At 59.2% G+C, this 57671-nt stretch carries 44 protein-coding genes, 2 tRNA genes and 3 rRNA genes (2 of these 49 running past the window's edge); 16 read left to right on the forward strand and 33 right to left on the reverse strand.

Annotation, left to right across the window (positions count from 1 at the left end; genetic code table 11):
- The 9 genes from AC1D11_RS19065 to AC1D11_RS19105 all read right to left on the reverse strand — a co-directional run.
- Window positions 1–400, reverse strand: the 5' portion of a protein-coding gene (locus AC1D11_RS19065) for a lysophospholipid acyltransferase family protein (RefSeq protein WP_477649341.1). The gene continues 380 nt to the left of window position 1, outside the view; 400 of the gene's 780 nt are visible here — the first part of the coding sequence; the start codon lies at window positions 398–400; its stop codon lies beyond the left edge, outside the window.
- A 117-nt stretch (window positions 401–517) separates the two neighbouring features.
- Window positions 518–1090 carry a D-glycero-beta-D-manno-heptose 1,7-bisphosphate 7-phosphatase gene (gene gmhB / locus AC1D11_RS19070; RefSeq protein ID WP_477649330.1) on the reverse strand — a complete coding sequence of 191 codons (573 nt, stop codon included), beginning with the start codon at window positions 1088–1090 and terminating at the stop codon, window positions 518–520.
- Between the two features lie 104 nt (window positions 1091–1194).
- Window positions 1195–3297 (reverse strand): glycine--tRNA ligase subunit beta, encoded by a 2103-nt coding sequence (gene glyS, locus AC1D11_RS19075; protein ID WP_477649329.1) that lies wholly within the window; start codon window positions 3295–3297, stop codon window positions 1195–1197.
- Entirely contained in the window at window positions 3294–4718 is a 1425-nt protein-coding gene (locus tag AC1D11_RS19080; protein WP_477649328.1) for a tetratricopeptide repeat protein, read from the reverse strand. Before AC1D11_RS19080 ends, glyS begins: the two co-directional genes overlap by 4 nt.
- A gap of 3 nt (window positions 4719–4721) precedes the next feature.
- On the reverse strand, window positions 4722–4928 hold the full coding sequence (locus tag AC1D11_RS19085; RefSeq protein WP_477649327.1) for a hypothetical protein: 207 nt from the start codon (window positions 4926–4928) through the stop codon (window positions 4722–4724).
- The gene (locus AC1D11_RS19090) at window positions 4925–5458 is read right to left on the reverse strand and encodes a metal-dependent hydrolase (protein ID WP_477651340.1); all 534 of its coding nucleotides are present in this window, start codon (window positions 5456–5458) and stop codon (window positions 4925–4927) included. The genes AC1D11_RS19085 and AC1D11_RS19090 overlap by 4 nt, the downstream gene beginning before the upstream one ends.
- A gap of 11 nt (window positions 5459–5469) precedes the next feature.
- The gene (locus AC1D11_RS19095; protein WP_477649325.1) at window positions 5470–5769 is read right to left on the reverse strand and encodes an antibiotic biosynthesis monooxygenase family protein; all 300 of its coding nucleotides are present in this window, start codon (window positions 5767–5769) and stop codon (window positions 5470–5472) included.
- Window positions 5769–6689 (reverse strand): glycine--tRNA ligase subunit alpha, encoded by a 921-nt coding sequence (gene glyQ / locus AC1D11_RS19100; RefSeq protein WP_348049382.1) that lies wholly within the window; start codon window positions 6687–6689, stop codon window positions 5769–5771. The genes AC1D11_RS19095 and glyQ overlap by 1 nt, the downstream gene beginning before the upstream one ends.
- An 81-nt stretch (window positions 6690–6770) precedes the next feature.
- Window positions 6771–7751: a LysR family transcriptional regulator gene (locus tag AC1D11_RS19105; RefSeq protein WP_477649324.1), complete on the reverse strand. Its 981-nt coding sequence runs from the start codon at window positions 7749–7751 to the stop codon at window positions 6771–6773.
- 159 nt (window positions 7752–7910) lie between these two features.
- Here AC1D11_RS19105 and AC1D11_RS19110 point away from each other — a divergent pair, with 159 nt between their 5' ends.
- The gene (locus AC1D11_RS19110) at window positions 7911–8684 is read left to right on the forward strand and encodes an SDR family oxidoreductase (protein WP_477649323.1); all 774 of its coding nucleotides are present in this window, start codon (window positions 7911–7913) and stop codon (window positions 8682–8684) included.
- 79 nt (window positions 8685–8763) lie between these two features.
- On the opposite strand, the gene AC1D11_RS19115 is transcribed toward AC1D11_RS19110, so the two are convergent.
- A complete protein-coding gene (locus tag AC1D11_RS19115; RefSeq protein WP_477649340.1) occupies window positions 8764–9819 on the reverse strand; it encodes an asparaginase in 1056 nt (351 codons plus the stop codon).
- A 265-nt stretch (window positions 9820–10084) separates the two neighbouring features.
- Here AC1D11_RS19115 and AC1D11_RS19120 point away from each other — a divergent pair, with 265 nt between their 5' ends.
- Window positions 10085–10993 carry a LysR family transcriptional regulator gene (locus tag AC1D11_RS19120; protein ID WP_477649322.1) on the forward strand — a complete coding sequence of 303 codons (909 nt, stop codon included), beginning with the start codon at window positions 10085–10087 and terminating at the stop codon, window positions 10991–10993.
- A 209-nt stretch (window positions 10994–11202) separates the two neighbouring features.
- On the opposite strand, the gene lnt is transcribed toward AC1D11_RS19120, so the two are convergent.
- The 4 genes from lnt to AC1D11_RS19140 all read right to left on the reverse strand — a co-directional run bounded on the left by lnt (window position 11203) and on the right by AC1D11_RS19140 (window position 15486).
- Window positions 11203–12813, reverse strand: a complete 1611-nt coding sequence (gene lnt / locus AC1D11_RS19125) for an apolipoprotein N-acyltransferase (protein ID WP_477649321.1) — start codon at window positions 12811–12813, stop codon at window positions 11203–11205.
- Window positions 12814–12868: 55 nt separating this feature from the next.
- Window positions 12869–13651, reverse strand: coding sequence for an HlyC/CorC family transporter (locus AC1D11_RS19130; RefSeq protein WP_254806495.1), 783 nt, complete (start codon window positions 13649–13651; stop codon window positions 12869–12871).
- A 361-nt stretch (window positions 13652–14012) separates the two neighbouring features.
- The gene (locus tag AC1D11_RS19135; protein WP_477649320.1) at window positions 14013–14750 is read right to left on the reverse strand and encodes a GNAT family N-acetyltransferase; all 738 of its coding nucleotides are present in this window, start codon (window positions 14748–14750) and stop codon (window positions 14013–14015) included.
- Window positions 14751–15012: 262 nt separating this feature from the next.
- On the reverse strand, window positions 15013–15486 hold the full coding sequence (locus AC1D11_RS19140; protein WP_477649319.1) for an Lrp/AsnC family transcriptional regulator: 474 nt from the start codon (window positions 15484–15486) through the stop codon (window positions 15013–15015).
- Between the two features lie 117 nt (window positions 15487–15603).
- On the opposite strand from AC1D11_RS19140, the gene hppD reads away from it, so the two are divergent.
- The 6 genes from hppD (at window position 15604) to AC1D11_RS19170 (ending at window position 27698) form a co-directional block, all read left to right on the forward strand.
- Window positions 15604–16755, forward strand: a complete 1152-nt coding sequence (gene hppD / locus AC1D11_RS19145; RefSeq protein WP_477649318.1) for a 4-hydroxyphenylpyruvate dioxygenase — start codon at window positions 15604–15606, stop codon at window positions 16753–16755.
- A 33-nt stretch (window positions 16756–16788) separates the two neighbouring features.
- Window positions 16789–17601, forward strand: a complete 813-nt coding sequence (locus AC1D11_RS19150; RefSeq protein WP_477651341.1) for a transporter substrate-binding domain-containing protein — start codon at window positions 16789–16791, stop codon at window positions 17599–17601.
- The gene (gene phhA / locus AC1D11_RS19155; protein ID WP_477649316.1) at window positions 17589–18482 is read left to right on the forward strand and encodes a phenylalanine 4-monooxygenase; all 894 of its coding nucleotides are present in this window, start codon (window positions 17589–17591) and stop codon (window positions 18480–18482) included. Before AC1D11_RS19150 ends, phhA begins: the two co-directional genes overlap by 13 nt.
- A 299-nt stretch (window positions 18483–18781) precedes the next feature.
- The gene (locus AC1D11_RS19160) at window positions 18782–18994 is read left to right on the forward strand and encodes an MbtH family protein (RefSeq protein ID WP_477649339.1); all 213 of its coding nucleotides are present in this window, start codon (window positions 18782–18784) and stop codon (window positions 18992–18994) included.
- A gap of 19 nt (window positions 18995–19013) precedes the next feature.
- Entirely contained in the window at window positions 19014–25961 is a 6948-nt protein-coding gene (locus AC1D11_RS19165; RefSeq protein WP_477651478.1) for a non-ribosomal peptide synthetase, read from the forward strand.
- A gap of 3 nt (window positions 25962–25964) precedes the next feature.
- Window positions 25965–27698, forward strand: a complete 1734-nt coding sequence (locus AC1D11_RS19170; RefSeq protein WP_477649314.1) for a formyltransferase family protein — start codon at window positions 25965–25967, stop codon at window positions 27696–27698.
- On the opposite strand, the gene AC1D11_RS19175 is transcribed toward AC1D11_RS19170, so the two are convergent.
- The 6 genes from AC1D11_RS19175 to AC1D11_RS19200 all read right to left on the reverse strand — a co-directional run bounded on the left by AC1D11_RS19175 (window position 27695) and on the right by AC1D11_RS19200 (window position 31575).
- A complete protein-coding gene (locus AC1D11_RS19175; protein WP_477649313.1) occupies window positions 27695–28501 on the reverse strand; it encodes a 4'-phosphopantetheinyl transferase family protein in 807 nt (268 codons plus the stop codon). The two genes, AC1D11_RS19170 and AC1D11_RS19175, sit on opposite strands and share 4 nt — an antisense overlap.
- A complete protein-coding gene (locus tag AC1D11_RS19180) occupies window positions 28437–29219 on the reverse strand; it encodes a hypothetical protein (RefSeq protein WP_477649312.1) in 783 nt (260 codons plus the stop codon). The genes AC1D11_RS19175 and AC1D11_RS19180 overlap by 65 nt, the downstream gene beginning before the upstream one ends.
- Before the next feature lie 38 nt (window positions 29220–29257).
- A complete protein-coding gene (locus AC1D11_RS19185; protein WP_477649311.1) occupies window positions 29258–29626 on the reverse strand; it encodes a hypothetical protein in 369 nt (122 codons plus the stop codon).
- A gap of 87 nt (window positions 29627–29713) precedes the next feature.
- Window positions 29714–30838 (reverse strand): hypothetical protein, encoded by a 1125-nt coding sequence (locus AC1D11_RS19190; RefSeq protein WP_477649310.1) that lies wholly within the window; start codon window positions 30836–30838, stop codon window positions 29714–29716.
- Between the two features lie 2 nt (window positions 30839–30840).
- Window positions 30841–31275, reverse strand: a complete 435-nt coding sequence (locus AC1D11_RS19195) for a hypothetical protein (protein WP_477651370.1) — start codon at window positions 31273–31275, stop codon at window positions 30841–30843.
- A 9-nt stretch (window positions 31276–31284) separates the two neighbouring features.
- A complete protein-coding gene (locus AC1D11_RS19200; RefSeq protein WP_477649916.1) occupies window positions 31285–31575 on the reverse strand; it encodes a hypothetical protein in 291 nt (96 codons plus the stop codon).
- A 172-nt stretch (window positions 31576–31747) separates the two neighbouring features.
- Here AC1D11_RS19200 and AC1D11_RS19205 point away from each other — a divergent pair, with 172 nt between their 5' ends.
- The 3 genes from AC1D11_RS19205 (at window position 31748) to AC1D11_RS19215 (ending at window position 36549) form a co-directional block, all read left to right on the forward strand.
- Window positions 31748–33529, forward strand: coding sequence for an adenylate/guanylate cyclase domain-containing protein (locus AC1D11_RS19205; protein ID WP_477649917.1), 1782 nt, complete (start codon window positions 31748–31750; stop codon window positions 33527–33529).
- Between the two features lie 129 nt (window positions 33530–33658).
- Complete coding sequence (locus tag AC1D11_RS19210; RefSeq protein WP_477649918.1) at window positions 33659–34648, forward strand: phosphatase PAP2 family protein; 990 nt, start codon at window positions 33659–33661, stop codon at window positions 34646–34648.
- Window positions 34649–34656: 8 nt separating this feature from the next.
- Complete coding sequence (locus AC1D11_RS19215) at window positions 34657–36549, forward strand: S8/S53 family peptidase (protein ID WP_477649919.1); 1893 nt, start codon at window positions 34657–34659, stop codon at window positions 36547–36549.
- A gap of 44 nt (window positions 36550–36593) precedes the next feature.
- Here the strand turns inward: AC1D11_RS19215 and AC1D11_RS19220 are convergent, their stop codons facing one another.
- Window positions 36594–37547: a DMT family transporter gene (locus AC1D11_RS19220; protein WP_477649920.1), complete on the reverse strand. Its 954-nt coding sequence runs from the start codon at window positions 37545–37547 to the stop codon at window positions 36594–36596.
- A gap of 473 nt (window positions 37548–38020) precedes the next feature.
- Between AC1D11_RS19220 and AC1D11_RS19225 the strand changes: the two genes are divergently transcribed.
- Window positions 38021–38794, forward strand: coding sequence for a hypothetical protein (locus tag AC1D11_RS19225; RefSeq protein ID WP_477651369.1), 774 nt, complete (start codon window positions 38021–38023; stop codon window positions 38792–38794).
- A 21-nt stretch (window positions 38795–38815) separates the two neighbouring features.
- On the opposite strand, the gene AC1D11_RS19230 is transcribed toward AC1D11_RS19225, so the two are convergent.
- The 5 genes from AC1D11_RS19230 to AC1D11_RS19250 form a co-directional block, all read right to left on the reverse strand.
- Window positions 38816–39421 (reverse strand): Crp/Fnr family transcriptional regulator, encoded by a 606-nt coding sequence (locus tag AC1D11_RS19230; protein ID WP_477651479.1) that lies wholly within the window; start codon window positions 39419–39421, stop codon window positions 38816–38818.
- Window positions 39422–39520: 99 nt separating this feature from the next.
- A complete protein-coding gene (locus tag AC1D11_RS19235; protein WP_477651368.1) occupies window positions 39521–40090 on the reverse strand; it encodes a helix-turn-helix transcriptional regulator in 570 nt (189 codons plus the stop codon).
- A 257-nt stretch (window positions 40091–40347) separates the two neighbouring features.
- Window positions 40348–41256, reverse strand: coding sequence for an esterase/lipase family protein (locus AC1D11_RS19240; RefSeq protein ID WP_477649924.1), 909 nt, complete (start codon window positions 41254–41256; stop codon window positions 40348–40350).
- Between the two features lie 34 nt (window positions 41257–41290).
- Window positions 41291–42916 carry a GMC family oxidoreductase N-terminal domain-containing protein gene (locus tag AC1D11_RS19245; protein WP_477649925.1) on the reverse strand — a complete coding sequence of 542 codons (1626 nt, stop codon included), beginning with the start codon at window positions 42914–42916 and terminating at the stop codon, window positions 41291–41293.
- A gap of 16 nt (window positions 42917–42932) precedes the next feature.
- Window positions 42933–43439: a hypothetical protein gene (locus AC1D11_RS19250; RefSeq protein ID WP_477649926.1), complete on the reverse strand. Its 507-nt coding sequence runs from the start codon at window positions 43437–43439 to the stop codon at window positions 42933–42935.
- Between AC1D11_RS19250 and AC1D11_RS19255 the strand changes: the two genes are divergently transcribed.
- The 3 genes from AC1D11_RS19255 (at window position 43417) to AC1D11_RS19265 (ending at window position 46955) form a co-directional block, all read left to right on the forward strand.
- A complete protein-coding gene (locus AC1D11_RS19255) occupies window positions 43417–44247 on the forward strand; it encodes a DUF8198 family protein (protein WP_477651367.1) in 831 nt (276 codons plus the stop codon). The genes AC1D11_RS19250 and AC1D11_RS19255 overlap by 23 nt on opposite strands.
- A gap of 75 nt (window positions 44248–44322) precedes the next feature.
- Entirely contained in the window at window positions 44323–46008 is a 1686-nt protein-coding gene (locus tag AC1D11_RS19260) for an AMP-binding protein (protein WP_477649928.1), read from the forward strand.
- A gap of 26 nt (window positions 46009–46034) precedes the next feature.
- On the forward strand, window positions 46035–46955 hold the full coding sequence (locus tag AC1D11_RS19265) for an MBL fold metallo-hydrolase (protein WP_477651480.1): 921 nt from the start codon (window positions 46035–46037) through the stop codon (window positions 46953–46955).
- 220 nt (window positions 46956–47175) lie between these two features.
- On the opposite strand, the gene rrf is transcribed toward AC1D11_RS19265, so the two are convergent.
- The 7 genes from rrf to AC1D11_RS19300 form a co-directional block, all read right to left on the reverse strand.
- Window positions 47176–47288: ribosomal RNA gene (gene rrf / locus AC1D11_RS19270) — 5S ribosomal RNA — on the reverse strand.
- A gap of 143 nt (window positions 47289–47431) precedes the next feature.
- A 23S ribosomal RNA gene (locus AC1D11_RS19275) occupies window positions 47432–50311 on the reverse strand.
- Between the two features lie 314 nt (window positions 50312–50625).
- A tRNA-Ala gene (locus tag AC1D11_RS19280) sits at window positions 50626–50701 on the reverse strand.
- Between the two features lie 17 nt (window positions 50702–50718).
- Window positions 50719–50795, reverse strand: a tRNA-Ile gene (locus AC1D11_RS19285).
- A 112-nt stretch (window positions 50796–50907) separates the two neighbouring features.
- A 16S ribosomal RNA gene (locus AC1D11_RS19290) occupies window positions 50908–52436 on the reverse strand.
- The 16S, 23S and 5S rRNA genes sit together here with 2 tRNA genes alongside, the layout of an rRNA operon.
- A 649-nt stretch (window positions 52437–53085) precedes the next feature.
- A complete protein-coding gene (locus AC1D11_RS19295) occupies window positions 53086–55395 on the reverse strand; it encodes a xanthine dehydrogenase family protein molybdopterin-binding subunit (RefSeq protein WP_477647034.1) in 2310 nt (769 codons plus the stop codon).
- Entirely contained in the window at window positions 55392–55868 is a 477-nt protein-coding gene (locus AC1D11_RS19300; protein ID WP_477647035.1) for a (2Fe-2S)-binding protein, read from the reverse strand. Before AC1D11_RS19300 ends, AC1D11_RS19295 begins: the two co-directional genes overlap by 4 nt.
- A 217-nt stretch (window positions 55869–56085) precedes the next feature.
- On the opposite strand from AC1D11_RS19300, the gene AC1D11_RS19305 reads away from it, so the two are divergent.
- A protein-coding gene (locus AC1D11_RS19305) for an ATP-binding cassette domain-containing protein (RefSeq protein ID WP_477647036.1) crosses the window boundary here: on the forward strand, window positions 56086–57671 show its 5' portion. The gene runs 343 nt beyond the window's last position; the window shows 1586 of its 1929 coding nt (coding positions 1–1586); its start codon is at window positions 56086–56088; its stop codon lies off the right edge, out of view.

Here is a 57671-nt window from a genome sequence, read left to right on the forward strand (position 1 = left end):
TGAAAGCCTGCGACCGCTGGCTGCGGTCGATGTGGATCATGTCCATGCGCGCCATGGCCCAGCCGAAGAACGGCACGTAGAGCAGCTCTTTCTTGAACACATAGGCCAGCGGGTGCGGCATCAGCGTGGGCATGCACAGGGTCTCCCAGGTGCTCTGGTGCTTGAGCAGCAGAACAGCGGCGCTGGTCTGGCCCGTGGGCAGGTTTTCCATGCCGGTCACCCGGTTCTTGATGCCCAGGATGAAGGTGCCGCCGCTGACCGCCACACGCAGCCAGCCCGCGCACATCCAGTACATGGTGTTGCTGCTGACGAACAGGGAGGCGATCACCACAAAGGTCGCCCAGGGGATCACCGTGATGGCCATCCACAGCAGGTGAAGAATTGATCGAATCAGGCGCATGTCAAAGTTTCCGGTATCAGGCAGGTTGTGGATGCTGCTGTGCAGCATTTTCACGGTGTTTTAAGGCTTCGGCCCTTATGTGGCGGGCGCAAGCAGCTTGCATTTTTATAGCACCACTTACAGGGCCACTTGCAGCGGCCGGGCGCTGCGTTCCAGGATGAAATCGGCAAAGGCCGATAAATCGGTGTGCAACTGCGTGCCTTCGGGCAGGCCCTCGGGCTGCCCGCCGCTGCGGTAGCGCGCCGACTTGCCCGTCAGCACCAGGTGCGGTTCGCACCCGGCGGCCGCGCCGGCCTGCAGGTCACGCAAAGAATCCCCTGCGGTGGGTACCCCCTTGAGCGGCACGCCGAAACGCGCACCGATCTGCTCGAAAAGGCCGGGCAGCGGCTTGCGGCAGGTGCAGCTTTCCTCAGGGGCATGCGGACAGTAAAACACCGCATCGATGCGCCCGCCGACAGCGGCCAGCAGCTTGTGCATCTTGGCGTGCATGGCGTTGAGCGCCGCCACGTCAAAGAGGCCACGCCCCAGGCCCGACTGGTTGGACGCGATCACGACGTGCCAGCCGGCATGGTTCAGGCGCGCAATGGCCTCCAGCGAACCCGGCAGCGGCAACCACTCGTCCGGCGCCTTGACGAAGTCGTCGCTGTCGCTGTTGATGGTGCCGTCGCGGTCGAGGATGACGAGTTTCATGGTGTTTTACCTTACCAAAAAAGATCGGCCGGCCGCCGGGCCGCCCCAAGGCCGGCCAGCCCCCTCTGGGGGCAGCGACGACACGAAGTGCGGAGCGTGGGGGCTCATGTTGCCAGTTTGGAGAGGTCAGCCACCCGGTTCATGGCCTGATGAAGGGTCGCGAGCAAACCGAGACGGTTGGCACGCAGCGCCGGGTCTTCGGCATTGACCATCACGCCGTCGAAGAAGGCATCGACCGGCGCCTTGAGCGCGGCCAATGCCTGCAGCGAGGCCGCGTAGTCGCCAGCGGCGAAAGTGGCTTCGGCTTTGGGCCCCACGGTCTTCAATGCATCAGCGAGGGATTTCTCGGCGGCTTCCTGCAGCAGCTCAGGTTTGACGGCAGCTTCGACCGTGCCTTCAGCCTTCTTCAGGATGTTGCCGACGCGCTTGTTGGCTGCGGCGAGAGCCGGTGCCTCGGGCAGTGCGGCAAAGGCCCGCACGGCCGCCAGACGCTTGGCCACATCGCCCAGGCGCTGGGGTTTGAGGGCCAGCACGGCATCGACCTCTTGCGCGCTGTAGCCCTGCTCGCGCAGGGAACCGGCGAGGCGGTCGTAGATAAAGTCGACCAACGCCACGGAGGCATCCTGAATTTTGTCGCCGAACACCGGTTGCGCGCCCTGCACCAGTTCCAGCAGGCCCAAAGGCAGGTCTTTCTCGACCAGCATGCGAATCACGCCCAGCGCATGGCGGCGCAGCGCGAACGGGTCCTTGTCGCCGGTCGGCAGGTTGCCGATGCCGAACATGCCGACCAGCGTTTCCAGCTTGTCGGCCAGCGCGACGATGACGCCGACGGTGTTGCGCGGCAGTTCATCGCCGGCAAAGCGCGGCTTGTAGTGGTCTTCAATCGCGTCGGCCACGTCGGCACTGAGGCCGTCGTTGAGTGCGTAGTAGCGGCCCATGGTGCCTTGCAGTTCAGGGAACTCGCCCACCATGTCGGTCACCAGGTCAGTCTTGGCCAGTTCGGCGGCACGCTGCACATCGGCGACATTGGCATTCAAACGATTGGCAATGGCCTCGGCGATGGCGCGTACGCGCTGCGTGCGTTCGCCCTGCGTGCCCAGCTTGTTGTGATACACCACCTTGCCCAGGCCTTCGACGCGCGAAGCCAGCGTCTTTTTGCGGTCCTGGTCAAAGAAAAACTTGGCATCCGCCAGGCGCGGGCGCACCACGCGCTCGTTGCCACCGATCACGGCGCTGGCATCTGTTGGGCTGATATTGCTGACGACCAGAAACTTGTTGGTGAGCTTGCCCGACGCGTCCAGCAGCGGGAAGTACTTCTGGTTGGCCTTCATCGTGAGGATCAGGCATTCCTGCGGCACGCCGAGGAATTCTTTTTCGAATTCGCAAACCAGCACATTGGGGCGCTCGACCAGCGCGGTCACCTCGTCGAGCAGGGCGTCGTCTTCAATCGCCCTGGCGCCGCCGCCCACTTTGGCTGCGGCTGCAGCAAGCTGCTTGATGATTTCGGCTTTGCGCGCGGCAAAACTGGCGATCACCGCGCCGTCTTTTTGCAGGGTAGCGGCGTAGCTATCGGCATCCTTCAGCATCACTGGGTCGACCGCCGCTTCAAAGCGGTGGCCGTGTGTGATGTTGCCGGCCTTCAGGCCCAAAGCCTCGATAGCGACCACCGAGCTGCCATGCAGCGCGACCAGGCCGTGCGCCGGGCGGACGAATTTCACATCGCTCCAGCCATCGGCCAGCTGGTAGGTCATGACCTTGGGGATGGGCAATTTGGCAATGGCTTCGAGCAGCGCCTTTTGCAGGCCTTCGGTCAAAGTCGCGCCCTTGACGTTGCTGTCATAAAACAGCGCCTCTGCCTTGCCGTCGGGCGCACGCTTGAGGCCAGCCACGGCCGACGCATCGGCGCCCAGCGCCTGCAGCTTCTTTAGCAGCGCGGGTGTGGCATTGCCCGAAGCATCCAGCCCCACCGTCACCGGCATGAGTTTTTGCGAAACAGCCTTGTCGGCCGCCTGGGCCGCAACCCCAGTGACATGCGCGGCCAGGCGGCGCGGCGAGGCGAAGGCGGTGAGCACCGAATCAGCTGTCGTCAGGCCCTGGGCTTTGAGCTGCTCGAACAGCACGCCGGAAAAGGCATCGCCCAGCTTATTCAGCGCCTTCGGGGGCAGCTCTTCAACAAACAGTTCAACAAGCAGGCTTTGGGTTGTCATAGTGAGATTGTGCACAGGCGGGGTGCCTGCGCGGTTTCGTAGATTCGGGTGGTTTCGGAGGTAGCGCTCATGCCAACCAGCGCACGCGCGGTCGCAAGCATCGACTGATCAATTTTCTCGGTCTGCGCGGTTACGCGCGCGACCTGCTCGGGCGGTGGCGCAACGCGGGTGCCTAATCGCGGCCGGATTTCGTCCTGGATCGCCTCGCCGATGCGAAACTGGAACTCTAGCTGGTAATACAGCCAGCCGGGGTCGGTGGGATGTGCCACCGCCAGGCGTTGCATGTGTTGGAGTGCGTCACCATAAACCGCCACGGCGGCGTCAGTTCGCCCGGCGTTGAGGTGATCGTCGGCGATCTGCAGGTAGCTGCTGCGCAGATCCATCTGGGCGTCGATACTGGCGGGATCACGCTCCACTATGGCCGTACGCAACCGCAAGGCCTCCCGCAGCAACTGGGCGCCAACGTCGCTTTTACCCTTGTTGCTTTCAAACACACCAGCGCTGGCGCGGTTGTGCGCCAGATCGCGTTGCCACACGAGGTTGGCGGGGTCACGTTGCACCAGCTTCTTGTGGATTTCAAAGCCAGCCTGGTACGCGTCGCGCGCCTGGCTGACGTTGACGACGATGTGGAACATCTCGCCCAATCGGTCGTAGTTCAGCGCAAGTTCATGCTGCAGTGCTGCGTTGGAGGGTGCCTCCTCGGCCAGCTTTTCTCGCAGGTCGAGTTCGGCGATTTTGGCGGCGCGTGCCGGCTTTTCTCCACCCATGCCGAACTGCGCGGAGCCCAGACCCCGGTATAGCTCCGCAAGGTCATGCCGCCACGCACTGCTGGCGTGATCTTTCGCGACAAGGCTTTTTTGCAGATCGACGGCTTTTTGGTGCAGATCGCGGCTTGTGGCCCACACACCTGACACTTCAGCCAGGCGCGAATACGACATCGCCAGATCACGCTGCCACGCGGCCTGCCCGGGATCGCCAGCGAGCAGCTTTTCGAGGATCGCAACCGCAGAAGTAAAAGATGCCCGCGCCGCCTGCCGGGCTGTCGCGGCGCCGGCCTCATCGGGCGCCGCATCACGAGCGCCACCGGGCCGAACCAGCCTCACAGGGAGCTTGACGATGGCTTGCAGCAAATCCTTTCGCCGCGCATCCGCTGGCGCTTCTTCTGCATTGATTCCTGCGGCATTCCGTGCGTGCCGGTAACCCGCCTCATACGGATAACGCAACAACGCCAGGTCGCCCCGGCATGCTTGAGCCTTCCCGGTGCGCATGTGTCCCAGAGCCACTTCGTACTGCGCCTGCCGATTGGGCTTGGCGTCGAGTTGCACCGGAGATTGCACCTGCGGCTGTGCAGCCGAAGGCACGGCAGCCCCGAGCATGGCAAGCCCCGCCAGCGTTGCGCTTGTCAACAGTATTGACTTCATGGGTCAGGCGGCCTTCGTCGGCATCTGTTCTACCCATCGACGCGGCGCGAAGTAACCACTTTGCGCCAGGTTGCGGATGCGGCCAATGCAGGGCGCATGGCCCGTCACACCGATGGCGCCACGCGCGAGCAGCAAGTTGCAGCTGTGAGCGGCCTTGAGCAGCGCCCCCCCAACAAACAGTTCAACAAGAAGATTTCGCGAACCGTTCATTGTTTTTTTCGGGAATGCCGGAGCGCAAAAATAGTCAGGGCTGCGGCCATGAGCGGCAGCCAGATGGTTTGGATCTCATTGAGCAACACGTCGGCGCCGCGTTGCGTGAAGAACCGGGAAAAGGAGACCGGCGACACCTCGACGGGCCGCCAGGGGCTGAAAAACCGCTGGTCGGAAAACGGCCAATAGAGGGGAATAGCCACGCCGCCATTGGTGAGGGTGTCCAGCAAGGGATGCGAGAACACGCAAAGCGCGATCCACGCATAGCCTTGCCACGGCGGAAGTTTCCAGTGCCGCGCCAGCCACCAGCCGATGAGGCCCACCACGAGCGCAAAACCCAGGGTATGGGTAAAGCCGCGATGGCCCCAGATACCGCCGTAATGAATGCCGAGCTTGAAAGCGATACCGTCAAAGTCGGGAAGGATGGCCGCAACCATGCCCGCCAGCAACATGGAGGGCGGTATCCGCTTGCTGCCCAGCGCCACTGCGGCTGCAATGGGAACGGCAATATGGGAAAAGATGGTGGGCATCGAAGATCAGCTCACCGTTTTGGTGTGGCATCGGCGTAATGCAACACCGTGGGAAACGGATCGTAAAAATGGTGGAGCAGCTTGCGCCACGCCTGGTAGGGCTCTGACTGGCGGAATCCCACGGTGTGGTCTTCCAGGGTGTTCCAGCGCACCAGCAGCATGTAGTGGTGGTCGTTTTCCAGGCAGCGCTGCAACTCGTGGCCCTGGTAGCCGCCCATTGACGCGATGATGGCCTGCGCCTGGGCAAAAGCCGCCTCGAAAGCGGACGCTTCGCCGGGTTTGACCTGCAACTGGGCGATTTCCAGAATCATTACGCCGCTTTCTTCGCCATCTGCTCAACCCATTCACGCGGCGCCATCGGGAAGCCCAGGCGCTCTCGGCTTTCGTAATAGCTTTGCGCCACGGCGCGGGCCAGGTTGCGGATGCGGCCGATATAGGCGGCGCGCTCGGTCACGCTGATGGCGCCGCGCGCGTCCAGCAGATTGAAGCTGTGGGCAGCCTTGAGCACCTGCTCATAGGCAGGCAAGGCCAGCTGCACGTCGATCAGGTGTTTGGCCTGCTTCTCATGCGCCGTGAAAGCGGTAAACAGGAAGTCGGCGTCGCTGTGCTCGAAGTTGTAGGTGGACTGCTCGACTTCGTTTTGTTTGTAGACGTCGCCGTAGCTGAGCTTTGAGCCATCAGGCCCTTCGGTCCAGGTCAGGTTGTAGACGTTGTCCACGCCTTGCAAATACATGGCCAGGCGTTCCAGGCCGTAGGTGATTTCGCCGGTGGCGGGCTTGCAGTCGATGCCGCCGACCTGCTGGAAGTAGGTGAACTGCGTGACTTCCATGCCGTTGAGCCAGACTTCCCAGCCCAGGCCCCAGGCGCCCAGCGTCGGGTTTTCCCAATCGTCTTCCACAAAGCGGATGTCGTTTTTCTTCAGGTCAAAGCCCAGCGCTTCCAGCGAACCGAGGTAGAGCTCGAGAATGTTGGCGGGCGCCGGCTTGAGCACGACCTGGTACTGGTAGTAGTGCTGCAGGCGGTTGGGGTTCTCGCCGTAGCGGCCGTCCTTGGGGCGGCGGCTGGGCTGCACATAGGCGGCTTTCCAGGGCTCGGGGCCCAGCGCGCGCAGAAACGTCGCGGTGTGCGAAGTACCTGCGCCGACTTCCATGTCGTAGGGCTGCAGCAGCGCGCAACCCTGGTCAGCCCAATAGGACTGCAGCTTCAAAATAATTTGCTGGAAAGTAAGCATAAGAGTGGAGTGTTGCCAAACGCGGGGCACATCGATTGCAGGCCCGGGGAGCGGCGCCTCAGGTGGCGGCCGCCAAGCCGGTCATTTTACGCGGCGGCGCGCGGGCGCCTTTGTGTGCGCCTTACCGGTCGGCATCACTGGCGGCATCTGGGTGGGCGGCACATACCAGCCGGGCCCGGTCTTGAAGGCCTCGACCAGAAAATCCACCATCACACGGACCTTGGCGCTCAGGTGCCGGCGGCTGGGGTAGACCGCCAGCACGTCGATTTCAGGCATGCGGTAGCCCGGCAGCAGCGGCACCAGCCGGCCTTCGCGCAGGTCCTCCCCGACCAGAAAGGCCGGCTGCCAGATGATGCCCAGCCCGGCCACGGCCGCTTCGCGGGCGGTATCGCCGTTGTTGGCGTGCATGATGTAGTTGACCTTGACCACATGTGGGCGCCCCTCGTCGTCGATGAAATGCCATTCGTTGGCAGTGGCGGCATAGGTGTAGCCCAGGCAGCGGTGGCCCGCGAGGTCGGCGGGCACAGCCGGCCAGCCGTGCTTTTTCAGGTAGGCCGGCGCGGCGCAGAGGATGTTGCAGGAAGTCGCCAGCTTGCGCGCCGCATGGGTGGCCGGCCCCGCGCGCGAAACGCGTATGGCGAGGTCGTAGCCTTCTTCCACGATGTCCACCACGCGGTCGCTGAGGGCAATGTCGAGCTCCACCTCCGGATAGCGTTGCATGAAGCGCGGCCACAGCGGCGCGAGGTGCCGGATGCCAAAGCTCACAGGCGCGTTGATGCGCAGGCGCCCGCGCGGTTGCAGGGTGGCCGACGAGGCCAGCGCCTCCGCATCGGCAACCTCTTCAAGAATAGACTTGCTGCGCTCATACAGCGCTTCGCCGCTTTCGGTGAGCGAAAGCTTGCGCGAGCTGCGGTTGAGCAGGCGCGTGCCGAGGTGGGCTTCCAGCTCATTGATGTAGCGGGTGACGTTGGCCGGCGAGGTGTCGAGCGCATCGGCCGCACGCGTGAAACTGCCGCGGCCCACCACGCTGGCAAACACCTCAAACGCACGCAGCCTGTCCATTTCAGCCCCCATCATTCATAAAAGATGAATGATTAAATCACTTTTCAAGCCTTCTTCCAATAGAAGATGAACCGTACATTGGACTCATCGGCAGGCAACAAGACCCACCGAAACCCTAAACCACTGAATCCCTTCACCACACGACACAAGGAAACTGACATGACCACGCAAAGCTCCTCCCCCACACCCCGTTTTGCCAACAAGACCGTGCTCGTCACGGGCGGCAACAGCGGCATCGGCCTGGCCACCGCATTGCAATTCGCCGGGCAAGGTGCCCGCGTTGTGATCACCGGCCGCGATCAAGCGTCACTGGACAAAGCCAAAGCCCAACTGGGCGAAGGCGCTATCGCCCTGCGCAACGATGCCGGAGCGGCGGGCGCTTCCAAGGCGCTGGCCTCCGCACTGACGGCCGAAGGGATTACGCTGGACGCGGTTTTTATCAACGCAGGCCTGGCCAAGTTCGCCCCGCTCGAAAGCGTGGACGAAGCGCTCTGGGACGAGACCTTCAATGTCAACGTGAAAGGCGCGTTCTTCGCCATCCAGGCACTGTCGCCGCTGCTGAACACTGGCGCCGCCATCATCCTGAACGGCTCGATCAACGCCCACATCGGCATGCCCAACTCCAGCGTGTATGCAGCCAGCAAGGCCGCGTTGATTTCGCTGGCAAAAACGCTGTCGGGTGAACTGGTGGCGCGTGGCATCCGCGTCAATGTGGTGAGCCCCGGCCCGGTCACGACGCCGCTGTACGGCAAGCTTGGCGTGCCTGCAGACCAGCTTGATGCGCTGGCCGCCGGCATCCAGGCGCAAGTGCCGCTGAAACGCTTCGGCACGCCCGACGAAGTGGCCAGCGCCGTGGTGTATTTGTCATCGCCTGATGCGGCTTTCATCGTCGGTACCGAGCTGATCGTCGACGGCGGCATGAGCCAGCTGTAAGCACTTCCCGCGTACGCCGCGAAAACGAAAAAGGGCGATGCCGCTGCCGGCATCGCCCTGCTTCTGATTACGCAAAAACTCAGTACTGCCAGAAGATGCGCTGCAGTTCCTTGCTGTCAATGTTCTTGGTCAAGGCGACAGCGGCCAGGATGCGCGCCTTTTGCGGGTTCAGGTCATGCGCGACCACCCAGTCGTACTTGTCGTCAGGCTGCTCGGCGTTGCGCAGCACAAAGCCTTCGGGCACACGCGAGGAGCGCACGACCTGGATGCCTTTGGCGCGAACTTCCTGCAGCGCAGGAACCACACGGTCGGCCACGGAGCCGTTGCCGGTGCCGCCGTGGATCAGGGCCTTGATGCCAGTCTTGCCGACGGAGTCCACCGCGGAGCGCGGCACGTTGCCGTAGCCATAGACGATATCGACCGGCGCCAGCGCTTCGAAATCATCAATGTTGAATTCGGACTGCGCGGTGTGACGCTTCACGGGCGCGCGGAACCAGTAATTCTGGCCTTCCACCACCATGCCCAGCGGGCCCCACTGGCTCTTGAAGGCCTCGGTCTTGATGTTGATGGTTTTGGTGACATCGCGGCCGCTCTGCAATTCGTCGTTCATGGTGACCAGCACGCCTTTGCCGGCGGCGTCCTTGCTGGCAGCCACGCTCACGGCGTTAAAAAGATTCAGCGCGCCATCGGCCGACAGCGCCGTACCGGGCCGCATGGAGCCGACCACCACGATGGGCTTGCTGGTGCGGATCACGAGGTTCAGGAAGTAGGCGGTTTCTTCCAGGGTGTCGGTGCCGTGGGTGACCACGATGCCGTCCACGTCGGACTGCTTGACCAGCGCCGAGATGCGCTTGCCCAATTTCATCAGGTTGTCGTTGGTGAAACTTTCGGAAGCAATTTGCGAGACCTGCTCGCCCTTGACGTTGGCCACGTTGGCCAGCTCGGGCAGGCCGGCCAGCAACTTGTCGACCGGCACCTTGGCGGCGGCATAAGTCGCGCTGTTCAGTGCTGAGGCGCCGGCGCCGGCAATGGTGCCGCCGGTGGCCAGGATCACGACATTGGGTTTTGCGGCGGTTTGCGCCAGCGCGGGCGCGCCGAGCGTGGTAAACGCCACCAGGCCAAGCGCAGCGCCCATGTGACGAAATGTTGAGGTTATTTGCATGTATGTCTCCAAGGAAATGGAATTTGTCTGATTTTTTGCGCACAGCGAGCAAAACAAACGGTTTCACCCGCCTTTGCGGCGATTTCCCCCGCCTTGCGGCCAAAGGTGGCTCATCGTAGCGACGCTGGCATGACTCAGCGATGCATAATGTAACGAGGGGTATGAATAAAACTCACACCCCTCAGCAGCATGGCCCCATGCACCTCCGGCGACCCGGCAGCGACATACCCGCAGCGACATGAACCTCAGGCAACTTGAAGTCTTCCAGGCGGTGATGCAGACCGGCAACATGAGCGCCGCGGCGCGGCTGATCTGCATCACGCCCTCGGCCGTCAGCAAGACGATTGCGCACACGGAACTGCAACTGGGTTACAAGCTTTTTACCCGCGGCAAGGGCACGCTGGCCCCCACGCCCGAAGCGCGCGTGCTGTTTGAAGAGTCTTCGCAAATCCACCAGAAGCTGGACGGGCTCAAGCGCATTGCCGTCAACCTGCGGCAGTCGGCCGGCGGCCAGGTACGGCTTGCGGCCATTCCGTCCGTCAGCCACGAGTTTTTGCCGCTGGTGCTGGAAAGGCACATGGCGCGCTACCCGCGCGTTCGCATCGAAGTCCGCACGCTGCACCAGGACCAGATGGTGCAGGCCCTGTTGACTCGCAGCGTGGACTTTGCCCTTGGTTTTTATGAACACCCACACCCGTTGTTGACCAGTTCGACGCTGGTGAGCGGCCCGCTCTACCTGGCCGTCACACGCGACATCTGGCAACGAGCCGTGAAGGCCAGGCGCCAGAACCCGATGTCCTTCCTGGCCAGCATGCCGCTGATACGGCTGGTGGGGGAAGACCCGATGTGCCAGTCGATCGACGACCTGGCGCGCCACCTGGGCCTGACCGCCCCCGAGGGATTGCAGGTGCACACCTCGCGGCTGGCGCTGGAGCTGGTCAAGCGCGGCATGGGCTGGACGGTGGTGGACTTCCTGACGGCCAGCAACCTGGACCCGCAATCATTGACCGCGGTGCCGCTGCATGACTTTGCCCAGGCGCCACTCCAGATGTATTTTGCGAGCAGCACACCACCTGGTCAGGATGCGATTCGGATGTTAGAAATGCTGCCGGAGCTACTGCACGGCGTCATGGCTGCAACGCACTGAGCACAGCACCTCCGAGCCAGCAGGCGCCGCGGAACCGGCTTTGCCGGGCCGCTGGCACCGCCCCCTTGAGGGGGGAACGGGCTACACGAAGTGAGCCTGGACAGGGGTGAAACTATTTCTCCGCGGAACTGGCTTTGCCAAGCCGCAGGCGCCGCCCCTGGAAGGGGGAAGGCGCTACACGCAGTGAGCGTCCGACGGGGTGGGGCAGTCTACCGACGGCGGCGGAACGCCAGCGCCAGACCGGCCACGCCCAGCCCGAAGCCCCACAGCGGCCAGAGGCCGTAGCGGGACACCCACTGGGCATACGGCGTGATGCCGTTGCGGCCCTGAACGTCGCCGTTCAGCACGCCGCGCGTGTGGCGTTCCAGCGAATGCGTGACCTTGCCCTGATGGTCGATGATGACCGTGGCACCGGTGTTGGTGGCGCGGATCATCGGCCGGCTGAATTCCAGCGCGCGCATGCGCGAAATTTGCAGGTGCTGGTCAATCGCCACGGTGTTGCCGAACCAGGCGATGTTGCTGACATTGACAAAAATCGTCGGGGCGAGCGCAGGATCGATGAAGCGCGCACCGAGCTCTTCGCCAAAAAGGTCTTCGTAGCAGATGTTGGGCGCCAGCCGCTGGCCTTTCCATTCGAAGGAGGCCTGCCCGACCGCGCCGCGGTTGAAGTCGCCCAACGGGATGTGCATCATGTCGATGAACCACCTGAAACCTGGCGGTATGAACTCGCCGAACGGCACCAGGTGATGCTTGTCGAAACGGTATGGCTCTGCTTGCCCGGGCTTGAAGCCCAGCACGGAGTTGGCGTACCCGGCCTGGGAGCTGCCAATCGGCAGGCCGATCAATGCCGCCTGGTTGCCGGCGGCAAACCTTGCCTGCAGCGCTTGCCAATAGCCTTCCGGCAATTGCTGGGGCAGCACGGGGATGGCGGTTTCAGGCGCCACCACCAGCGGCGCTTTCGCATCGCGCAACTGCTGGCCGTACCAGCGCAGCGCCGTGGCCACGCCTGTGCCGGGCTGGAATTTTTCGTTCTGGGGAATGTTCCCCTGCAGCAGCGAGACACCCAGCGGCTCGGCGGGCTGGACCGGGGCATCGCCAGGCCAGGCGCTTTGCACCGGCAGATAACCCGCCACTATGCAGACAACCAGAATGCCGGTCACGTTCAGCCATTGCACATGGGATGCGCGCAGGGTCATCGCCAGCCAGGCGGCAACCAGCGCAGCCAGGAAAGTCAGCCCATGCACACCCACCCACGCGGCCAGCGGCCTGGCCCAGCCGTCGACGTGGGCATAGCCGCCCTCTCCCCAGGGAAAGCCGGTAAAGAATTCGACCCGGGCCAGCTCTGCCAGCAGCCAGAGGGCTGCAAACACCGTGGCGCGTGGCAGCCTGCGCCTGGGCGCCAGCTTCACGAAAAATGCGCTGGCCGCTGCGTAGTAAAGCGACAGGAAGGCGGCAAGCAGCACAATGGCCAGCACGGTCAGTGGCGCGGCCAGCCCGCCGTAGTAGTGCATGGAAATGAACAGCCACCAGAAGGTGCTGCACAACATCGCCGTGCCGAAGAGGCCACCCATCCAGGCAGCGCGCTTCCAGGAGCGGCAGCTGTCAAGTTGCGCGGCAAACAGGAAAATCGCCAGCAGCTGCAGCCACCAAAGCGGCTGGCCCTGTGCAAAACCAAAGTCAAAAGGCCATGCCATGCTTGCTGCATGGGCGCAACCAGCTATCAAAATAATAGCGACCTGGAACGGTGAAATGCCTTTGCGCGGCGGCGGGTTGCGCGCGTGCTCAAGCAACGCGGGCAAGGTCGGGAGATGGGACATCATGCTTTGAATCGAATCCCGTCCCATAGTCAGCCCGCCCTTTTTCTTGAATTCGTTGTCAGACGCCGGCGCTGACCGGCGACACCTTGAACCAGCGCACGGCCCCACCCTTGGTGTGCAGCACCGTGAACTGCAGGCCGGCCAGCGCGTAATGCTCGCCGCGCTTCGGAACATGGCCCATCTCATGCGCGACCAGCCCGCCGATCGTATCGAAGTCGGTTTCGGGCAGCGTCACACCAAAAGCTTCGTTGACACGCTCGATGGAAGTGTCGCCGCTGACGCGGTAGGTGTGGTCGCTGAGGCCAAAAATGTCGCCTTCGTCTTCGGCGATGTCGAATTCGTCCTCGATCTCGCCGACGATCTGCTCGAGCACGTCTTCAATGGTGATGAGGCCGGCCACGCGGCCGAATTCGTCAATGACGATGGCCAGGTGGTTGCGGTTGCCGCGGAATTCACGCAGCAGGTCGTTCAGCCCCTTGCTTTCCGGCACAAAGACGGCGGGCCGGAGCAGGGCCTTGATGTTGAGTTCGGGGGCGCGCTGCAGCTTGAGCAGATCCTTGGCCATCAGGATGCCGAGGATGTTTTCCTTTTCGCCCTCGTAGACGGGAAAGCGCGAGTGGGCGGTGTCGATCACCAGGTGCAGCAGTTCGTCGAACGGCGCGTCGATGTTGATCACGTCCATGCGCGGGGCTGCCACCATGACATCGCCCGCCGTCATGTCGGCCATGCGGATGACCCCCTCGAGCATCTCGCGGCTCTGGGCTCCGATGACGTCATTGTCCTGGGCTTCCACCAGGGTCTCGATCAACTCATCCTTCGAGTCGGGGCCTGGGTGGAGCATTTCAGCGAGCTTCTGCAAAAAGCCGCGTTTGTCTTCTGGCCTGGAAGACCGACTGGGGGGAACGTCGGACACGTGATGGCGGTCGGTAGTTGTGAAGGGGCTAAGGATAGCTGAAATCCTTGACGGTGCGCAGGCGTAATTTGCCGTCGCGTGCCGAAGCGGTTGGCTTTTTGTATTTCCTGTTTGGGTTTGTGTCCATTCAGGGACACGCGGCGGGTGTTTGGATGATTCCAGGCGTCCAGCCACCGGGAATGAGCGCAAGCAGCTATTGAATTAATAGCACAAGCGCGTCTTTACGGCACCTGCTGCCTGGGCTGAGCCTGCACGCAGCCGGCTCTTGCGCCGCCCCAGGCTGAGGCCATTACATCGGCATGCGGTCCCGCCCATCGCGCACGCCCTGCCGCACTTCCTGGACCATTGCCAGCAGATCCCAGAACTGCTTGGCCTGAACCTTGAGGCGGTAGTCGGTCTGGGCGATCTGCTCTTCGACCATTTCGGTCATGCGCGAGTCCAGGTCGGCCGGCGGCAGCTTCAGGTAGGCCTCGCTTTCAGAGCCGTCGCGTTCGATCGTGGCGCCGGCCTTGCGCGCGATGTTGAGCATGGCGGTGTTTTCGCTGAGCGCGTGGATGAACATCATGTCGACACCGTTGTTGCGGGCATGCATGACGGCGCGGTCAAAAAGACGCGAACCGTAACCGCGGCCACGCGCCTGGGCCAATACAGACACGCCGAACTCGGCGCAGCTCTTGAGGTTGGGGTCGGTGGTATGCGCCAGGTGGGCCATGGCGATCAGTTCGAGCTTGCGGTTGTAGATGCCGAAAATCTCGTCGCGCTCGAAATTGAGCCCGTCTACATAGCGCTGAATCTGCTCGTCGTTGGCCGAGTAGCCAAAGCGCAGGTAACGGTCGTGGGGGCCCAGTGCCAGCAAATGGGTGGCGATGCGTTCCCCGTGGCTGGGGCCGATCGAGCGGATGGGAACCATGACGGGCTGGACATGATGCGCTGGAGGCGCCGCAGAGGTGCGCTCTTCCACGGGAGGCCGGAAGAATTCCTTGCCTGCGTTATAGGATGCTCTTAAAAGGGTGCTGGGTGTAACCATGATCTCAATATAAGGGTTTTCCCTAGAATCAACAGTCTAGGGGCTTCTGAACCAGCGTCAATAGAGGGTCGTTTCAAAAAAACGCCCTTATGTCGATTTTTCCCAATAAATACGGGCGCGGGCAGCTATTAAAAATATAGCAAACCAACACTTCCCGTTGTTCCGGCGCGTAGATCGTTGCAATACAGCAACACTCTGCACACGTATCCGGGCAACTCAGGCACATGGGAACGCCGGTTCCCCGGCCTCGCCCCGGCTCAGCTCACAAAGGAACGGCCGTCGTCGCCTTGACCCGGTCCAGCACAAAACTCGTTTTGCAGTCCTGCACGCTGGGGTGTTTGAGCAGGGTGTCCATGATGAAACGGCTGTAATGCGCCATGTCCTGCACCAGCACCCGCAGCAGGTAGTCCATCTCACCAGTCAGCGCTGCGCACTCGGCCACTTCAGGCCAGGTTTGCACGCTGGCCCGGAACAGGTCCATGGGGTTGCGTTTGTGGCTTTCGGTGTGCTTTTCGAGCCGAACGTTGATGTAGGCGGTGAGCCCCAGCCCCACGGCCTCGGGCTTGACGAGCGCCACATAGCGGTCGATCACGCCGCTTTCCTCGAGCCGTTTTACGCGCCGCAACACCGCGCTTGGCGAGAGGCCTACCTGCTCGGCCAGCTGATCGTAGGTGGCGCGGCCATCGTCCTGAAGGCTGCGCAAAATATGCCGATCAAGCTTGTCGAGTGTTTCCATCCAAGTAATTTTGCAGGTTTACTGCGCAAATGGCAATTGGAGCGCCCCATTTCGCAGTAAAACTGACCGCCTGCGCCGCTAAAGTCAGTTTATACGCACACCCATCTGGAGACACGCATGAATGCACGCGACGACACCGCCCTGAACTTTGAACAGGGCGCGGCCTGGGACAACCCCATGGGCACCGACGGTTTTGAATTCATTGAATATGCGGCACCCGACCCTGTCGCCATGGGTGCGCTGTTCGAGCGCATGGGCTTCACGCCGATTGCCAGACACCGCCACAAGAATGTCACGCTGTACCGCCAGGGCGGCATCAACTTCATCCTCAATGCTGAGCCCGACTCGTTTGCCCAGCGCTTTGCACGCCAGCACGGCCCCAGCGTCTGCGCCATTGCCTTTCGTGTGCAGGACGCCAAGGCCGCCTACGAACGCGCCATCTCACTTGGCGCCTGGGGTTATGCCCACACATCGGCGCCCGGCGAGCTGAACATTCCGGCCATCAAGGGTATTGGTGATTCGATCATCTATTTCATCGACAAGTGGCGCGGCAAGAACGGCGCGCAACCCGGCGACATCGGCAACATCGGCTTTTACGATGTGGACTTTGAAGCCTTGCCCGGCGTGCAGGGCGACGCGCTGAACCCAGCAGGCCACGGCCTGACGTATATCGACCACCTGACACACAATGTGCACCGTGGCCGCATGGACGAGTGGGCCGGCTTTTACGAACGGCTCTTCAACTTCCGCGAAATCCGCTACTTCGACATCGAAGGCCAGGTCACCGGTGTGAAGAGCAAGGCCATGACCAGCCCCTGCGGCAAGATCCGCATCCCGATCAACGAAGAGGGCAACGAAAAAGCCGGCCAGATCCAGGAGTACCTGGACCGCTACCAGGGCGAAGGCATCCAGCACATCGCCATGGGCAGCAACGACCTGTTCGCAACCGTGGATGCGCTGCGCACCAGCGGCGTGAAGCTGCTGGACACCATCGACACCTACTACGAGCTGGTCGACAAGCGCATTCCCGGCCACGGTGAAAACGTGGCGGATTTGAAGAAGCGCAAGATCCTGGTGGACGGCAAAAAGGGCGCGCTGCTGCTGCAGATCTTCAGCGAAAACCAGCTCGGCCCGATCTTCTTCGAGTTCATCCAGCGCAAGGGCGACGACGGTTTCGGCGAAGGCAATTTCAAGGCGCTGTTTGAAAGCATCGAGCTGGACCAGATGCGCCGCGGCGTTTTGTCGGGGTCGAAGGCAAGCGCACAATAAAAGTTTTCCTTCACCAACATCACGGAGATTGCCATGCCACTTTGCCCGCAGTTGCCCCATCGCCTGGCCGCATTCAGCGTCGCCACCGCCGCGTTTTTTGCATGGGGTGGGGCATATGCCCAGACAGTCAGCGCGGTTCCGGCCTCCAGCCTGGACAGCGTACAAAAGGCCGGCGTGCTGCGCATCTGCACACCAGGCGACTACAAGCCCTTCAGCTTCCAGAAGCCCGACGGTGCATTCGAGGGCATTGACGTAGACCTGATGGCGTCCCTCACGGCCAGCCTCGGCGTGAAGCCCGAATGGGTCAAGACCAGCTGGTCCAACCTGATGCCCGACCTGGTGGGCGGCAAGTGCGACATGGCCGTTGGCGGGATCTCCGTCACCACTGAACGGCAAAAGCGCGCCTTCTTCAGCGCGCCTTACATGATCAACGGCAAGACGCCGATTGCGCGCTGCGCCGACGTGGCCAAGTACCAAAGCGTGGCCGACATTGACAAGCCCACCACGCGCGTGATCTTCAATCCGGGAGGTAGCAACGAGCGTTTTGCGCGCGCCAACTTCAAGCAGGCGCAAATGCGGCTCAATCCAGAAAACCTGACCATCTTTGACGAAATCCTGGCCAACCGCGCCGATGTCTTCGTCACCGAATCGGCCGAGGCGATCACCCAGCAGCGGCTGAAGCCGGGCCTGTGCGCCATCAACCCCGACAAGCCGCTGCAATATGGGGAAATGGCTTACCTGCTGCCACGCGGCGACGTGACGTTCAAGGCCTATGTCGACCAGTGGCTGCACCTGGCCAAGGCCAGCGGTGATTACCAGCGCGTGGAGAGCCAATGGCTGAAGTAGAGAGCACCACGCCACCGCCGGCGGTCTACGGCCAGTCTGACCGCCCGCCGCGGGGTGACTACGCACGTGGCGGCCAGGTCAACGCGGACTACACCTGCCCGCAAAACTACGCGGCTTACACCGCAGAAGATCACGAGACCTACCGGCGCCTTTACACGCGGCAGTCGGCACTGCTGGCGGGCCGGGCCTGCAGCGCATTTATCAAAGCCCTGCCCAGCCTGGGCGCTAGCGATGCCATTCCGCGGTTTGAAGACGTGAACGAACGGCTCTTCAAGGCAACCGGCTGGCAGCTGGTGGGTGTGCCGGGGCTGATTCCCGAGGTGCCCTTTTTCACCTTGCTGGCGAATCGCAAGTTTCCGGTGACCGACTGGATACGCACGCCGGCCGAATTCGACTACATCGTCGAGCCCGACATCTTTCACGATTTGTTCGGTCACGTGCCGCTGCTGTTCGACCCGAGCTACGCCGACCACATCCAGGCCTACGGCAAGGGCGCGCTGAAAGCCCATGCGCTGGAGCACGGCGCGCAGCCGATTCCCGGCGCAGTCGAGATGCTGTCGCGCCTGTACTGGTACACCATCGAGTTCGGCCTGATGCGCGACAAAGAAGGCGGCGATGAAGTCCGGGCCTATGGCGCGGGCATTTTGAGCAGCCCCGGTGAGCTCGCCTGGAGCGTGGAGTCTGCAGAGCCCAGGCGCATCCCGTTGCGGGACAACGCCGACCTGCTGCGCTGCATGTCGTCGACCTACAAGATCGACAGCTTCCAGCAGCAATATTTTGTGATCGACAGTTTTGATGCGCTGCTGCGGCTGACGGAGCCGGACTTCACGCCGTTCTACAAGACGCTTGCTCAGGCACAGCAGCAAAAAGCCACGGCCTGAGCGCCTGTCTACGATCCAAGCCACCGGCGGGTGCTTGCCCAGCCAGCGCCTCGCCGGCAAGCTCAAACAGGGCCGGCACCACGCCCCAGCGCCTGAGCTGCCTGTCCAGGATGCGCGGAGTGACGGGCATGTCGTCCACCACCACCGCCCGCTTGCCAGCTGAGCTCACCGCGTGCAAGGACGACTGTTGCGCGACCTCGGGCGCGTTGCACCAGGCTTCTTTTCCATCATTCCTGACTCCCCGCGCGGCCCCCTCTAGAATCAACACGCCCTTGCCGACCTGGCCGGATTTTGTGGAGATGCCAATGAGCGCCCTGGATAATGAAGACCAACAATTCTCCGTTGTCATCAATGACGAGGGGCAGTATTCCATCTGGCCCGACTTCAAGCCTGTCCCCGACGGCTGGCGCAAAACCGGCTTTAGTGGACTGAGAAAAAGCTGCCTTGAGCACATAGCAGCGGTATGGACTGATATGCGGCCGCTTTCCCTCCAGCGGCGAATGTCCGCTTGACGTCAGCCGCATTTCGGCCATGAACCAGCAGCAACAAGGTCAAGTCCCGCAGGGATGGGACGCAATGCGGGTCGATCTGGCGGCTTCGCATGACCCGATCGCTCAATTCGAGCAACAGGTGGAAATCCGGCCTCACGCGACAGCATTGATTTGCGGGGACAGCCGGCTGACCTATTCGCAGCTCCATGCGCAAGTGATGCAGCTGGCGCGCCGCCTGACGGCAATGGGAATAGGCCCAGAGGTGATGGTCGGCGTGCGCCTGGAGCGCACCACAAACCTGGTTGTAGCGTTTTTGGCCATACTCAAGGCGGGCGGGGCCTACGTTCCCCTGGACGTGGACACCCCGCGTGAGCGCCTTGACTACATGCTGGAGAACTGCAATATCCGCGTGCTGCTGACCACGCAGAATCTCGCGGCAAGCGTTCCCGGCGGCGTTCAGGTCATGTGCCTGGATGCGCCTCCCGAAACCCGGGCCTTTCCCAGTGATGCGACGGGCAGCGCCTCCTTCCAGATGCCGGTGTCATGGGACCCGGACCAGCTGGCTTACACCCTTTATACGTCGGGCTCCACCGGCAAACCCAAAGGCGTGCAGATCAGCAGGCGGTCGCTTGCAAATGCCCTCGCGAGTTTCGCAAGCGAGCTTTCCGTGGTGCCCCAGGATGTGTTTCTATCGATTACCGGCATCTCATTCGACATCTTCGAGCTGGAGCTTTACCTTCCTCTTTGTGCCGGAGCCACTCTGCTCCTGGCCGAACGGCAGCGCCTGCTCGAACCCGGTTATCTGAGCGGTCTCGACGAACGCCATGGTGCGACGCTTTTTCAAGCTACGCCGTCACTGTGCCTGGCTCTGCTTGAGACCGGCTGGCGTCCGAATGCTGCGATGCGCATGTTGGTTGGCGGCGAAGCCATGACGGCTGGCCTTGCGGGGCATTTGGCAGGCGGTCCGGTCTGGAATGTCTATGGCCCAACAGAAGCCACGATCTGGGCCTCTTCCTACCCCTTGGCTTCGCACACCCAAGGACCACCCCCCATCGGCCAACCGATATGGAACACGCAATTGTTTGTGCTGGACGAGCTCCTTGAACCGCTTCCCGCCGACATCACCGGCGAGCTCTATATCGGCGGCGTCCAGCTGGCGCGCGGTTATGCAAGCAGGCCCGATTTGACGGCGGAGCGCTTTCTGCCCAGTCCTTTCGCAGCCGGCGAGCGGCTTTACCGCACGGGTGACCTGGCGCGCTGGCGCGCCGATGGCGAGCTCGAATATGTGGGCCGCGCCGACCAGCAGGTCAAGATCCGCGGATACCGCATCGAGCTGGGCGAGATAGAAAACGTACTTGCCTTGCATCCCGCCGTTGGAGGCGTTGCCGTTCTTGCGCGGGAAGACCAGCCGGAGGATCCGCAACTTGTCGCTTATTTCAGCACCTCGGCGACGTGGCGGCAGCAATTGCCCGACGCCGGATTGGTCAGCAGACAAACATCTGCATGGAAAGATATTTATGACGGCCGCTATGCACAGGATGCGGCGCAGCCAGACAGTGCGGATGCCGCCGTCTGGAAGAACAGCTACACAGAGCAACCTTATGACGATGCGGCGATGCGCGAATGGGTGGATGCAACAACAGCACGCATCGCCGCATTCAGGGCCAAACGAATTCTCGAAATAGGCTGCGGTTCAGGACTTCTGCTGCTACCCCTGGCCGGCAGCACAAGCCGGTATGTCGGCACCGATATCTCCGGCAAAGCGCTCGAATCATTGGCCGCAAAAACCCGCGCACTGCCTCAGGTTGAATTACTTCACGCGCAAGCCAATGGAGTCGCACAGCTGGGGGCTGCACAATTTGATTTGATCATCCTCAATTCAGTCGTTCAGTACTTCCCCAGCGTCTCCTATTTTCTTGAGGTGCTGAATCAATGCTTCGGACTGCTTGCGCCGGAGGGGTGCGTTTTTATCGGTGACGTCCGCCACTTCGGATTGCTGGACGCCTTCTATGCCACCATCGAGTCGTACAAGGCTCGCACCCCGTCAACTCACGGCGAGTTGCTGGGTCAGGTTGCACAGCGACGTCAGCTGGAAGCCGAGTTGTGCCTGCATCCCTCTTTTTTCGCAGGCTTGCAAGGACACTGCCCTGCGCGGGCCTTCCAGGTCCTGGCCAAGCGCGGACACGGCAACACCGAGATGAACAACTTTCGGTATGACGTGATACTTCAGCGGGAAGAGGTCGGCTCACCATCCCCGCCGCTGCACACACGCGTATTGCACTGGCGTCCGGACGAATGGACGCTGGCTCATTTCCAGGAAATACTCGCGGCCTGCACCCCCTCTGCCCTGAAAGTCGCTGGAATTCCCGACCAGAGAATACTGCCCGGCATTCATCTGCTGTCAGCGCAGGCCCTTACGGTACTGGCAGGAATTCATCCTGAGGCCATTTGGTCAATTGCGGAGTACGCCGGTTACTCGGCTACGCTTTCCGCAAGCCACGACAACGGCACCTTCGATGCTCTGTTGGTGCCTTTTTGCGATGCCGGCAGAAGTTCACTGACAGACGGCGCTGCCCTAACGCTCCCGCAACTGAAGGCGCTGGCCAGCAATCCGCTGCGCAGCGAAATGGAGCGGCAGCTTGAGGCGGAACTGCGTACGCATCTGGGCCGCCTGTTGCCGGCCTACATGGTTCCCGCGCTCTTTATGCCCCTGGAAAGCCTGCCGCTTACCCTCAACGGAAAACTGGATCGACGGGCGCTTCCGCGGCCCAATCGACTCGCGGAGCCTGAAACGCCAACCTCACAGGACAAGCTTGAGGCCGATATCTCCCGGCTGATGGGCGAAGTGCTCGGCCTCACACAAGCTCCCGCGCCGGATGCGAGTTTCTTCCTGCTCGGGGGCCACTCACTGTCGGCCGTTCGCTTGACGGCCAGGCTTCGGCAGGCTTTTGGCGTTGAAGTCACTTTGAAGTCGGTGTTTGACACGCCAACAGCTGCCGGGCTGGCTGCGGTGGTTCGCGCGGCGGCAGCTGATTCCGCGCCTGAGCTCACTGCGCTTGGCTATGGTGCAGGTGACCTGGTTGCGATGTCTTATGCACAGGAGCGCCTCTGGTTTCTGGATCGGCTGGAGGGCCCTTCCATCCTCTACAACATGGCGTTCGCCCTGCGGCTGGAGGGGGACATGTCCGTGCCGGCACTGGAGTTCGCCCTGTCGGAGCTGGTTCGGCGTCATGCGATATTGCGCACCATTTATGTTGAGGGGTCCGACGGACCCCGCGCCGCAATTCAGCCCGCCCGACCATTTGCATTGAGTTGTGAGGACTTGTCGGAAACCGGACCGGAAACGGCCCAGGCACGGGCGACCGGATGGATTGAGGCCGACGCCAAACAGCCCTTTGACCTGACGAGAGACCTCATGCTGCGGGCCAGGTTGTTGCGCCTGGGTGCGGACAGCCACGTCCTGGTAGGCGCAGTCCACCATATTGCGGCCGATGGCTTGTCTCTTGGCGCCATCAGAATGGAACTTGGGGCTTTGTATGCGGCTTTCCAGTCAGGTGCGGCCCCGGCGCTCGCAGGGCTTCCAGTTCAGTACGCCGACTATGCGGCGTGGCAGCGCGCCTGGCTTGCCCATGGTGAGCTGGAACGCCAGCTTGATTGGTGGAAAGTCCATCTCGATGGCGCTCCAGACACCTTGACCCTGCCGGTGGACAGGCCCAGGCCGCCCATTTCTCGCCACAGGGGCGAGACAGTCCAGTTCCAGGTCCAGCCCGGCACACGGGCGCAGATCGAGGCAATGGCCGCCAGCATGCAGACGACCGCCTTTGCCGTCCTTCTTGGGTTGTATGCAGTGCTTCTGTCAAAACTGGCGGGGCAGACGGAAGTGGTAATTGGCACGCCGGTTGGAGGGCGCCAGCGGGTTGAGCTGGAGTCCATGGTGGGAATGTTTGTGAATACGCTACCGCTGCGCCTGAAAATCCGGCCGGAGCAGGCGCTGTCGCAGTTCATCGAAGACACCGGCAGCACGGTTCGCCAGGCTCTGCTGCATCAGGACCTGCCTTTCGATCACCTGGTCCAGCATCTTGGGGTCGCGCGTGCGCTCAATCACATGCCGGTGTTTCAGTCCATGTTCGCATTCCAGACGGAAGATGAAACGCTGGCGCTCCCGGGGCTGGTGTGCACCATGCTGCCCATCGCACACCATACGGCAAAGTTCGACCTGACACTGCATGTGACCGCACGCAGCGACGGAGGATATGCCGCCGCGCTGGAATTCGACACCTCGCTGTTTGACCGGTCAACCGTGCAGCGCTGGGCAGGTCATTTCACCTGCTTGCTTAACGAAATCACACACTCCATGGAGACGCCCCTTTTCAGGCTCTCGCTGATGGACGAAGCGCAGCGCCGGCAAATCCTGAAGGAGTGGAATGCCACAGACATGCCATTGGACGCCACTGACGATGCCGTGGCGCAGTTTGAATGGCAGGTGAGGGCCCAGCCGGACGCGATTGCCGTGGTTTCCGGTGAAGACCAGCTCAGCTACGCCGAGCTCGATGCTCGGGCAACCCGGCTGGCGCTTCGGCTGGTGAAGTTGGGGGTGGGCCCTGAAGTGATGGTGGGCATTTCCCTGCCACGCACCACCGACGTGGTAGTGGCCATGCTTGCCGTGCTGAAAGCTGGTGGCGCCTACCTGCCCCTGGATCCCGAGATTCCCTCCGAGCGCCTTGCCTACATGGTCGACAACGCTGATGCCGATGTGCTGATCACCAACCGGGCGCTGGCCGATAACCTGTCGCAGCTGGAGGTGCCCACCCTGTACCTCGACGTGCGTCAGGATGAGGGCAGTCACGCCCCCCTTGACGTCCCAGGGAAAGCGACCCCGGCATTTGCACACCGTGACCCGGACCAGTTGGCCTACGTCATCTACACCTCGGGGTCTACCGGCAAACCCAAAGGCGTGCAAGTGAGCGTGCGCGCATTGAACAATGTTTTGAGGTACTTTGGCGAAGAGCCTGGCGTGGCCGTATCCGACACGTTCCTGTCGACGGCGGGCATCTCGTTCGACATGTTCAGCTCAGAGGTACTTTCTTCGGTTTGCCTGGGCGCGACACTGGTCCTCGCCGACCGCAGCCGGCTGCTGGAGAACGGCTATGTCAGCAGTGTGGCCGCTGATTTTGATGTGACCATGCTGTTTGCCACTCCCTCGCTGTTCCAGAACCTGTTCGAAATGGGCTGGCAACCGAGGGAAAAAATGCGATTGATCGTGGGCGGTGAAGCCGTCGCTGCCCAGCTGGTGGAGCCGCTGCTGCGCGGTGCAGGCTGCCACAACGCCTACGGCCCCACCGAGACCACCACGTTTGTATCGATCTATCCCATGCAGCCCGCAACGGATACGCCACCTCCTATCGGACACCCGATCTGGAACACCCAGCTGTATGTGTTGGACAAACGGCTGGAGCCGGTGCCGATCGGGGTCACAGGCGAGCTCTTTGTTGGCGGGGTGCAACTGGCGCGCGGTTACGCGAATCGTCCGGACCTCACGGCCGAGCGTTTCCTGCCGAATCCTTTCGCCTTTGGCGAACGGCTCTACCGCACAGGAGACCTGGTTCGCTGGCGGGCCGATGGCGAGCTGGTGCACATGGGACGCGCTGACCAGCAGGTCAAGATCCGTGGTTACCGGATCGAACTCGGCGAGATTGAAGCGGCGCTTGCTTTGCACCCGGACGTCGGCAGCGCGGCGGTCATTGCCCGGGAAGGCGATGCCGGTGACAAACAGCTCGTGGCGTATGTCGTGAGCGGCAGTGGTGTTTCAATGGCCGCAGCAATGCTGAAAGCACACCTTGGGCGGCTCTTGCCCGAATACATGGTGCCCGCCGCTTTTGTGCCTCTGGATCACCTGCCCATGACAAGCAGCGGCAAGCTGGATCTGCGCGCCCTGCCGGCACCGGATTGGCTCGCAGAGGCCGGGTTCATCGCGCCTCGTGATGAGCGGGAAAGGCAGATCGCACAATTGATGGCCGACGTGCTCAAGCTTTCTTCGCCGGCCAGTATTGATACGAGCTTCTTTGCACTTGGCGGGCATTCGCTCTCCGCTGTGCGGGTGGTGGCTCGCCTGCGCGAGGTTTTCAATGTTGAAGTGCGATTGAAGGCATTTTTTGAAGCGCCCACAGCGGCGGGTCTCTCCGTCGAGGTACGCCGGCTGACAGCTGGGGAAGATCAGAAATCTCCCTTTGTGCGGTTTTCCAGGACTTCAACAGCCCCTGCCGTATTTCTTGTGCATGGCGCTGACGGCAACGCCATGAACTTTCATCAACTTGGCGTGCTGCTGGAGCCCCATGCCTGTATCTATGGCATTGACAGCGTGCATATCTGGGGGCCCAAGGACTCTCCAGAAAACCTAGGTGTACAGGCGCTGGCACGCTTGTATGCGGACCGGCTGGTCGCCGATTTTCCGGAAATCCGGGAGTTCCGGATCGGGGGATGGTCCTTCGGCGGCATGGTGGCCCTGGAAATCGCACGCCATCTGCAACAAAAGGGGCACAAGGTTTGTGCCGCGTTTGCCATTGACTCGGCTTTGCATTGGGCTTCGATGGAGATGTTGCGCGCACTTGAGCTCAATACCGGGTTTGAAACAGTTGCACGCCAGCACCTCATCGAAGTCGGGCACGATGAAGCGGAAATCGACGGCTTGTTGATGGACACCGGCGAAGGAAGCTTTTCGCACAGGCTGGCGGCCGCCTACAAGTCGCACTCGGCTGCGGCAAGCCAGTACCGCCCCGAGCTTTATGACGGAGAGTTCACCTTGATATTGGCGGCCCAGGGAACGGCGCTCGACCGGGTATCGCGCAAGAGCTGGCATGACATCACTTCAGGCGGCGTTAAAGAGAGAGTGATACCGGGTACGCACTGGTCCATACTGAGGGACGCCGACGTGGAAGGGCTCGCAGCGGAGTTGCGGCGACTCATGACCCGAACGGCAGAGGTGACCTGACCCATGATCCATCTCTTTGAATGCGCTTTGGTCGGGCACGGCACGCTGCCGCTCGCATGCGCAGAAGTTCTTCTTGCCCGGGGAAACAGCATCCGGGCCGTTATTTCCTCGGATCCGGCCCTGCTGCGCTGGGCCGCCGCGCGGGAGATTCCGCATTCGACCGCGTTGCACGCGCTGGCGGAACTGCTCGCGGGCCGGTCGCCCGATTTCCTGTTCAGCATTGGCAATGAACGGCTCATCCCGGACGAATTACTGGCTCTGTGCAAAAGCGCCATCAACTATCACGATGGCCCGTTGCCGCTGTATGCCGGAAGCCACGTCACTTCGTGGGCACTGATGCAGCGTGAACTAACCTATGCGGTGACATGGCATTTCATGACCCGCCATACGGATGCCGGAGACATCCTGAGGCAAACACCCGTCAGGATTTCATCCGATGACAGCGCACTGACACTTAATGCCAAATGCTACGAGGCGGCGCTCAGCGGTTTTGCCTTGCTTGCCGATGACCTGGCAAACGACAGGGTGCAACCTCATGCGCAGGATCTGAGCCGACGCACATTTTTCCATCGCAACAAGAGGCCCGTGAATGGCGCCATCCTGGACTGGACCCGGGACGCCGAAGATCTGTGCGCATTGGTCCGTGCGCTGGCTTTCGGTGCATATGCCAACCCCCTCGGGTTTCCGAAGGTTTTACTCGGCGGGGAATTCCTGGCCGTCGATACGCTTGACATGCTTCCTGCGCGGTCGGCCCACCGACCCGGCACGATTACCGGCATCGAGCCCGACTCGCTCATCATCTCCACCGCCTCTTGCGATGTAGCCGTGCGCCGAATTAAAACGCTGACCGGGCAAGCGCTTTCGATCACGGAGCTGGTCGCCCGGTTTCATCTGCAGATCGGCGATGTGCTGCCGGGGCTGGAACCGTTGATGGCAAAACAGCTGAACGAGACAACAACGTCCTTGTCCAGGCATGAGCGCTTTTGGCTGGGCAGATTGGCCGCCGCTCGTGCACTCGGCCTGCCATATTCCACATCGGTCCCCACGTCCTCCGACCTGAAAACCGAAGCTCCCACTCACCATGCCCTGACCTTCTCACCGGAGCTGGTCGCTTTGATAAGGGGTTCGGATGACACGCCTGCGGATCTCCTCCTTCATGTATTCCTGGCCTACCTAGCGCGCATCAACGAACGGTCCGCTTTCAGCATCGGCTTGAGGGACGCCGGCCTGCAGTCGGAGCTTGGCGGATTGACCGGCTTTTTTGCCACGACGGTGCCGCTTCAGGTCTCGCTGGACCTCAATGGCTCCTTCAACCTCTGTGTGGAGGCCTCCAAGCAGGAGCTCTCACTACTCAGATCCCGCCGCACCTATGCGCTGGACACGGCGGCTCGCCATCCTGAGCTGGGCATCTCCGGCACGCCGTGGTTGATCGTTGCCCAGCTCGTGGGCGCTCGCCAGGACCCAATGCCTGCCGTCCGCGATGAGCTGGTTTTTCAGATCGCCCCGGATGGCCTTTCCTGCTCCTGGATCGACAGTTCCGGTGCATTGAGTCGCGAGCAACTTGAGCAGATGAGCGGCCAATATCTGGCGTTCCTCAAGAACAGTCTCACAAATCCAGCCTTGTCACTGCGAAGCTTGCCGCTGCTCACCGATGCAGAGCGATTCAAACTGCAAGCCGTATGCAATGAGCCCGCCACCGCGCCGGAAGCCATGCCGCCTCCGCAAAGCGGCTTCTAGAGCCCCAGCACGCCCCACTGGCAGATCGGATAAGGGCTGGCCACGGCTGCCACGTAGTCCGTAGCAGGTCGCGTACAGAGCAAATTGAATGTCCTCGGTGCGCTCCCTTCCTCCCCCACAAGGCGGAGTCGAACTTCGGAATCCGCCAGTGCCACTTTCAACCGGACTGGATCAACACGAAAACCGGACCCCATCGCCTTCAGGGCGGCCTCCTTTCTGACCCAGTGACAAAAGAATGCATCTTCTGCATCCCGGCCATGGAGTCCCCTGATGACATCAGCTTCTTCGGGGTGCAATACCACCTCGCTCATTGCGTGGATATCCTCCAGAGGCGTTTTTTTCTCAATATCACAACCAATCTCCGCTTCAGGCGCAAATGCCAGCAGACTGAATTCACTGGAATGCGACACGCTGAACCCAATGGCATGGGGCCCCAGCAAACCAGGTTTTCCATGGAGACCCATGCCGAAGCTGACTTCGGCAGCAGATACACCCGTTAACTGCCCAAGCACCATTCGAAGTACCGCGCGGGTTGTCTGGCGCCGCTTGCGCTCTTCGAGTTGGACCATACCGGAGAATTGCTGTCGCTCGGCCGCCGACAGAAAACGCTCAAGATCCCCTAGCCTGGCATTGGAAGACCCGGAAACATTCACAAGCAGACACAGCGAAGCGCGTGCAGCAAGCTCGACCTGGCTTAAGTGGATCACAGGCAGCGTCGATGCCGGGGGCACAACGGGATTACCCTTCGTGTTTTGTACGCTTGCGAGTAGCCGCGGTGTATTGGCCTGACTCAGGCGCTTCATCAGGAACTTGCACCCGGATGGTCTTGCGATAGCCTGCCCAGTGTTCGGCCGTCATCGCGGGTTCGCCGCTCTCCATCAATCCCAGGCCGTCGCGTTCAGAGAATCCATGGGCACGCTCACCATAGGTAGCTCGCATCAAGGGTTGCACTTGAAACAGAGGTTGAAATTTGGAAATGTTGATCGGCACATCGGTAGCGAGCAACTGGATATTCATGAAGAGCGGGAAAGGCTGAAATCTGTCTGATTCGAGCAGGCCCTCGAAGCAGGAGTACTGATAACTCGCACGAATATTGGCCAGCGGACGAACCAGGACGCTCCAGTCGGCCCGTGTCGAACACAACAGGCCGGACCATATCTGGATAAACCCGCGTATAGGCAGAACTGACAGATAGGGAGGCGTTAGCCCTTTGATGTCGTCCGGCACGCGCTCGTCCCAATACTCATTAAAGCCGGGCAGGTAGGCCTGGGATAGCGGTCGCCATTCACCCTCTTCCAGGTGCAGCACATCCGCGCCGTTCCATTTCAGAGAAATGTCCTCGGGTGGAAAGATGTACCACCCGAATGAAGAAGCGGTACGCATTGGCTCGCAATGCCTAAACGCCATGGTTGGCATTGTGCCCAGCGCGGCCTTGTCCGCCCGCATGGGGGAAATGGCAGCCGGATACACCTTGTGAAACGTGACGGTAGGTCCGTCGTCGGAACTGGTATCCGGCTGCATCGAGTCAACTTTCCAGATTATTCAAATCTGCGTATAGGTTATTTCGCAAGATGAGCCACGAGGCTCGGAGAGATCCAGCCGCTACCGACCAGAACGGCTGGCTTCCTGGCCACATGGGCCTTGACTGCCGGAGAAATAATACCGCCGCCCATCTCCACCGTCTTCTTGGCAAGATGCGTTTTCACTGCCGGAGAAATAACGCCGCCACCCATCGCCACTGTCTTCTTGGCAAGATGCGCCTTCACTGCCGGAGAAATAAGGTCACCGCCCATCGCTACTGTCTTCTTGGCAAGATGCGCCTTAACTGCGGGAGAAATAAGGCCGTTGCCCATCTCCACCGTCTTCTTGGCAAGATGCGCTTTGATCGAGGGGGAAATATAGCCACCGCCGAACTGTACTGTTTTCATCCAACTCTCCTGAACAAGATTGAAGCCACCCGGACGAGCGGCCGACTGCAATCTAACATGCAGATATGCAGTTCACAGAATATTTATTCAGGCGGAAGGAAGCTTTGCCGGTGTGCTTTTTTGCCATGCCCAAAAGAACGGAAAAAGTCCTGACAAGGCCGCATACGCAATAAATGCAGAAGCAATTCCGCCCCCAATGGCAGCCCCATGCACGATGGGACCTGTAGCCGCACCCAGCAATATTGCGCCGGTAATCCAGACTCCTGCATGCCCAGGATTTGCGGCGACCACAATGCCTTGAAGGCGTGCCGACAGCACGTTCAGGGCGAGTTCCCACAACAGGAAGCCGATAAAGAAGGCCGCAACCGCGCTGGAATAAGTCATGACGAGAATTCCCGTCGCAACTGCGCACCCCAATCCCACCAGCGCGCGAAGGCCAGAAGCCTGCGTGTTCTGCCTGCTGCTGTAGACAAGAACCAAAGCAGAAATAATTTTGGACGCCGCAATGACAAACGCGGCATCTTTCAAATCAAGATTCCGCTGGGAGGCCGACTGCATGGCGTAGGCCCAGAACCCTGGCTGACCCGCAAAGAAAGCGAATACCACGGCCAGGCCAGACCAGCCTCGCTGGGTCGAAGCTGCAGTTGCCTCGCCGTTCGTCACAAGCCGGGCTGCCGGAATGGTGCGGTACAGCGCCAACCCAATACATGCGGCAAGCCCAAAAGCGCCCATGAGGAAATAGGCAAATGTTGAATAACTCTTTTGCCCGCCAAACAGCGCGAGCACAACAATCACACCGCTCGCCACAATGAGAACAATCGCGAGACGCAAGGCGAATGCCTGCGGCTTGTTGGGCGCGGCAGCGGCTGTCGTTGCCCCCAAAAACTGAAGTCCGCCACAGGCGAACCCCACGACAAACCAGAGGGCCAGAAGCAGCGGCAACAATAGATTTCCGCCAATCGAAAGGGCGAGCGAAAGAATAATCGCGCTAATGGCGCCCACAGCGTGCCAGCGGGTCAATCTTGAGATTTTGAGCACGGGTAAAAGCACCCCGCTGCACAACATCCCGATCAGGTATGCCGAACCCACCCACCCGGCGTAAGCAATATCAACGCGCCCCTCCGACACGAGCGACAGAACCAGAAAAGGCAATATTTGAAGAGGCAGGGAACCCGCTGCCGAGATAACACTGGCACCAATCAGTACGCGCAAAATCAGTCCGATCCCGCTGGCCGTTTTGCGCGCTTTCGCACGTCCAGCCGGGCGCTGTGCTCACCAGCAATCCAGACCCATATCTGCACAACGCCCGCTACGAACAGTGCCGACAGATAAAGAGGCGCACCGCCCCGCATGTCGTCCGGGCAATGCTTGTCCCAATAAGAAGAAAGTTCGGGATCAACGACCCTGGAAAGGGGAAGCCACTCTGCCTCTGCATCAAAGAATGTTTGCGCCCCATCCCGGCGCAGCCTGATGTCGCGTGGGGGGGAAATGTACCAACCAAAACTGGATGCTGCGCGCAATGCTTCGCAGAATTGGTGCGCGGCGGCAGGCATGCTGCCTAAAGCCGACTTTTCCCCCTGCATCGGCGAGATGGCGCCCGGACTGATTTTGTGGAAGGTAACAACGGAAGAGTTTTCAGGCCCGGGCATGCTCAACGCTTATTGAGCCTGGAGATGCTTCGAGATATTGGGATGAATTAACCCGGCACCCATAGTCACTTTTGCAGATTGAGCCATATGCTTGGCGATATTCGACTTGATCCAGCCATTACCCATGGTGACTGAAGCCACGTGTTTTTTCACTGCGGGGTTGATAATTTCACCACCCACTTGCGCTGCGGGTAATACTTTTGAACTGCTATTTATTTCTGTTGGATGCATCGCATTTTTCTGGATATGCGCCGCCACTGTCGGCGAAATAACTCCCCCACCCATTTGAACTTTTTTCATCATGTAACCTTTAATGAGAAAGCTGTTTAAGCTACCTACCAAGCAGCCGTTTGCAATCTATCACGCAGTTTGGCGCTCACGCAACAGTTTTAGGGCTTCTCGTTGGGAAACGACCCTAACCCTCAGCATCTCCTACAAAATGAGGATGTGAACATTTGTTACGTCACTTACGATGTCTTTCCTTATTGAACTTCCACACAACATGAATCGGCAGACCAAGGTGCTGCTGGTCATGGACGTGGTGGAGTCAGTCCGATTGATGGAGCAGGACCAAGATGACTTCGTACGGCGGTGGCAACAACTGGTGCAGCATGCCGAGCAGCAAGTGCTGCCGCTGCATGGCGGCCGCATTGTCAAAAGCCTGGGAGATGGCTTGATGCTGGAATTTGCCAATGCCAAAAGCTGTGTTGGTGCGGCCTTCGCGTTGCAGAATTTCAGCTACCAAACTGACGAGGATCAACCGCCAGACCGCAAGATGCATTTGCGCATGGGCGCGCATCTGGCTGAATTTGTGGCTGACAAGCACGACATTTACGGCACGGACGTAAATCTCACCGCTCGCATAGCCACTCTGGCCGGCCCCAGTGAGCTTGTCGTTTCAGATGACGTGCGCGACCTTCTTAGCGCGGGACTTGATGCAGACATAGAGGACTTGGGTGAATGCCACCTTAAGCACGTCAAAGAACCCATACGCGCCTACCGCGTCGGTCGAGTCGGGCACTCGCCAGTAATAGCCTCCACTGAAGCTGCACCACAAGATTTCCGCCCTACCATTGCCGTCATCCCATTCGAGGCCCGAAGCAACGAGCCTGAACACTTCGTAATCGGCGAATTGATTGCAGACGGGATCATTGCCCAGTTGTCTCGCAGTCCTGATTTGCGGGTTATCTCACGATTGTCCACCACCATCTTTCGCGGTCGCAGCGGTGCTATCGCCGATGCGGAGACTCATCTGGCGGCCACTTTTGTGTTGTCGGGTAGCTATGTGGCGAGTGGAGGAAAAATTTTGGTTATGGCCGAAATGGCTGATATCCGCAATGACCGAATAGTCTGGGCTGAACGGGTTTCGGGTGACACCTTGGATTTGTTGCAGGCACAAAGCGAAATCATCAATCGCATCGCGACAACCGCCGCCAAGGCCTTGATTGACTCTGAAGTTCATCAGTCACTCATTCAGCCTTTGCCCCGATTAGACAGTTGTTCGCTCATGCTAGGCGGTATTGCGCACATGCACCGCTCCTCTGTGTCTGATTTTGATCGCAGCCGACATGTGCTTGAAGCTCTGCTCGACCGCCACAATCGCGCAGCAGCTCCAAGAGCATGGCTTGCCAAGTGGTACATCTTGCGGATCGTGCGCGGCATGAGCGACTCGCCTGAAAAGGATTCGCGGCGAGCAATTGAACACACCGAGCGAGCGCTAGATGTTGAACCAAACAGCGCTCTCGCTCTGGCAATTCAGGGCCATGCCTTATGCCAGCTATCAGGAGATGCAAGCGGTTCGCTGCAGAAGATTGAAGAGGCCATCAAATTGAACCCCAACGAATCGTTGGCATGGCTTTATAAAAGCGTGTGGTCAGCCATGTGGGGGACTGCTGCCGCTGGCGTCGACGAAGCAAAAGTAGCGAGCGAACTTTCACCCCTGGATCCTTTGCAGTACTACTTTGAAATGATTCTGGCTGCGGCTCATCTCATCAACTGCGACTATGACTCATCCATTGAGGCGGCCCGTCGGTCCCTTCGCCTGAACCGGCACCACCAGCCAACCATTCGCGTATTACTTAACGCACAAGCGGAGAGCGGCCGCCTGGAAGATGCAAAACAAACCTTGGCCTGGCTACTTCAAGAAAACCCCGGGCTTACTGTCTCAAGCTATTTGGGGATGGGCAGTGCGACAAGTGTTTCCCGGCTGCGCTTCGCAAAGGTATTGCGGCAAATGGGAATTTCGGAAAATTAATTTACCAATCACAAGAGGGATGAAATCATGTCTGTACTAAGCGGTGGAACTAGCGGCGGAACCAGTGGTGGAACTAGCGGCGGGACTAGTGGCGGGACCAGCGGTGGAACCAGTGGTGGAACTGGCACAGTGAGCGACACCCAACTGGCAAATGCCTTGACCACAAGCCGTGCGGCGCTGGTGGGGCCTTTTGACCCTATCCCCCTCACTTTCAAAATGCCCGTTCCGCTGGATGAGCCGTCGCGGTTGGCGCAATGGGCTGTCGGCCCTCGTCTGCAGGTGTGTGAACTGGAGCTGCTTGCCGGCTTGCGTTTCGACGTCACCCAAAGCAACGATCAAGTCACGCTGGGCTTTGTCAATCTGGACAAAAAACCTTTCAAGGACGTGGCCCTGGCAAAGCTCAAACGGCCCACGCACAAGGTGTTCACCCAGCAGTTGGGGCTGGTAGCGCTCTATGCCGACTTGCGTGAAGACCGTAATACCGAAATCCAGGCGCAGGTACCCGGTGGATTGGCGTTCTGGGCGTCCATCCTCGGCCTGCAGGCACACCGCCACAAATACACGCTTGAGCTGATCGATCTGGCCATGTCGCTGGCCATCCATGTCGAGATGCGCTTCAAGCATGCTTTTGCCTGCCCTCGCCCGGACACGTTGTCACCGCAAATCCAGTCCATGATTCCCACACCGGGGCACGCGAGCTGGCCCAGCGGCCATTCGACGGAAGCATTCCTGACCGCGACCCTCTTGCAAGCCCTGCTTCCCCAGGGCTCCAAGTACCAGGAGCAGCTGCAGCGGCTTGCAGCCAGGATCGCGGTAAACCGCACCGTAGCGGGCTTGCATTACCCGGTAGACAGTGCCGTTGGAAGGCTTTTGGGCACAGCTTTAGGCGAATTTTTCGTGGCGCGCTGCAAGGGTGCAAAACTCCACGAGCGCGGATTTGATGGCCGAAAATTTCATGACGCCAAAGGGCATGTCATTGACTTTGATCTGCGGGTTTCCATGTCGGACAACAAGAGCGGCTACTACCAGCTGCTGCCCAATGCGGCAACGGTGGCGGCGTCTCCGCTCCTTGCATTTATGTGGGACAAGGCGTCCAAAGAATGCCAACCCCTTAAGTAAGCACGACCATGACCTGGACACCTCTACCCAAAGGCAGCTTCTCCGGCATTGACTGGGCCAAGCCAGGTGCAACCACCGGCTTTGATCCCTACCTGATCTGGGCAGAGGCTGACAACTTTGCTGGCTACGGCCTGAAGAAGCCGCCCAAATGGTTGCCTGTGTTGATTGAGCTCACCGCAGGCACCAGCATCTCCCAGTTGCTGGCGGCCGCTTCTCCGGCGTGGTTAAAGGCACCGCCGGTTTACACATCGCCGGCCGCGCCCACGGGCTTGCGTTTTTGCACCGCCCACGTCAGGCCGGTCTTCTTCAAGCATATTCGTCCGGGCGGGAACCTCCACGCGCTGGTTCGGCGGTTCGAACTGGGCCTGCCCGTAGGTCACCACATAGAGGAAGTTGTACCGCCGGTAACCCACGGCGGTACAACACCGCCCTTGCTGACGGGTAAGGTCATTGGCCTGATCGATGGCGGTCTGGCCTTCGCCAACGCCAATTTTTTACGCAATGGAAAGTCTCGCACCGCCTACTTCTGGCGCCAGGACCGTGGGGGAGTCGGCAACGCTCCCGGGTCCATGGGTTACGGGCACGAGCTCACGGCTGCCGACATCAACCATGCAATGCAACAGCGCACGTACAACGGCATGGTGGATGAAGGCGCGGTGTACACACATTTCAAGCTGCGTGACCTGCAAAAGAACGTTAACCACGGCACGCACGTGATGGACCTGGCTTGCGGGCCTCGTACCTTGCTGGCACAGTTTGCAGGCGCTCCGCCCCATCCAGATGCTCCGCCCAGCTGGGCGTTGGCCAACGACGACGCCAGCCGGCATGACAACGTGACGGTTCAGCTCGACTGGTCAAACGTGATTGACACGTCCGGCGGCTCCATGAATGTCAGCGTCATGGACGGCCTGATGTACATCCTTTCACGCTGTGCCCACAGCACCAAAATCGCAGTCAACCTGAGCTGGGGTACGCTGGCAGGGCCTCATGACGGCAGTTCGGTGCTGGAGGCCGCGATGGACCAGTTGATCGAGCTCAAAAAAGGCAAACTGCAGGTCATCGTGGCAGCGGGCAATAGCTATCAAAGCCGGACCCACGCCAACGCAACGCTATCAAAAGGGAAGCACGTTACGCTGAACTGGCAGGCGCAACCTGATGATTCGACCCAGAGTTTTCTGGAAATCTGGCTGCCGCAAGGCGCACATGGCGTCACCGTGGAGATCACGCCACCAGGCCGACCGGCCCTGCCGCCCCTGGCTTGGGGCAAATCAGGCATGTGGACCGATGGCGGAACGCATCCGCTTTGCGCGCTGATTTACCCAAGATCCGTGGCAACAGGTGCCCATGGGACCTGCGCGCTGGTTGCGATTGCGCCCAACTTCAGCTTCGAAGCATCAACGGCGACCGCACCCAGTGGTGTTTGGGAAGTGAAGATCACGAACACCGAAGCGGGAAGTGTCACATTCGATGCCTACATCGAGCGTGACGATGTTGCCATCGGGCAGCACACGGGGGCACGGCAGTCTTACTTTGAAGATCGGGACTACGACACAAGCGGCAATCCCGGTTCGTTTGTGGACCACCCGGACAATCCAACGCCGATTCGCCGAAGCGGCATTTTCAACAGCCTGTCGACCGGAAAACACACCGTCTCTGTGGGAGGGTTGCGTGTGACGAATTCAAGCTGGGCGCGCTATTCACCGCGCAAGCCGGATCCCGATGCGGGCCGTCCACAGCGCCCTGGCGTTGTGAAAGTGCCGGATGCTGTGGGGTTTAGTGACGAAAACCCGGCATTGATCGGTGTTCGTGGTGCCGGCACACGCAGCAGCGCAGTGGTGCGCACTATAGGTACCAGCGACGCGGCGCCTCAGGAGACCCGAAAGATATTTAACGCGTTATAGAGCCACTGGGCCACTTGCCAGCGGGTGAGTGCCATCAACGCCTATCAGCTCGGGACCTGGATCGTGCCAAGTCGGCGTGCCTTGGTCTGTGCGCCATAGAGGACTCCGGCCGTAATCAGCGCGACCGCTGCCGTCTCTAGTAAGGTGATGCTATCGCCCGCAATCATTCGGCCAAATACCAGCCCAAGCGCGGGCACGCTTGCGCACATGATGGTGAAGCGTTGGCTACCAACGCGGACCATCACATAGGCATTTATGGCCATCATGGCTCCGCCGACGATGATGCCTTGATAAATAGTTTGCAGCACAAGCTCTTTGACCGGGGCGACGAAAATTTTCAATTCAGCCGTGTGAGCAAACAAAAAATAGGGGAGCGCAACCACAGCCGAATAGAAACTGATAAGCGCAACACACTGCATCGGTGAAAGTTTGTGCTTGCTGATGTACACCAGGTAAATCGCCCCAAGTGCCGAGCCACACAGAAAGAAAAAATCTCCAACCAGGGCTTTAGGGTTAAATACCGCGTTGCTCGCGCTGACCAGTAACACCGCTACTCCGCCAAAGATGAACCCCAGCCCTATCGACTGCACCCGCGTAAGCTGATTTCGGTAAAACAGCCAGCCCCATAGTGCTACCCATATCGGCATTACGCCGGGGCCCAATGCCGACAAGTGGCTGGCAGGCGCATATTGCAGACCAACAATGGAGGTGATGTGGCCACCCAATCCCCGCAGAAGCGCCAAGGCAAAACCAACCTTTAGCAGCTGTCGCGGAATGTCAGCCCATTGAAACCACAGATAGGGCACCCAGATCAAGCCTCCAATCACGCAACGCAAAAAGACCAGATCGTAAGGAGTTAGGGTGGTGGTTACCGTCAGGCGCGTCACTGCGGGCGCGGTGGACAGCAGCAAAATGGGCACCAACATGACGGCATAAGTCAACGCTGGCCTCGTATCCACTGTGCCGTAATCAGACGATGTTTGCTGGGGCGCTGTCATGGCAAAAAATCATTGGCGCACGAGGTGCCCAGCGTAAATGGTGGCGAATTGCGCGAGTGTATCTGAGCGAGACCGCGCCCGCAACGCCTGGGAATTCGCCCTAAATCACCTTGGCCATCTCGCACCATATCTGCTACGCTTCGACGACCAACTATCCGGTTGGATACTTCTTTGGAGAGATAGATGCACAAAACGCAAAGTTCATTGGTACCTCTAACAGTTCGCACGTCAGGAACTCAAACCCACTTGCAGCGACTAGGCGCAGGCCGCCAGCAACGTATCGAGACTGGCGATGGTGGGTTCGCTCCTGCCGTCAACGCGCACTTGCGAAAACTCGCGACCGCGTCAGCGCAACGTATCGAGACTGGCGACGGTGGGTACGCCCCTGCGATTTCGCGGCACCTGCGCAAATAATTGCACTCACCACACCGGTTAACAGTCCGGTGTGGCGCCCCTTTTTTTAGTACCAACGGATGACGCCTCAAGAACAACCCACGCTTAGTTTTTACCGTATGTACCCGGGAGCGATATCGCCGCTTCGCGCGGATAAAGCAGCGTTGGGAACGATGCCAACCATGGCGTTCCGACACTGTGAGCCCATGCGCACGGCCTCTGCATTTGGTTGGTATGTGTTTCCACCAGAAGACATTTTGTTGAAATGGAACGGAGCAGATGTGTTTGTCTGGGTTGAGCGGGATTGGCTCCCATTCGATGAGATGCATCTCCCGGGTCTTACAGAGCTGTGGGATTCCAAAGCCCCGGCTGCGCTGATGGGCCTAGCCCCGCCTTATCTGCGGCTCTTGCCGATGAAAGGTATGGTGCAAATCTGGTCTGGCCTGTTGTGCAGCGCTAAGCCCGGTTGGAGCGCACTGATTCGACCCCCAGTTAACCTGCCAGGCAGCCAACTGTACAGTTGCTACGAAGGGTTAATAGAAGTTGACCAGTTCAAACCTGTCCAATTGTTTGTAAACATTCAGCTCATCTCGACGGACGTACCCATTCGCATTCCGAAGCACACCCCACTGTTCCAAGTTCAGCCCATGTTGCGAGCAACCTATGGCGAGGAAGCGCACCAAGCGAACGAAGTCAATGGCTTGGGGTCTACGTCAGATGCCGTATCTGATATGACTGAAGAAGACTGGATCGGCTACCGCAACACCATTCGTGTTCAGGTGCGCGATGAAGCACCAGAGACGGGGCGCTACGCTGCCAGCACTCGCAAACGCACGAAACATGAAGATGCTTAAGAACCTGAGCGTGCCCCGTGTTTACCAGCGGTTGGGCAGTTTCTTGAGCAGCGTGATGCGCTTGGTGCCCATCTCGATGTAGCCGCCCTTTTCCAGATCCTTGAGCAGGCGGCTGACCATTTCGCGAGACGCGCCCACCCGGCTGGCGATTTCCTGGTGGGTGATGGATTCCAGCGTTACCCCGGTGGCGGAATCACCGGTCTGTACGTCATTGGGCTCTTCCAGCACGGCAATCAAACGCCCATAAACATCGAGCAGTGCCATGTTGCGCGCCGCTTCTGTAGCGGCACGTGCCCTGCGAATCACCTGAACCACGAGATTGATCGCGAATCCTGGCTCATCACCCAAGTGTTCGCTCACATCTGTACGGCTGAGCACTGCACAGGTGCAAGGTTCAAGGGTAATGACCGAGGCCGACCGGGGTCCGCCATCCAGCGACATTTCCCCAAAATAGTCACCCGAATGAATCCTGCCGTAGGTAATTTCCCGGCCACTTTCGTCCATGGCGAACACCTTGACACTCCCCTTGAGCAGAACAAACAGGTTGTCGCCGATTTCCCCTTCATTGATCACCACGGCTTTTTTCGGGTAAGTTCGCACCAGGCCTCGCAGGGCGAGCGTGCGCAATTCGGGAATCAAATGGGCATACAGCCCCTCATCGGAAGGTGTTGGTGAACTCATGATCACCCGTAATCTAGCACGTCGCCGGGACGTACGGGGCAACTATCAGTGGATTTGTCCGAGCGGCAGGGGTGCAATGGGCGGCAAAATGGCCACACGATTGACCAGTTCACGAACGCCGCTGGAGGCGGTCTTGGCGCAAAGGCTGCGCACATGACTGCGCACAGTGGAAACCGCAACCTTCATCTGGAGGGCGATTTCCGGCGTGCTCAGGCAGCGACACAAGAAAACCAGCACCTGCTCCTCCGTATGCGTGAGCCCGTGACTGCGGGCAAAGGAGCCAAAAACACCCGACTCGCTCACGCCCACGCGTGACAAAAAGAGGGCAATGCGCTCACAGGGGATGCCCGCGTGGCGATGCAATGGCACTACGGCCAGGGTAAAGTCCACGCCGTCGGCCACCAGCCTGATCAGGCTGCGTTTTCCGGCCACCGCTTTACCCATGGCAATCTGGAAGGCCTTGGCATCTGCCTGCATGATGACCTTCAACTCTCCCCTATCCACCCCCAGAACAACGGAACGCTCAAGTTCGCGTCGCGCGATTTGATTCGCGTGCAGAATCCGCCCTTGGGCGCTGACAACGAACACTCCGTGCGCCAGCTCATCGACCAGCAAGGCCAGCAGCGCAGGCGTGGAATCTGACTCGGGTTCCCGCAGAGGCGGCAACGGTCGGCCAGCCTCTAACAGGCTGGTGTTTGGCATTGCATAGAGTGTCAAGGGCTTGCTCCATCCTACAAATAGATGAGCATAAAAAGCCCGGCTCAATGTAGATAGTGAATATGCCGGATCATTTTTGTGAGAAATTCACATCGACAGTCCCGGTGCCAGCCGGGAAGGCTTAAGGGCTGACGGCAAGCGCCGATTACGCCGGGTCAAGCCGGATCACTGTCCAGCATGGCCAGTGTAGCGTTCATGACGACCGGCAAAAAAGCCATCTGCACATGGGCCGCGCCGCGAACCAGACGATTGTCGGCACCGGGCAAGGTGGCCGTGGAGGTCGGAAACACGATGTTGTCGCAGTTGGAGTACCAGCAGGTAAACAGCGTATGCCGGTGGGCCGGCATCTCATGGTCCAGCTGGGCCTGCCAATCGGACAACAAGCGCATCTGGCGACCATTGTGGCCATGCCCAAAGCGGGCCAGCCAGGTTCCGCGGTGCGGTGTGCCGATGGTGACGACATGATGCACCCGGGCTTCGGCCTTCATGCGCTTGAGCCAGGCCCTGGCGGCCAACCCGCCCATGCTGTGGCATACCAGCAAGGGGGCAAGGCCGGTGGCCAGGGTGACCTGCACCACTGCGTCGTCAATTTGGGGGGCGTAGTCGTCTATGGAACCGAACAGGGGCTCGAGGTTGACAGCGACAAAGGCGCGCCCGCTGCCTCGAACCCGCTTGAGCCAGGGGGTCCACAGGCCACGATTGCAGAAAAACCCATGCACAAACACCACGCCGCGGCGACCTTGGGCTGTCTCGGCGGGCAGGATCCTGTCCGGGACCGCATTGGAGCGAAAGGGCTGTCGCCAACAGAACACGCGGGGAGCCGTCAATGTCTCACCCAGCCATGCGCGCAGAAGTTCTGTCCAGGTGGGCTGGGGTGCTGGATCTGCCTTGTTGATGTACCGAAGGAGTAAAAACTCAAGCGCGAGGAAACCGGTGTACCCCATGGCAATCAGCAGAAAGCCGGTGACGGCCAACGCGGGAGAGCCGCTGCGGAACCAGAACAGCCAGCCGAAAGCCGCGGCGACCAAGGTCAGGGTGATGAATCTTTGCAGTTGAGCCAGCATGAATGAATCGGCGCGAGATCAAACCCGCAGTATCTCAGGCCAGTGTGACATCCTTGCCCGACAGTTTTTTGGCGAGACCTTGCGCCAGGCGATTCACGGCGCCGTAGATGGACAGTTGCGGGTTGGCGCCAATGCTGGTGGGGAAAAGCGAGCCGTCGTGAATCGAGAGATTTTCGAGTTGCCAGTGCACGCCGTCGGGCCGGGTAACGCCCTGCCGTTCAGCGCCCGCAAGGCTGCAGCCGCCCATGACATGGGCGCTCACCACCCGCGTGAGCATCGGTTTCATGGGCAAGGCACTGACCGCATCACGCGCCTCGGCCCAGGAGGTATAAGGCCTGGCCATTTCGTGCAGCGGCAAAACCTGTTTGGCGCCCGCTGCAAACTGGATTTCCATCATTGACAGCAGAGCCCTGCGCCCGCCCTCCATAACGTAGTCCGTCAGCGGATAGTCCAGCACAGCGGAGTTGTCACTGCGCAGCTTCACCTGACCGCCTGGCGACTCGTCATGAAAGCCGTCACGCAGCAAAGCCAGCAGCGTGTGGTTGTAGGGGAAGGATTTGAGCAGGTCGTGCTGACCCTGGCCAAAGCCCGGGACTGTCGACGCAAAGATGATCGGGTGCAGAGGTGGGGCTTCCAGCTTGTAGCCAATCGGTCCGTCAATCGCCTGGGTTTCCAGGAAATGGTCAGAGTAGATGGTTTGCGGCGCACCGTTCCAGGCCTCCACCTTCTGGTCAAACACACTGGAGGACATCACGACCGGGTGCAGGAATGTCCGGGCGCCCAGCACGCCGTGCGGGTCGGGGGCCTGGGAGCGTAGCAGGACGGCCGGCGAGTTGATGGCACCGCCGGCCAGCACATAGTGTTTTGCTCTTATTTTGATAGCTGGTTGCGCCCGTCTTGATTGGGCTGGAGCCCCATTTGGCTCTACACCCCGGCATATCAGCGAGGTGACCCTGCCATTGGCCAGCTCAAGGCTTTCTGCGCGGGTTTCGGTGAGCAGTTGCGCTCCACGGTCGAGCGCGGCAGGAATGGTGGTGACCAGCATGGACTGCTTGGCATTGGTGGGGCAACCCAATCCGCACGAGCCCAGGTTCCAGCAACCCTTGACGTTGCGGGAGATGGCCGAAGCGGGAATGCCCAGTTTGGCCGCGCCTCTGCGCAACAAGTCGTTGTTCTCGTTCGGCGGCACCAGCCAGGGCGTGATGTTCAGTCGCTGCTCCGCCTGGGCGAAATAGGGTGCGAGCGCTTCCACGGTGTAGTCACCCAGGCCAAACCTGTCCTGCCAGAATTGAAGCGTGGAAGCGGGTGTGCGGAAAGAGCTGGTCCAGTTCACCGTGGTGGAGCCACCCACGCAGCGCCCCTGCAGGATGTTGATGGCTTTGTCCTCCGTTTTGCGGGCGGCGCTTTCCTGGTAGAGCGAAGGATAAGCTTCCGACTCTTTCTGGTTGAAATCCGAGCTGCTTTTAAGCGGGCCTTCTTCAACGATCACCACCTGCAAGCCGGCCTTGGCCAGCAGCTCGGCCGTGATTCCAGCGCCGGCTCCGCTGCCGATGATGGCGACGTCACAGGTGATTTTTTCAGGCACCGGGCCGAGCGCACCGCCCATGACTTTCCAGCCGCGCGCAATACCTTCGCGGATCGGATCTTTCAATTGACTCATGCTGCTTTCGGTGTCTTCAGATTTTGACGGGGCCGGGATAGCCCAACATTGGCCAGCTGGACGGCTCGGAAAAATAGGCGCCGGCCGTGATGTCGTGCAGGGCGGCGTACGCCTGTTGGCGCAGCGTAAGGCTTGACAGGCGCATATCCTGAAGCGCCTGCTGGATTTCTGCAACAGAGGCTTCGGGCCAAGGCCGGCTCAAACGGGCCAGCGCATGCCGGCCGGCAGCACTGGCCAGCAACGCCAGCAGTTGGGACAACTCCGCCTGCGCATAAGGCGGAAGGGATTGAACCAGGATGTCGATCCGGCTGAGCAAGCCCTGCAACGCAATCTCGCGTGGGCCGGCGTCTGCAGGCAGCGTCGTATCCAGAACGGCGCGGCCCACGGCGGAAAAAATCTCACTCCCCGAGTGAGTCAAGACTCCCCCGGTCAGGCCAGGCTGCAGCAAAGCAGCAGCGCCGCCGGCGACAACCAGCACGGCCGCCGACGCGGCACCGAGCTTGAGAAGCGTTCTTCTTTGCATCCGGGAAGTTTCTCATGCGCATTTAGGTTTCTATAGGGGGCCGTACCTAGATAAACTCCGGGTTTGTATGGACGCATCCGCACAACAAATTCATCACGCACTGCAGACCGTTGCGCAGCTTCGGCAGCAGCACGCGGCAGACCCGCCGCTGGCCAGGGCCAGTGCGGAGGTCAAGCGCTTTCAGGCGCGCCGGTTTCAGGCCACTTACTTGGACCTGCTGCACAGCCCGCGGTACAAAATTGCGGCCACCTTCTTCCTGCAGGAGCTGTACAGCGACAAAGACTATGCCGAACGCGACCAGCAGTTTGCGCGTATCGCGAGCACCATCGCCAAACTTTTCCCGCAACCTGTTGTCAGCACGGCTGCTGCGCTGGCGGAAGTGCACGCGTTGACGGAAAAACTTGACGACCTGATGGCGCGGGAATGGCTGGCGGACACTGCGGCCATCCCGGAAAGCGGCGACTGCGGGAGATACATCCGGTGTTGGCGGCGGGTCGGGGATGTAGCCGCACGCACCCGGCAACTTGAAGTTGTCCTGCACCTTGGGGACGAACTCAATCGCCTGACGCGGACGTTCGGCCTTCGTACGCTGCTCAAGATGATGAGGGGGCCGGCCGCCGCAGCGGGGTTGAACTCCCTGCAGCACTTTCTGGAAACCGGCTTTGATGCCTTTGCCAATATGCGTGGGGCCGACGAGTTCCTTCGCTTGATCAAGGACCGCGAGACGGCCTGGATTCATACCCTGTTCGCGGACGATGCTGTCACCTGCGAGACCAGATTGAGCCATTTGCTGGCTGCCGGACCGTAATGCCACGCCGGCATTAGGACAAGCCCCATACGGATTCCACGGCGCGGCTTTCACAATGGGCCGCAAGGAGTGTGTATGAACAAGCATTGGCTCAAAAGTTATCCCGCAGGCGTCTCATACGAGATCGACACCGAGCAGTTCCGCTCGTTGAATCATCTGCTGGAAGACTCGTTCAAGAAGAATGCGGCCAAGCCATTTTCGGTTTGCATGGATCGCTGGATGACGTACGGACAGCTCGATGAGCTGTCGTCGGCTTTGGGTGCCTGGCTGCAGGGCCTGGGTCTTCAGAGCGGGGATCGGGTGGCAATCATGCTGCCCAATGTTCCGCAGTTTGCAGTCACCATGGCGGCCATCCTGCGGGCAGGCTATACCTGCGTCAACGTCAACCCGCTGTACACCGCCCGAGAACTGGAGCACCAGTTACGCGACTCCGGAGCCACTACCATCGTCATTCTGGAGAACTTCGCGGCCACACTGGCCGAAGTGATTGAGCGCACACCGGTGAAGAATGTCGTCATGGCGTCCATGGGTGATTTGCTGGGCTTCTGGTATGGCCAATGGATCACCTTCGCAGTCCGCCATCTGGCCAAGCTGGTGCCTGCCTACAAATTGCCGCTTGCAAACGGGCGCACCGTGACAGCCTTCAATCGCGCAATTACCGAAGGTAGCCGCCTGCCCCTCAGGCCTGCGCAGACCACACTGGATTCAATTGCCTTTTTGCAATACACCGGCGGCACAACCGGATTGTCAAAAGGCGCCGTACTCACGCATCGCAATATCGTTGCGGCCATTCTTCAGGCCGAAGAATGGTTCACGCCGGCTCTAAAGCGGATAGGCGATGTCAGCAAGACAAACAATATCGCCGCTTTGCCGCTGTATCACATCTTCGCGCTCACGCTATGCCTGCTCTCGATTCGTTGGGGAGCTCATCTGACACTCATTCCCAATCCGCGCGACTTCGGTAAATTCATTGAAGTGCTCAAAAAGCGTCCGTTTCATATGTTGCCGGCAGTCAATACGCTTTTTAACGCGCTGCTTCAGCACCCTCAGTTCAAGACGGTGGATTTCTCGGCCCTTTGCGTTTCGCAAGCGGGCGGCATGGCCGCGTCCGAAGGTACGGCGAAACACTGGTTACAGGTCACAGGTTGCCCCATGATTGAAGGTTGGGGCATGAGCGAGACTTGCGCCATCGGTACCAACAATCCGGTGACGAACAAGGAGTTCACCGGCACCATCGGACTGCCGTTGCCCAGCATCGAAATCGCCATCAAGGATGACGAGGGCCTGTCGCTCGCACTTGGTGAATCCGGCGAGATCTGTATCAAGGGTCCGCAAGTCATGACGGGCTATTACCAGCAGCCCGAAGAGAACAAAAAGGCGTTCACCTCCGATGGCTTCATGCGCACCGGTGATATTGGCATCATGGACGAGCGCGGCTACACCAAAATCATCGATCGCAAGAAGGACATGATCATTGTTTCGGGATTCAATGTGTTCCCCAATGAACTTGAGAACGTCATTTCCCTGTGCCCCGGTGTTGTTGAGTGCGCGGCCATCGGCATTGCCGACGAAAAGCAGGGTGAAGCTATCAAGGTTTTTGTGGTGAAAAATGACCCTACACTGACCGAAGACGACGTGAGCGCCTATTGCAAACAGCACCTTACTGGGTACAAACGACCCAAATACATTGAATTTCGCGATGACTTGCCCAAAACCAACGTTGGAAAAATCCTCAGGCGTGAACTGCGAACGGCGGCCTGAAGCGCTGCAGGGCTGGGTAGCTTCTGATGGCCAAGCCTGATTTACCCCCAGGGATGCAGGTTTTTGAGCGCGGCTGGCTCTCTGCAAACAATATTCTTTTCACCGGCGGTGAAAAAACCTTGCTGGTTGACAGTGGTTATTGCACGCACGCACCGCAAACGCTGTCGTTGATCGAGTCCGTCCTTGGGTCCCGCCCTCTCGATATTCTCGTCAACACGCACCTGCACAGCGATCACTGCGGCGGCAATGCTGCTTTGCAGGCGCGTTACCCCGATTTGCATACCCTTATTCCTCCTGGCCATGCGCAACAAGTATCAGACTGGGATCCTGTGGCGCTGACTTATTTTCCGACCGGTCAGCTGTGCCCACGGTTCACCTTCACTGATGCGATGAAGCCAGGAGGTTCCATGCGGTTCGGGTCCGAGATGTGGCAGATTCATGCGGCGCCTGGGCATGACCCGCATTCGCTGATTTTTTTCCACCCCTATAGTCGTGTACTTATTTCAGCCGATGCTTTGTGGGAAAACGGCTTCGGCGTGGTGTTTCCCGAGCTGGAAGGTACCAATGCATTCACGGAGGTCGCCGCGACCTTGGACGTAATTGAGCAGTTGAACCCCAAAACTGTCATTCCAGGACACGGCCGTGTCTTTGCGTATACGCCCGAAACGCTAGCGCGAGCACGTCAGCGGTTGAATTCATTTGTCGGTAATCCGCCCAAGCATGCGCATCATGCTGCCAAGGTTCTGCTGAAGTTCAAATTACTCGAAATTCAACGCCAGGATTTCGACGACTTTGCAAAATGGGCCTTGGAAACACCTTATTTCATGCAGATCAAAGCCAAATTTTTCGCGGACACTCCTGCCCGCTCGTGGATTGAGCAATTGAGCAACGACCTGGTGACCGCCGGCGTGGCCAACAGAGACGGTACGCATATCGTGAATACCTGAATCACTGCGAGCCAGCCACTTTTGACACCTTGCTATTTCTCCAAAGCCGCTTTCTCCTCTGGCGAGCTTGGCGCGCCCGGTTTAAGCACTTGGCGCAAATGCAAAAAACCCACATGAATTCATATGGGTTTTTTAGATTTTGCAGCTTGGTCAATAACCAGACGCACAAAAGAAAACGCCCGGTTGATCAAAAATCAACCGGGCGTTCCTTGCTGTAAGAGCCTGACGATGTCCTACTTTCACACGGGAATCCGCACTATCATCGGCGCTAAGTCGTTTCACTGTCCTGTTCGGGATGGGAAGGAGTGGTACCAACTTGCTATGGTCATCAGGCATAACTTGTTGACAGATTGTCCAAAGAACAATCCATCGAATTCATAGAGTAAATCAGCTTGTATTTAGATTCGCACAGCTGCTGAGCCGTGCTTTTTGAATGCGTCAACTTGGCATAACAACTTCGAATTAATCAAAGTTATAGGGTCAAGCCGCACGAGCAATTAGTATCAGTTAGCTTAACGCATTACTGCGCTTCCACACCTGACCTATCAACGTCCTGGTCTTGAACGACTCTTTAGGGGGCTCAAGGCCCCGGCAGATCTAATCTTGAAACGAGTTTCCCGCTTAGATGCTTTCAGCGGTTATCTCTTCCGAACTTAGCTACTCGGCAATGCCACTGGCGTGACAACCGATACACCAGAGGTTCGTCCACTCCGGTCCTCTCGTACTAGGAGCAGGCTTCCTCAAATCTGCAGCGCCCACGGAAGATAGGGACCAAACTGTCTCACGACGTTTTAAACCCAGCTCACGTACCTCTTTAAATGGCGAACAGCCATACCCTTGGGACCGGCTACAGCCCCAGGATGAGATGAGCCGACATCGAGGTGCCAAACACCGCCGTCGATATGAACTCTTGGGCGGTATCAGCCTGTTATCCCCAGAGTACCTTTTATCCGTTGAGCGATGGCCCTTCCATACAGAACCACCGGATCACTATGTCCTGCTTTCGCATCTGCTCGACTTGTCAGTCTCGCAGTTAAGCACGCTTATGCCATTGCACTATTATCACGATGTCCGACCGTAACTAGCGTACCTTCGAACTCCTCCGTTACACTTTGGGAGGAGACCGCCCCAGTCAAACTGCCTACCATGCACTGTCCCCGATCCAGATAATGGACCTAGGTTAGAACCTCAAACACACCAGGGTGGTATTTCAACGTTGGCTCCATGCGATCTAGCGACCACACTTCAAAGCCTCCCACCTATCCTACACAGATCTGTTCAAAGTCCAATACAAAGCTACAGTAAAGGTTCATGGGGTCTTTCCGTCTTTCCGCGGGGAGATTGCATCATCACAAACATTTCAACTTCGCTGAGTCTCAGGAGGAGACAGTGTGGCCATCATTACGCCATTCGTGCAGGTCGGAACTTACCCGACAAGGAATTTCGCTACCTTAGGACCGTTATAGTTACGGCCGCCGTTTACTGGGACTTCAATCAAGAGCTTGCACCCCATCATTTAATCTTCCAGCACCGGGCAGGCGTCACACCCTATACGTCGACTTTCGTCTTAGCAGAGTGCTGTGTTTTTAATAAACAGTTGCAGCCACCGATTTTTTGCAGCCTCATTGGGCTCCCCAAGTAAATGGTTCACCTACTAAAGGCACACCTTCTTCCGAAGTTACGGTGTCAATTTGCCGAGTTCCTTCTCCTGAGTTCTCTCAAGCGCCTTAGAATACTCATCTCGCGCACCAGTGTCGGTTTGCGGTACGGTCGTGTGTAGCTGAAGCTTAGTGGCTTTTCCTGGAAGCAGGGTATCACTCACTTCGTCTGCAAGCAGACTCGTTATCACCCCTCATCTAAGCCCGGCGGATTTACCTACCAGGCACGACTACAGGCTTGAACCAACATATCCAACAGTTGGCTGAGTTAACCTTCTCCGTCCCCACATCGCACTACACATCGGTACAGGAATATTGACCTGTTTCCCATCAGCTACGCATCTCTGCCTCGCCTTAGGGGCCGACTCACTCTACGCCGATGAACGTTGCGTAGAAAACCTTGCGCTTACGGCGAGGGGGCTTTTCACCCCCTTTAACGCTACTCATGTCAGCATTCGCACTTCTGATACCTCCAGCAGGGTTTACACCACCACCTTCACAGGCTTACAGAACGCTCTCCTACCACTTGCAATAAATTGCAAATCCGCAGCTTCGGTAACTGGCTTAGCCCCGTTACATCTTCCGCGCAGGACGACTCGATCAGTGAGCTATTACGCTTTCTTTAAATGATGGCTGCTTCTAAGCCAACATCCTGACTGTTATAGCCTTCCCACTTCGTTTCCCACTTAGCCAATTTTAGGGACCTTAGCTGGCGGTCTGGGTTGTTTCCCTCTTGAGTCCGGACGTTAGCACCCGGTGCTCTGTCTCCCAAGCTGTACTCATCGGTATTCGGAGTTTGCATTGGTTTGGTAAGTCGCCATGACCCCCTAGCCAAAACAGTGCTCTACCCCCGATGGTAATACTTGAGGCACTACCTAAATAGTTTTCGGAGAGAACCAGCTATTTCCAAGTTTGTTTAGCCTTTCACCCCTATCCACAGCTCATCCGCTAGTTTTGCAACACTAGTCGGTTCGGACCTCCAGTGCGTGTTACCGCACCTTCATCCTGGCCATGGATAGCTCACTTGGTTTCGGGTCTACACCCAGCGACTGATCGCCCTATTCGGACTCGATTTCTCTACGGCTACCCTATTCGGTTAACCTTGCCACTGAATGTAAGTCGCTGACCCATTATACAAAAGGTACGCAGTCACCCCTTACGAGGCTCCTACTTTTTGTAAGCACACGGTTTCAGGATCTATTTCACTCCCCTCCCGGGGTTCTTTTCGCCTTTCCCTCACGGTACTAGTTCACTATCGGTCAATGATGAGTATTTAGCCTTGGAGGATGGTCCCCCCATATTCAGACAGGATTTCTCGTGTCCCGCCCTACTTTTCGTTAGCTCAGTACCACAAGTCTCTTTTTACATACGGGGCTATCACCCGCTATGGCCAACCTTTCCAGGCTGTTCTGCTAAGAGTCTTGCTATCACTAACAGGCTTCTCCGATTTCGCTCGCCACTACTTTCGGAATCTCGGTTGATGTATTTTCCTCGAGCTACTGAGATGTTTCAGTTCACCCGGTTCGCCTCGCATACCTATGTATTCAGTATGCGATACCCCGAAGGGTGGGTTTCCCCATTCAGAAATCTCCGGATCAAAGCTAATTTGCCAGCTCCCCGAAGCTTATCGCAGGCTATCACGTCTTTCGTCGCCTATCATTGCCAAGGCATCCACCATGTGCTCTTATTCACTTGACCCTATAACTTTGATTTCTCAAGCTATCTTCAAGGAATGATGTTTGGTCTTTCACCAAACGCGTTATGCCGTATCTTTCAATTCGATTTAATTTGCATTAAGCCGAAATTAAAAGTTTATTTTGACGCAATCAAAAATCTCTAAATTGTTGCTAGCGGCACGGTCTGCACTAAACCTTTACGAATGTGCAGTTTCCGCTAGCAACGCTGATTTAACTCTATGAATTTTTAAAGAACAGCCAATAATTGAAATGAATCAATTAACACAAAGCATCCTCAAAGAAGATGCTTTGCATTAATCAAATACGCTAGATAAGTGGTGGAGGATGACGGGATCGAACCGACGACCCCCTGCTTGCAAAGCAGGTGCTCTCCCAGCTGAGCTAATCCCCCAGAATTCAAACCTGATTTGGTGGGTCTGGTTGGGCTCGAACCAACGACCCCCGCCTTATCAAGACGGTGCTCTAACCAGCTGAGCTACAGACCCTCAAATTCAGCAATAGAACTGAAGGTAGCACCAATTAGATTGATGACCAATGCTGTTGTTTAAGACAACAGCCGATAAGAATGGGCGTAAGAATTTGATTGCATATTTCCAGAAAGGAGGTGATCCAGCCGCACCTTCCGATACGGCTACCTTGTTACGACTTCACCCCAGTCACGAACCCTGCCGTGGTAATCGCCCTCCTTGCGGTTAGGCTAACTACTTCTGGCAGAACCCGCTCCCATGGTGTGACGGGCGGTGTGTACAAGACCCGGGAACGTATTCACCGCGACATTCTGATCCGCGATTACTAGCGATTCCGACTTCACGTAGTCGAGTTGCAGACTACGATCCGGACTACGACTGGTTTTATGGGATTAGCTCCCCCTCGCGGGTTGGCAACCCTCTGTACCAGCCATTGTATGACGTGTGTAGCCCTACCTATAAGGGCCATGAGGACTTGACGTCATCCCCACCTTCCTCCGGTTTGTCACCGGCAGTCTCATTAGAGTGCCCAACTAAATGTAGCAACTAATGACAAGGGTTGCGCTCGTTGCGGGACTTAACCCAACATCTCACGACACGAGCTGACGACAGCCATGCAGCACCTGTGTTACGGTTCTCTTTCGAGCACTAAGCCATCTCTGGCGAATTCCGTACATGTCAAAGGTAGGTAAGGTTYTTCGCGTTGCATCGAATTAAACCACATSMTCCACCGCTTGTGCGGGYCCCCGTCAATTCCTTTGAGTTTCAACCTTGCGRCCGTACTCCCCAGGCGGTCAACTTCACGCGTTAGCTTCGTTACTGAGTACTAATGCACCCAACAACCAGTTGACATCGTTTAGGGCGTGGACTACCAGGGTATCTAATCCTGTTTGCTCCCCACGCTTTCGTGCATGAGCGTCAGTACAGGTCCAGGGGATTGCCTTCGCCATCGGTGTTCCTCCGCATATCTACGCATTTCACTGCTACACGCGGAATTCCATCCCCCTCTACCGTACTCTAGCTATACAGTCACAGATGCAATTCCCAGGTTGAGCCCGGGGATTTCACAACTGTCTTATATAACCGCCTGCGCACGCTTTACGCCCAGTAATTCCGATTAACGCTCGCACCCTACGTATTACCGCGGCTGCTGGCACGTAGTTAGCCGGTGCTTATTCTTACGGTACCGTCATTAGCCCTCTTTATTAGAAAGAGCCGTTTCGTTCCGTACAAAAGCAGTTTACAACCCGAAGGCCTTCTTCCTGCACGCGGCATTGCTGGATCAGGCTTTCGCCCATTGTCMAAAATTCCCCACTGCTGCCTCCCGTAGGAGTCTGGGCCGTGTCTCAGTCCCAGTGTGGCTGGTCGTTCTCTCAAACCAGCTACAGATCGTCGGCTTGGTGAGCTTTTACCTCACCAACAACCTAATCTGATATCAGCCGCTCCAATCGCGCGAGGTCTTGCGATCCCCCGCTTTCATCCTTAGATCGTATGCGGTATTAGCGTAAATTTCTCTACGTTATCCCCCACGATTGGGCACGTTCCGATATATTACTCACCCGTTCGCCACTCTCGAGTATTGCTACTCTACCGTTCGACTTGCATGTGTAAGGCATGCCGCCAGCGTTCAATCTGAGCCAGGATCAAACTCTATAGTTTAATCACTGCAATAATTTTCAACTCCCCGCATTTGACTGCGGGAAGAAACTCATAAAAACGGAATTGATGAGAAATCTTGACGATTTCACATTTTCTATCTCTATGAGCGTTTAAGGTCAGAAGACCTGGTTACAAGTAACCTGGCAATCGCCTTCAAACGCCCATACTTATCGGCTGTAAATTTTTAATGATCCTGACTACTTGCTCAGCGCATTTAGCACCTTGCTTTTGTCGTCTCGCTGCAATCAGCTGAGCCTCGAATTATATACCGGTTTTTAATTCCCAGTCAACCCGAGGGTTATTTGCCATTCTCGCTTGACAAACTCCATTCAGAGAATTTCGCTTGTCTTGCTGTGATCAGCAGAGCCTCAAATTATATACCGGTTTTTGATCACCAGTCAAACTTTTTTGACTCTTTTTTCTGCCGCCTGACCGTTTGGCGATCAGCACTTTCGTTTTCAGCAGAGCCTTGAATTCTATACCGGTTTTTGAGTCCCGGTCAACTTTTCAAGATCTTTTTTCTACTGAACTTTTCGCTTTCGCGGTAGCTGCAAATCCCGAAGAATTTGTTCGCTGTGTTCAGCACAGCCATCGACTATAGCACGGTTGTTTTGCGCTTTTCAAGCACGGCTTAAAAAACTTTCTCAACTTACGCGTTGTTCACCATAAGAGGCAGCGAGCGCAAGCGCTTTCCTGTCAATGCATAGAGGGCATTTCCCAATGCAGGCGCCAATGGCGGAACACCTGGTTCGCCTGCGCCACCAGGTGTCCTGTCGCTGGGGACAATATGAGTCTGCACAACGGGCGCCTGCGCCATTCCCACCATGGCGTACTGGGGGAAATTCTTCTGGCGCACGACACCTTCTTCTATATCTATGCGGCCATACAGCGCTGCGGTCAGCGCAAAGATAACGCTCCCCTCCATTTGCTGTGCCACGATGCCCGGGTTCACAACCGTACCGCAATCCACAGCACACACCACGCGGTGAACGCGCGGCATGCCATTGAGCAATGACACCTCCACGACCTGCGCCACGATGGATCCAAATGATTCATGCAGGGCGATACCGCGGGCCCGACCCTCGGGCAGCGCACTGCCCCAGCCAGCCTTGAGTGCAGCCAGTTCCAGCACAGCCAGATGCCGGGGCGCTTCGTCCAGTAGAGAACGCCGGAAAGCGAGAGGATCCCGTCCAGTCGCCCAGGCCAGCTCATCCAGGAAGCTTTCTGAAAAGAACGCGTTATGCGAATGTCCCACCGAACGCCAGTAGCCCACAGGTACGCCCGAGCGCGTGGCAACATGCGACATGGACTGGCTGGCAAAGCCGTAAGGCAGATCGAACAAACCTTCCGCCGCACTCTTGTCGGGGGTATCGAAAGGCCCGGACAGGGCCGGCAGGTTGCGTTCTAGCCATCTAGGCGTAATGGCGTCGCCGGCAGACTTGATGGACAGGCAGCTGACGTCGCCCTTTTCGTCCAGGGAGGCCCTCAGCCTGGCTACCTGCATGGGCCGGTAAAAATCGTGCGTAGTGTCTTCTTCGCGCGACCAGATCAGTTGCACAGGCCGGCCACCACACTCCACGGCAATGCGCACCGCCTGCGCCACACAGTCGACCTCCAGCCGGCGGCCAAAGCCGCCGCCCAGCAAGGTGACAGTGACATGGACATCTTCCTGAGCCACCCCAGCCACCCGTGCGGCAACGGCCACAGCCATCTGCGGCACCTGGGTGGGCGCCCAGAGCCATACCTTGCCGCCCATGACTTGCGCGGTGCAGTTCATGGGCTCAAGCGTGGCGTGGGCCAGGTAGGGCGCACGATAAAGTGCCTCGATTTTCCGCACAGCGGACGCCTCGGCCTTGCCGGCATCGCCTTTTTCATAAAAGACATGGCCTTCTTCGCGTGCCAGAGCGGTTTCCAGCGATTGTTCAATCGCGCGGGTGTCCAGCGCGCCAGCGGGTCGCTGCTGCCATTCGACCGGCACCATCAAGGCCGCCTGCTGGGCCTGCCACCAGGCTTTACCCACCACGGCAAAGCCGGCAGTAGAACCCGCATAGGCCGGCAGCCGCACCAGGCGCTCCACGCCAGGCAAGGCCAGCGCCGTATTGACCTGGATCGCACCCGCTGAACCGCCCAGCATGGGACAAAGCCGGATCGCCGCATACACCATGCCCGGCAACCGGACATCGAGGCCAAAAACGGCCGTGCCGTTGACCTTGGCAGGTAAATCCAGGCGCTGGGCACCCCGCCCTATCAGTTTCCAGTCCCCGCGGCTTTTGAGTGTCACGTCACCCGGCGGAGTCGCTGCGGCAAATTTCGCCAGTTCACCGTAGTGGGATGAGGGACCTGAAGGGTGCGAAATCACGCCATTTCTGACGCTGAGCTCGTCCACAGGAAGCTTCCAGTCCAGTGAGGCCGCCCCCAGCAGGGATGCCCGGGCCGTGGCAGCGGCCAGCCGCACCACGTCCCAGGCATCCGCCAGGCTTGAGGAGCCCCCTGTCGCGTTGATGCCGAGCTCACGGGCAACCTTGCCCGTCATCCACTCGCCGATCCTGACCGGGGTGGGGCGAACCCTGGGGGCGCCTTCCTTGGCAAAGTCATCGACGTCCAGTGGATGAAAAGGCAGGCTGCCCACCAGCATCGCGACATTACCGTAAATGGCGTCGGATCCCGCCTGCGCCACGGTCACCCGCTGCAGCGGCACATCAAGCTCTTCGGCCACCAGCATGGCCAGCGCCGTGTGCACGCCCTGGCCCATCTCGCTGCGCGGCATGGCCAGCACCACGCCGCCGTCCGGCCGGATCTTGATCCAGCCATTGAACACCGCGCCATCAAGCTCGGGAATGCTCGCAGGCCAGGGTTTGGCCGGGCTGCCCAGCCGGGAGCGCGCCGGCAACAGGCTCCAGCCCACCAGCAATGCGCCCGCCGCACCGGTTGCACTGAGCAGCCAGGCTCTTCTTTTCATGTCCGGGCCTTCTGCAGGACGCCTGGCGCCATGCCGGCCGCGCGCTTGATGGCCACCCGGATCCGCTGGTAAGTGCCGCAGCGGCAGATATTGGTCATGGCGGCATCGATGTCCGCATCTGTCGGCTTGGGGATTTTGTCGAGCAGGGCGGCGGCCGCCATCAACATGCCCGACTGGCAATAGCCGCATTGGGGCACCTGCTCGGCAATCCAGGCGGCCTGCAGGGCGTGAGGCTTGTCCGGAGCACCCAGCGCTTCAATGGTCTGAATGCGCTTGCCCACCACGGCGGACACCGGGACGACGCAGGACCGCACCGCTTCGCCGTCCACCCGCACCGTGCAGGCGCCACACGCGGCCACGCCGCATCCGAACTTGGTGCCCGTCATGTTCAGCACGTCGCGCAGCAGCCAGAGCAAGGGCATGCCGGGGTCGGCGTCGGCCTGAATGGCCCGGCCATTGATTTGCAGTTCCAAGGTCCCTCCTTCAGCGATCGAATCGCCGGAACGGACGACTATATCGGCGAGGCTTGGCAAGCGATAGGGCGCAGATGCGACACCGGCCACTCACGTAGTAACTTGTATTTAAGGGATGGCACTCAGGGGGCATCATGTGGCCAAGGCGGGCCTGCAGGGCCGATCAAGAGCCCATATAGAAACCGCGTCGCGGCAGGGGCGGATAATCTGCCCCCTTATGGCACTTATTACCTTACTGGACGCCCAACTCGCTTTTGGGCACGTCGCGCTGCTGGACCACGCAGATTTTTCCCTTGAAACCAACCAGCGCATCGGCCTGATCGGCCGCAACGGCACGGGCAAGTCGTCCCTGCTGAAAATTCTCGCCGGCCTCGAAAAACCCGATGACGGCACGCTGCAGCTGCAGCAGAACCTGCGCATCGCCTATGTGCCGCAAGAGCCCAGCCTGGATCCGCATGCTACGGTTTTTATAGCTGCTAGCGCAGGACTGGCGCGTACCAGGCACGTAGTTGAGCAGTATCTTGCGGCCGACGAAAACACCGACCTGGACGCCCTGCAGTCGGAAATCGAGGCGCTGGACGGCTGGACCTGGGAGCAGCGCGTCGAGGAAACCCTGCACCGCTTGCACCTGGACAAGGACGCCATCGTCGGCTCGCTCTCGGGCGGCACCAAAAAACGCGTGGCGCTGGCCCAGGCGCTGGTCGCCAAACCCGACGTGCTGCTGCTGGACGAGCCGACCAACCACTTGGACCTCGATTCCATCGCCTGGCTGGAGGACCTGCTTGTCAATTTCAACGGCAGCATCATCACCATCACCCATGACCGGGCCTTCCTGGACCAGGTCGCCACCGTCATCGTCGAACTCGACCGCGGCAAACTGAACAGCTACCCTGGCAACTTTGCCCAGTACCTGGTGCAAAAAGAAGAACAGATGGCGCAGGAAGCCGTCATCAACGCCAAGGCCGACAAGCTGCTGGCGCAGGAAGAGGTGTGGATCCGCAAGGGCGTGGAGGCGCGCCGCACCCGCAGCGTGGCCCGCATTGGACGCCTCGAAGCCCTGCGCGACAACCGTGCGGCCCGGCGCGATGCGGTCGGCCGCGTCAACCTCGACGTCTCCAGCGGCGAGAAGAGCGGCAAGATCGTTGCCGAGCTCACCGACGTGAGCAAAAGTTTCGGCCATCCGGGCAGCGAAAAGCTCATCGTCAACAAATTCACCGGCACGCTGCTACGTGGCGACAAGGTCGGCCTGCTCGGCCCCAACGGCGCCGGCAAGACCACGCTGCTCAAGCTGATTCTGGGTGAGCTGCAGCCCGATGTGACCACGCCGCCCGGCAAGATCCGCCAGGGCGCCAACCTGCAGGTGGCGTACTTTGACCAGATGCGCGACAGCCTGGACCTGGACGCCACGCTGGAGGACTTCATCAGCCCCGGCAGCGAGTGGGTCGAAATCAACGGCCAGAAGAAACACGTCAAGAGCTATTTGACAGACTTCCTGTTCTCGCCCCAGCGCGCGAACTCGCCCGTGCGCACCCTGTCAGGCGGCGAGCGCAACCGCCTGCTGCTGGCGCGCCTGTTTGCGCGCCCGGCCAACGTCCTGGTGCTGGACGAGCCGACCAACGACCTGGACATCGACACCCTCGAATTGCTGGAAGACCTGTTGCAAAACTACGAAGGCACGGTGTTCCTGGTCAGCCACGACCGGCGGTTCCTCGACAACGTGGTCACCAGCACCATTGCTTACGAAGGTACGCCCGAGAACCCGGGCTTCTGGCGTGAGTACGAAGGCGGCGTGACGGACTGGAT

The organism is Polaromonas sp. P1_E11 (assembly GCF_056405995.1).

Bases quoted from the DNA above. Each gene is read 5' to 3' on its own strand.
- AC1D11_RS19245 (WP_477649925.1), bottom strand. From the start codon at position 42,916: ATGAGTCAATTGAAAGATCCGATCCGCGAAGGTATTGCGCGCGGCTGG.
- AC1D11_RS19265 (WP_477651480.1), top strand. From the start codon at position 46,035: ATGGCCAAGCCTGATTTACCCCCAGGGATGCAGGTTTTTGAGCGCGGC.
- AC1D11_RS19150 (WP_477651341.1), top strand. From the start codon at position 16,789: ATGCCACTTTGCCCGCAGTTGCCCCATCGCCTGGCCGCATTCAGCGTC.
- gmhB (WP_477649330.1), bottom strand. From the start codon at position 1,090: ATGAAACTCGTCATCCTCGACCGCGACGGCACCATCAACAGCGACAGC.
- AC1D11_RS19085 (WP_477649327.1), bottom strand. From the start codon at position 4,928: ATGAACGGTTCGCGAAATCTTCTTGTTGAACTGTTTGTTGGGGGGGCG.
- AC1D11_RS19225 (WP_477651369.1), top strand. From the start codon at position 38,021: ATGACGCCTCAAGAACAACCCACGCTTAGTTTTTACCGTATGTACCCG.
- phhA (WP_477649316.1), top strand. From the start codon at position 17,589: ATGGCTGAAGTAGAGAGCACCACGCCACCGCCGGCGGTCTACGGCCAG.
- AC1D11_RS19220 (WP_477649920.1), bottom strand. From the start codon at position 37,547: ATGACAGCGCCCCAGCAAACATCGTCTGATTACGGCACAGTGGATACG.
- AC1D11_RS19170 (WP_477649314.1), top strand. From the start codon at position 25,965: ATGATCCATCTCTTTGAATGCGCTTTGGTCGGGCACGGCACGCTGCCG.
- glyS (WP_477649329.1), bottom strand. From the start codon at position 3,297: ATGACAACCCAAAGCCTGCTTGTTGAACTGTTTGTTGAAGAGCTGCCC.
- AC1D11_RS19175 (WP_477649313.1), bottom strand. From the start codon at position 28,501: ATGAAGCGCCTGAGTCAGGCCAATACACCGCGGCTACTCGCAAGCGTA.
- AC1D11_RS19200 (WP_477649916.1), bottom strand. From the start codon at position 31,575: ATGAAAAAAGTTCAAATGGGTGGGGGAGTTATTTCGCCGACAGTGGCG.
- AC1D11_RS19185 (WP_477649311.1), bottom strand. From the start codon at position 29,626: ATGAAAACAGTACAGTTCGGCGGTGGCTATATTTCCCCCTCGATCAAA.
- AC1D11_RS19140 (WP_477649319.1), bottom strand. From the start codon at position 15,486: ATGGAAACACTCGACAAGCTTGATCGGCATATTTTGCGCAGCCTTCAG.
- AC1D11_RS19130 (WP_254806495.1), bottom strand. From the start codon at position 13,651: ATGCTCCACCCAGGCCCCGACTCGAAGGATGAGTTGATCGAGACCCTG.
- AC1D11_RS19240 (WP_477649924.1), bottom strand. From the start codon at position 41,256: ATGCTGGCTCAACTGCAAAGATTCATCACCCTGACCTTGGTCGCCGCG.
- AC1D11_RS19180 (WP_477649312.1), bottom strand. From the start codon at position 29,219: ATGCAGCCGGATACCAGTTCCGACGACGGACCTACCGTCACGTTTCAC.
- AC1D11_RS19160 (WP_477649339.1), top strand. From the start codon at position 18,782: ATGCCAATGAGCGCCCTGGATAATGAAGACCAACAATTCTCCGTTGTC.
- AC1D11_RS19250 (WP_477649926.1), bottom strand. From the start codon at position 43,439: ATGCAAAGAAGAACGCTTCTCAAGCTCGGTGCCGCGTCGGCGGCCGTG.
- AC1D11_RS19295 (WP_477647034.1), bottom strand. From the start codon at position 55,395: ATGAAAAGAAGAGCCTGGCTGCTCAGTGCAACCGGTGCGGCGGGCGCA.
- AC1D11_RS19165 (WP_477651478.1), top strand. From the start codon at position 19,014: ATGAACCAGCAGCAACAAGGTCAAGTCCCGCAGGGATGGGACGCAATG.
- AC1D11_RS19195 (WP_477651370.1), bottom strand. From the start codon at position 31,275: ATGCCCGGGCCTGAAAACTCTTCCGTTGTTACCTTCCACAAAATCAGT.
- AC1D11_RS19110 (WP_477649323.1), top strand. From the start codon at position 7,911: ATGACCACGCAAAGCTCCTCCCCCACACCCCGTTTTGCCAACAAGACC.
- glyQ (WP_348049382.1), bottom strand. From the start codon at position 6,689: ATGCTTACTTTCCAGCAAATTATTTTGAAGCTGCAGTCCTATTGGGCT.
- lnt (WP_477649321.1), bottom strand. From the start codon at position 12,813: ATGATGTCCCATCTCCCGACCTTGCCCGCGTTGCTTGAGCACGCGCGC.
- AC1D11_RS19205 (WP_477649917.1), top strand. From the start codon at position 31,748: ATGTCTTTCCTTATTGAACTTCCACACAACATGAATCGGCAGACCAAG.
- AC1D11_RS19090 (WP_477651340.1), bottom strand. From the start codon at position 5,458: ATGCCCACCATCTTTTCCCATATTGCCGTTCCCATTGCAGCCGCAGTG.
- AC1D11_RS19080 (WP_477649328.1), bottom strand. From the start codon at position 4,718: ATGAAGTCAATACTGTTGACAAGCGCAACGCTGGCGGGGCTTGCCATG.
- AC1D11_RS19135 (WP_477649320.1), bottom strand. From the start codon at position 14,750: ATGGTTACACCCAGCACCCTTTTAAGAGCATCCTATAACGCAGGCAAG.
- AC1D11_RS19120 (WP_477649322.1), top strand. From the start codon at position 10,085: ATGAACCTCAGGCAACTTGAAGTCTTCCAGGCGGTGATGCAGACCGGC.
- AC1D11_RS19115 (WP_477649340.1), bottom strand. From the start codon at position 9,819: ATGGGCGCTGCGCTTGGCCTGGTGGCGTTTACCACGCTCGGCGCGCCC.
- AC1D11_RS19260 (WP_477649928.1), top strand. From the start codon at position 44,323: ATGAACAAGCATTGGCTCAAAAGTTATCCCGCAGGCGTCTCATACGAG.
- hppD (WP_477649318.1), top strand. From the start codon at position 15,604: ATGAATGCACGCGACGACACCGCCCTGAACTTTGAACAGGGCGCGGCC.
- AC1D11_RS19105 (WP_477649324.1), bottom strand. From the start codon at position 7,751: ATGGACAGGCTGCGTGCGTTTGAGGTGTTTGCCAGCGTGGTGGGCCGC.
- AC1D11_RS19215 (WP_477649919.1), top strand. From the start codon at position 34,657: ATGACCTGGACACCTCTACCCAAAGGCAGCTTCTCCGGCATTGACTGG.
- AC1D11_RS19095 (WP_477649325.1), bottom strand. From the start codon at position 5,769: ATGATTCTGGAAATCGCCCAGTTGCAGGTCAAACCCGGCGAAGCGTCC.